The organism is Kitasatospora sp. NPDC004615 (assembly GCF_042873545.1).
In the GTDB taxonomy this organism is placed as follows: Bacteria; Actinomycetota; Actinomycetes; order Streptomycetales; family Streptomycetaceae; genus Kitasatospora.
On record NZ_JBIALQ010000007.1, the window covers coordinates 1 to 56,244 of the forward strand.

Here is a 56,244-nt window from a genome sequence, read left to right on the forward strand (position 1 = left end):
GGGGGGGGGGGGGGGGGGGCGGGGGGGGGCGGGGGGGGGGGGGCGGGGGGGGGGGTTGGGGGGGGGGGGGGGGGGGGGGGGGGGGGCGCCGCGGGGGGGGGGGGGGGGGGGGGGGGGGGGGGGGGGGGGGGGCCCCCCCCCCGGGGGGGGGGGGGGGGGCGCCCCCGGGGGGGGGCCCCCCCCCCCCCCACGTCCTGACTACAGGCCGAGCGACTTCGCGATGATGGTGCGCATGACCTCGCTGGTGCCGCCGTAGATCCGGAACACCCGGTTGTCGGTGTAGAGGCGGGCGATCGGGTACTCCAGGATGTAGCCGTAACCGCCGTGCAGCTGGAGGCACTTGTCGATCACCTCGGAGGCCGACTCGGTGCAGAACAGCTTGGCCGCGGCGGCGTCCGCGACCGTCAGCTCGCCGTTCTGGTACAGCTCCAGCGCCTGGTCGACCATGGCCTGCTGGGCGAGCACCTGGGCCTGGCAGTCGGCCAGCGAGAACTTGGTGTTCTGGAACTCGGCGACGGCCTTGCCGAACACCTTGCGCTCCTTGACGTACTTCACCGCGAACTGCACCGCGGCGGCGGCCGAGGCGTACGCGCCGACCGCGATCGCCAGGCGCTCCTGCACCAGGTTGTGGGTCAGGTAGGAGAACGCCTTGCCCTCCTCGCCGAGCAGGTTCTCCACCGGGACCTTGACGTCGGTGAAGGCCAGTTCGGCGGTGTCCGAGGTGCGCAGGCCGATCTTCTGCAGCTTGCGGCCGACCGAGTAGCCCTCGGAGGTGGTGTCCACGCACAGGATGGACAGGCCCGCGCGGCGGTCCGCCGGGTCGTACGGCGCGGTGCGGCAGACCACCAGGACCAGGTCGGCCAGCACGCCGCCGGTGATGAAGGTCTTGGCGCCGTTGAGCACATAGTGGGTGCCGTCGGCGGACAGCTTCGCGGTGGTGGCGATGCCCGCCAGGTCGGAGCCCGCGCCCGGCTCGGTCATCGCGATCGCGGTCATGATGTCGCCCGAGACGAAGCCCGGCAGCCAGCGCTGCTTCTGCTCCTCGGACGCGTACTCCATCAGGTACGGCAGCACCAGGCCGGTGTGCACGCCGGAGGAGCCGAAGGTGACGCCCGCGCGGGCGGTCTCCTCGTAGATCACCGCCTGGTACTTGAAGCCGGTCTCGCCGGCGCCGCCGTACTCCTCCGGGACCTCGATGCCGTAGACGCCGAGCTCGCCCAGCTTGCGGTAGAAGTCGCGCGGCGGGTGGCCGGCCTCCTCCCAGCTCTCGTAGACCGGGACGACCTCGTTCGCGATGAAGTCCCGGATGGTCTCCCGGAACGCCTCGTGGTCCTCGTTGTACACGGTGCGGCGCACGGTGCGCTCCCTTCGGCGGCCGGCCGGCTGGTGCCCGGCTGGTTGGTCGGCGCAGCCAAGTTAATCGCCGGTAGCTTGCGGTGTCCAGGGTCGGCGGACGCCCGTTGGACGGCGCATCGGCCGAGGTCAGCCGAACCGTCGACGGACCTCCGGGCGCACGCGTCGGAAGGGTCTGCTGGGATGGGCTCCGGGGCACGCGTGCCTCGGCCGATCGCGACGGGAGCCGCATGAACAACGAGAACACCGCGAAGCTGGCGGTGCTGATCGACGCCGACAACGCCCAGGCGTCGATCGTCGAGCACCTGCTGGCGGAGGTCGCCAAGTACGGGACGGCGCACGTCAAGCGGGCCTACGGGGACTGGACCGGCACCGCGCTGAAGGGCTGGAAGGCGCAGCTGCTGGAGCACTCGATCCAGCCGATGCAGCAGTTCGCGTACACCACCGGCAAGAACGCGACCGACGCCGCGATGGTGATCGACGCGATGGACCTGCTGTACACCGGCCGGTTCGACGGCTTCTGCCTGGTCTCCAGCGACAGCGACTTCACCAGGCTGGCCTCCCGGATCCGCGAGTCCGGGCTGACGGTGTACGGGTTCGGGGAGCGCAAGACGCCCCGGGCCTTCGTCGCCGCCTGCGACAAGTTCATCTACGCCGAGAACCTGACCCCGATCGCGCATGCCGTCGCGCTGGCCGAGCCGATCGAGCCCGGGCAGTTGGACGGGGCGATGGCCGCCCTGCTGCACAGCGTGCTGGAGTCGGCGTCCGGGGACGACGGCTGGGCGCACCTCGGTGAGGTCGGCAACCAGATCCGCAAGCGCAAGCCGGACTTCGACCCGCGCACCTACGGGTTCCCCAAGCTGATGCCGCTGCTGGAGGCGAACGGCCAGTTCGAGGTGGTCAAGCGCGACCACGGCGAAGGCAACCCGCCGGTGGCCTATGCGCGGACCCGCCGCCAGAGCTGAAATTCGGGGCCGTGGTGGTCTCTCTGCAAACTGGTGCGAAAGTCGTACCGGGGGCGGCCGCACGTTTCCCCGGCGCCCGTAAATGGCTTGTGATTTCGGCCGGTTGGCGGGATCCGGGGTGATCACCCGTGTGGTGGCCGGGAGTTGACCGAGTATCGACAGAAATCGAGGAAATCCGAAAACAGTGGTCGCCTGATTGTCGTACTGGCACACTGGGGCCTCATGTCTGATGGCCTTCCCCCCGTTTCCGGCGCCGACGGAAGTGGCGTCGAATTCCCCGCGTCCGAGAACTCCGAGAATCTCCGCACCACGGAGGTCGACCTCGGTGGCCTGGTCGGCGTGCTCGCCACGCACCTCTACTCGACACCACTGGTGGCGCTGCGCGAACTGGTGCAGAACGCCCACGACTCGCACACCCGGCGCAGGCTGGAGGACCCGGAGAGCACCTACCGGCCACTGATCCGGGTCACCGGCGACCCGGCGGCCCGGACGGTGGCGATCGAGGACAACGGGGCCGGGCTCACCGAACCGGAGATCCACGCCTACCTGGCCACCGTCGGCACCGGCTACACCCGGATGCTGCGCGACCTGACGGGCAACCAGGAACTCATCGGCGCTTTCGGACTGGGCTTCCTGTCGGCGTTCTCGGTCGCCGAGGAAGTGACCGTCACCACCGCCTCGCACCGCGAACCGCACGCCGCGCACACCTACCGCAGCCGCGGCGGCGAGCAGTACAGCGTCGAGCCCGCCGCACCCCGCCCCGCGGCCGGCACCGTGGTGACCCTGCGGCTCAAGCCCGAGCACGCCCACCTCGCCGACCAGGAGGCGCTGCGCGAAGTCCTCGCCCGGTACTGCGTGCTGCTGCCCATCGACGTGTTCGTCGGCGACGACGACGAGGCCGTCAACAACGTCGCGGTGCCGTGGCGGCAGGACCTGCCAGGCTCGCCCTACCTGCACCGGATGCGCTTCGCCACCGCCTTCGCCCGCAGCTTCGAACCGCTGACCGCGTTCCCCGTCCAGCCCGCCGACGACCGCACCGACGCCGTCGGCCTGCTCTGGGTCCAGGACGGCGGCACCTACGGCTCCAGCGACAACCGCGACCTCGCGGTCTACCTGCGCGGCATGCTGCTCGCCGACGACGCCCGCGACCTGCTGCCCAGCTGGGCCGGCTTCATCGGCGGCGTGGTCGAGTCCAGCCGGCTCACCCCCACCGCCAGCCGCGAGGACCTCCAGCGCGACGAGCACTACCGGGCCCTCCAGCAGGCCCTCACCGACGCCATCGTCGACGGCCTGTACGAGACCGCCCGGCTGCACCCCGCCGCCTGGCGGCGGATCCTCGCCCGGCACGGCCAGGAACTGCTCGGCGCCGCCCTCTGCGACGACCGGCTGTTCACCCTGCTCGCCGACGACGTCCCCGTCCCCACCTCGCAGGGCGAACTCACCGCCGGCGCCCTGCGCGCCGCCGGCTCCGGCGCCGTGCACGTAGCCCTCGGCAGCGGCGGCGGCTTCGAGGAGATGCTGTACCGCGCGATGCAGGTACCGATCGCCCGCGGCGACCGGTACGCCGTCCTGCCGTTCCTGCGCCGCTACGCGCAGCTGCGGGACTGCCGGATCGTCGAACTCGGCAGCGAGAGCGGCAACCGCGAACTGTTCCGCGCCCCCGACCTGCCGCTGCCCGCCGAACAGCACGCCTGGCTGAGCGCCGCACTCACCGACGACGGCGAACAGCTCGTCCCGGCCCGCTTCGACCCGCCCGGGCTGCCACTGGTGCTGGTGCCCGACCGCGAGGCCGAACTCAAGGCCCGGATCGAGGACGACCAGGCGGACGCCCGCATCCCGTCCGCCGCGCTGCGCCTCGCCCGGGCGTTCACCGCGCGCACCGACGGCACCGTCAAGGCCCGGCTCTACCTCAACCTGGCCTCGCCCGCCGTGCACGACCTGCTGGCCGCCTACCGCGCCGGACACACCGGGGCGGCCACCGCCGCCGCGCTGCTGCGCTCGCTGAAGGTGATCATGGCGGCGGCCTCCGGCTCGACGGGCGGCTCGGGCGGCTCGGGCGGCGACCTGACCGCCGCCCTCGGCGGCATCTCCACGGCGGTCGCCGCGCTCACCGCCGACGTCCCCGCCGACGGCCTGTCGGCGGTGCCCGACACCATCTCCGCAGACACTCCGCAGGGGGACGAGGAACGATGACCACCGACATCTGGTCCTGGGTGCACGACACCCACCGCCAGCTCGCCGAATCCGGCCAGCACCGGCTCGCCGACGCACTCGCCGAGATCGCCGGCCACGCCGTCGAGGGCCGCAACGAGCAGCTCGACGCGATGTACCCCGAGGCGCTCGCCTCGGCCCGGGCCCTCGGCCTGCCCTGGGTGGAGGTCTTCCTGCGGCACTGGCGGCTGCAGAACCTGCTCAACAAGCGCTACCAGGGCGAGGCCGCGATGTCCGAGGCGGTGTCGCTGCTGGAGTTCGCGCACCGCGAGGAGACCGCCTCCTGCCCGCAATCGGTGTGCGCCGTCCAGGACTTCACCATCTGCCACGCCAACATCGACGGCCCCGGCTACGTGCCCGAGCGGCTCGCCGTGCTCGAGGAGACCCTGGAACGGGTCGAACCCGCCCGGGCCTGCTTCGACTGCCTCTCCCGCGAATACGCCGACACCCTGGAGGACGACGGCCGCCCCGCCGACGCCCTCGGCTACCTAGACCGCGCGCAGACCCGGATCCAGGCCGCCGGCGAGAACGTCTCGCTGTCCTTCGCGCACAGCCGGGTATCCGCCCTGCACCGCCTCGGCCGGCACCAGGACGCCCTGGACGCCTACGACACCGCCGAACACGCCTACGTCGCCGCCGGGAACCGCCTCGACGACGACGACCGCCGCAAGCTCGCCGTCGGCCGCGCCCTCCAGCACGCCGCCCTCGGCCGCACCGCGACCGCCCTCGAACTGCTGCCCGACGCCGAAGAGGCCGACCGCTACCCCGACATCCGGCACCGCTGGACCGCCGCCGTCGAACTGCTCACCGCCGCGGGCGAGTTCCCCAACGACGCCGCCCTCGGCGCCCGGCTGGCCGGCTGGGCCGGCGAACTCGACGCCGCCGGCTCCCACCGCCCCTGCCTCGACCTGGTGCTGACGGCCGGCCGGCTCGCTCTCGCCCGCGGCGCCCGCGAAGTGGCCCTCACGCTGGCCCGCACCGGCACCCGCAAGCTCGGCCGGCTGCGCCGCACCGACGGCGTCGCCGAACAGGTGGCCGCTCTGCGGGCCGCCGCCGAAGCCCTGCCCCACCCCGAACTGCCCGTTCCTGCCGACGAGTTGCCGCAGTGGCTGGCCGAGCACCGCCCCGAGCCGGAGACCGGCGCCGACCTGCTGGCCGCCGCCCTCGCCGGCGACGACGCACCCGACACCGTCCTGGTGCTCAACCTGGCCGGCGCGCTCGGCGCCCTCGGCCACGCCCGCGCCGTCACCGAACTGCTCTGGGCCCAGCTCGAACTCGACCCCGACAGCGACTACCTCACCGGCATGCTCGGCCAGCTGCTGATCGACGCCGAGGACGGCGACGGCATCGACCGGCTCGCCGACCGGCTGTCCGCCGACCCCGCCGACGCGCACTGGCTGCGCGCCCGCTGGGCCGCCGCCCAGGGCCGCTGGGCGGAGGTCGGCGAGCAGTGCGCCGCCGTCCTCGGGCACGAACCGGACGCCCTCAACACCCGTCGGCTGGCCGCCTCCGCCGCCACCCGCCGCGGCGACCACGCCGAGGCCCAGCGGCTCTACGAGGAGCTGCTGGAGCACGCCCTCGACCCCGCCGAGGCCGGCGAGGACGAGGAACACCGCACCGTTCAGCCCCCCGACCTCTGGCACCTCGCCACCGCCGCCACCGCCAACCGCGACTGGCCGGCCGTCCGCGCCGCCGGTGCCCGCCTCGGCATCGAGTTCGACACCGACAGCGGCCCGATCGACGAGGAGTGGCAGCTGATCGAACTCCGCGCCCCCCGCCTGGGCGGCACCACCGTCGACCTGCCCGCCCTGCGCACCGGCCCCGCCACCGCCCGGGTGCTGCCGGTCCTCGGCGACGACCACGACCTCAACCACGGCGATGTCGTGGTGTTCTCCCCCGCCGTTCTCAACGACCGCCCCGAACCCGGCGAGGAGGACGACTGGCACCCGGTCTTCGAATACCTCACCCTGCTCGACCCGGCCGGCTACACCACCTACTGGATCGACGGCGCCCGCCCCGACGACGACACCTGGTACGCCCTGCGCGGCGCCCTCCAGGAAGCCGGCTACGCGGTCTGGGCCTACAGCGGCGACCAGTACCGCATCACCGACCCGCACCACGACGGCGAAACCCTCCCCGGCGTCTACGCCGCCCTCGGCGTCCCGCCCACCGCCTCCGCCAAGGAAGCCGACATCCTCCTCACCGACCTCACCGCCTCCTGGCCCCACCCCCTCGCCTGGCCCGCCCTCGCCGAAGCCGCCGGCGCCGGCCTCGAGCGCCACCGCACGATCGTCGACGACTACGACCTGTAGGCCCTCCCGCCGACGGCCCGCGGTCCGGTCATCTCCGGGCCGCGGGCCGTCGGAGCCGGGTACCGTGAGACGTGCAGGCATCGGGGCGGACACCGCGCGTGGATCGAGAGGGAGCCGGGCATGAGCGCACAGCCGATCGCGTACGGCGACGTGGACCACGAGGCGGCACTGAAGTACGCGGTGCAGCTCATCGACCACCGGTGGGCCGAGGTCATCGAGGGGCGGATCGTTCTGGTGTCACCGATGTGGGATCACGAACGCCTCGTCGCCCGGATCCGTCGGCAGCTCGACGCCCGGATCGACGAACTCGGGTGCGTCAGCGGGTCCGGCAACCTCGACCTGCCCGGTTCCCCGAACTGGTACCTGGCCGACATCGCCGTGGTCCCGGACGACCTTGCCGACGGGGCCGGCGCGCTCACCCCCGACCAGACCCTGCTGGTCGTCGAGGTCACCTCCGAGTCCAACGGCGACACCGACCGCGTCACCAAGCGCAAGCGCTACGCCCAGTACGGGGCGCCGCTTTACCTGCTCGCCGACCGGCAGAGCCGCGAGTGCACCCTGTTCTCCGAGCCGCACGACCTGGGCTACGCGGTGGTGGACGGCCCGCATCCGTTCGGCACGCCGATCCGCCTGCCGAAGCCGTTCGACCTGGTCCTGGACACCACGCGTTTCTGAGTGCGCTGTCGTGAGTCCGACGGCAGTGGCCACCCCTTGTTCGCACCGGCGAGGGGGATCGGGCAAGGTGGGAGCCAGTAGGCAGCCCGACCGGGCGGCTGCCGGGGTGGCGGAGGAAGTGTCGTGTCCGAACGCAAGCCGGAGGGCGCACCGGCGCAGGAGGCGCCGCCCACCGAAGGGCTGCTCGGGCCGGATGTGCCGCCCATCGAACGGACCGTCAGCGTTCCGCACGCGCCGGAGCCCGCGCAGACCGAGGGGTTGCTCGGGCACACCGAGACGGCGGAGGCCGCCGTCCGGGCGCGGAACCCGCTCGCGCAGGACACCCTCACGCCCGAGGAGTGGAACGCGGCCGGGTACACCCCGGCGTACGGGCTGGACCTGACCGAGCTGCACAAGGGCGCGCCCGGTGACGCCCCCTGGCCGGACCGGATGCGTACCCTGCTGCGCACCCCCATGGCCGAGCGGCCCGCGTTCGAGCGGACCCCGCGCGAGCTGCACCCGGCCGCCGGGGCGCAGGCCCAGCGCAACGTGCCCCGGGTGCTGGACCTGTCGCTGCGGATCGGCGAGCTGCTGCTGGCCAGCGGCGAGGCCGCCGAGGACGTGGAGGCCGCGATGCTCGGCATCGCGCACGCCTACCGGCTCGACCACTGCGAACCGCAGGTCACCTTCACGCTGATCTCGATCTCCCACCAGCCTTCGCTGATCGACCCGCCGGTCACCGCGGACCGGGTGGTGCGCCGCCGCACCTCGGACTACACCCGGCTGGCCGCCGTGTACGAGCTGGTCGCGGACATCACGGCGGAGAAGGTCACCGTCAACGACGCCTACCGGCGCCTCGCCGGGATCCGCCGCAACCGGCACCCGTACCCGGCGTGGCTGCTGTCGCTGGCCACCGGGCTGCTGGCCGGCGCGGCGTCCTTCCTGGTCGGCGGGAAGCTCGACGGCAAGGCCTGGCTGGTGTTCGCGGCGGCCTTCGTCGCCGCCGTGGTCGGCGACCGGCTGGCCTCGTTCATCGCCCGCCGCGGGCTGCCGGAGTTCTACCAGTTCGTGATCGCCGCGATGCCCGCCGCGCTCTGCGGCATCCTGCTGTCCTTCAACGAGCTGCACCTGCGCGGCTCGGTGGTGATCACCGGTGGACTGTTCGCGCTGCTGCCCGGACGGGCCATGGTCGCCGCCGTGCAGGACGGCCTGACCGGTTTCTACATCACCGCCGCCGCCCGGCTGCTGGAAGTCGTGTACCTGGTCGCGGGCATCGTCATCGGCGTGATGCTGGTGCTGTACGTCGGCGTCAACTACAACGCCAAACTGCGGCCCGACGAGTCGATCGGCGGCACCAGCGCCTCCCCGCCGGTCCAGCTGATCGCCGCGATGGTGCTGGCGCTGGCCTTCGCGATGCTGCTGCAGACCGACCGGCGCTCGCTGCCGATGGTGGTGCTGAACGCGGGCATCGGCTGGTCCACGTACGGCGTGCTGGTCTACAACGCCGGGATCTCGGCGATCGTCGCGACCGGCCTGGCCGCCGGTCTGGTCGGCCTGTTCGGCCAGCTGCTGGCCCGCTTCGAGGCGTCCTCCGCGCTGCCGTACGTGACGGCCGCGATGGGCCCGCTGATGCCCGGTTCGGCGCTGTACCTGGGCATGCTGGCGTTCGCCCAGGGCCACCCGTCGAACGGGCTGGTGTCGGCGAGCCGGGCCGTGGCGCTCGCGATGGCGCTGGCCATCGGCGTCAACCTCGGTGGCGAGGTGGCCCGGCTGTTCCTGAAGAACCCGGGCGCCAGCGACCGCGAAGCCCCGCACCTGCTGATCCCGCGCCGGGCCGCGAAGCGCACCCGCGGCTTCTGACCCGGCCCGGCCGACCGTACCGAACCGAAGGCACCACCCGATGCTCAGTGCACTGCTCGACGGCTACCACCAGCACATCGTGGAGGCCCACAAGCAGCCGCTGTTCCTGCTGCTGGTCGGGTTCATCACCTCCTTCGTGTGCATCCGCTTCAGCACCCGGATGATCCGCGCCCAGGTCCGCTGGTGGCCCGGCAACATCACCCCCGGCGGGCTGCACATCCACCACATGGTGTTCGGCCTGGGCTTCCTGCTGCTCGGCGGCATCGGCGTGTTCGCCACCGGCGGCGGCCACCCGTGGATCGACTGGTTCGGCCTGTCCTTCGGCATCGGCTGCGGCCTGGTGCTGGACGAGTTCGCGCTGATCCTGCACCTGGACGACGTGTACTGGAGCGAACAGGGCCGCAAGTCCGTGGACGCGGTGATCCTCGGCATCCTGCTCACCGCGCTGCTGCTCACCGGGTACGTGCCGCTCGGCCTGGTGCCCGGGCAGAGCACCCGGTGGGGGGTGGTCGCGGTGATCGCGGGCAACGCGCTGATGAGCGTGGTCGCGCTGCTCAAGGGCAAGGTGTGGACGGGGCTGCTGGGCATCATGGTGCCCGGCCTGTCCTGGATCGGCGCGGTCCGGCTGGCCCGCCCGTCCAGCCCGTGGGCGCGCTGGCGGTACGTCGGCCGCCCCCGGCGGATGGCCCGGGCGAACCGGCGCGAACGGCGGCTGCACGCTCGTACGGACCGGGCGCGCACCTGGCTGTTCGACCTGATCGCCGGGGCGCCCGACAAGGTGCCGGCCGGGCATCCCAAGGCGCACGCGGTGGCCGAGCGGATGGCCGCCAAGGCGCTGGCCCACCGCGACCAGCCGCGGCCGACGGGCGGGCGGCGGGCCGTTGCCGCGGCCACCGACCCGGCCCGCCGGGCCCGCGCCCAGCGCCGCCGCCGCACCGTCCGGGCCGGGCGGCCGCGCACCACCGCGACCGGTAAGCCGCCGCAGCGGGCACGCTGACGGACTGCCGGATGCCGGGCCCCGGGGACGCCGGCCGGTAGGGTTCGTGGGCGACCCACCCCCTTCGCGTAGGCATCGGTTCCGACAATCGGACATCTCACCCGGGTGGCCGCATTGCGGTGGCGTCGACGCTCCGTCAGGTCTGAGAATCTGGCGGTGCGTGACCGAATTGTCACGTGATGGGACAGTCGGTCGATTCCTTTGGCCGATCACCAGAACGCGCCGAGGAAGGACCCTCATGCCCCGCAGGCTCCTCCCCGCCCTCCTCCTCGCCACCGCCGCACTGCTCACCCTGCTGCCCGCCGCGAGCGCCCCCGCCGCCCCCGTCCCCGCCGTCCGGCCCGCCGACGACCCCGACGACGAGGCGTACCCGTCCGCCGAGGACGTCGCCCGGGCCAAGGCCGAGGCCGACGGCAAGGCCGCCGACGCCACCGACCTCGAAGCCCGGCTCGCCGCCGCCCGCACCGAACTCGACCGGATCGGGCAGGCCGCCGAACAGGCCGTCGAGGCGTACAACGGCGCCCTCGCCCGGCTCGCCAAGGCCCAGCAGGCGGCAACGGCCGCCGCCGCCCGCGCCGCCATCGCGGAGGCCACCCGGGCCCGGGCCGCCGACCGGGCCGCCGGGCTCGCCGCCGAGATGTACCGGCAGGGCGCCTCCCCCCAACTTGCCGCGCTGGACGCCTTGCTGGGCTCCCGCGGCCCGAGCGAACTGTCCGTCCAGGCCGCCGCGGTCGGCGTCGCCGGCGCCCAGACCCGGCAGATCCTCGACGACGCCACCAGCACCGCGAAGGCCGCCGCCCGCGCCGCCGCCGACACCCGCCGCGCCGAGACCGCGGCCCGCACCGCCGCCGACACCGTCCGCACCGCCAAGGACGCCGCCCAGCAGCGGCTCGCCGACCAGCAGCGCCAGGTCACCGAGATCGGCCAACGCCAGAACACCCTGCTCGCCGAACTCGCCGCCGCCCGCGACACCAGCGTCGACCTCGAACGCCAACGCCAGGACGCGCTCGACGAGATCGCCCAGCGCGAGGCCGAGGAGGCCGCCCGCCAGGCCGAGACCGACCACGCCGGCACCGGCCGGCTCCACCCCGCCCCCGAACGCGAACAGCCCTGGTCCGCCGAGGGCGCCGCGTCCGCCCTCGCCTTCGCCCGCTCCGTCATCGGCCTGCCCTACATCTGGGGCGGCGAAGGCCCCCAGGGCTACGACTGCTCCGGCCTGACCATGATGGCCTGGCGCCAGGGCGGCAAGAACCTCACCCACTTCGCCGCCGACCAGTACGCCGAATCCACCCCCGTCACCTACGACCGGCTCCGCCCCGGCGACCTGATCTTCTGGACCAAGACCGGCCGCGCTGCCGACATCTACCACGTCGCCATCTACCTCGGCGACGACCAGATGATCGAAGCCCCCCGCCCCGGCACCGCCATCAAGCAGGCCAGCCTCTGGATCATGGGACGCCCCGACTTCTACGCCCGTCCCTGACGCCCTATTTCCCGTTGATTCTGCGCCTACCTTGCGCGTTCGCAAGATCGATGGGAGGGCGAGTAGGCAGTTCGACGGCAGCGCCTACCGATTCCTCGATTCTTCACCATCACGGGTGATCTGACGCTGCTTCACCCCGCCCAGGCTCGGCGGGAGGGCGATGGTCGCGCCATGACTGACAGCTCTGATGTTCTAATCACCGAGGCCGTGTCCGTGCCGTCGGCTTCTGATGTGAGGGTGCGTTACCGCAGTAAGAGCGGCGCCTTCGTGGACACCTCGTTGGACCGGGTGTCGGTCGACGATGTGCTGCTCGCCCTGCTCAAGGACCTCATGACCCACAGCGACGAAGACTGCCACGGGGCCCTCATCATCACGCGACCCGGAAGAGACCCCGGCAACATCTACGACCAACTGCACCGACTTCAAACCGTCGACTGGATCACGAGCCGACAGGAGGATGACGACTCCTGGAACGCCAGGGCCACCCCAGGACGCGGCCCCGGGCGCCGCCGGACCTATTATCAACTCACCCCGGCCGGACGGAACGCGGCCTCCCACGAGGCCGCCCGTTGGGCGCCGCGCCGGCGTACACGCGAACGCGCCCAACCGCGTACGGATGAGTGGCTCCGGAGCTGATCTTGTGGCAGACAGGGCCTACGCGGACCAGATTCTAGGGCTGCCACTCTTCCCGGTAACAAGGGTGCTCGGTGCACGACTGTGCGAGTGCGCGAAGCACATGGTCAAGGCAGGCGAAGTACACGTTGGAAAGATCCGTTCCCGCCATAGGCATGGGTTAGCGTGTCGACGATGTCGAACATTGGCAGGTGACCGCCATGTAGAGCGCCAAATCCGAAGTGGGAAGGACTGCCAAACATATGTGATGGGCTCCAGGTCTCTTGGCACTCAACCTTGGGTGGACTACGCTGCGAGCCAACCGTTCAGCATCGCTCCCAAGCTGACCTGAGGCTGCGGTGCGCGAGAGATGGTCCCAGTGGCACCGCAGGTTTTCGGCAGAAAGACCTAGGGTCCATCTGACGTGGCGATAGGATCACAGCGTGACCACAGCGAGGTACGCACCCAGATTCCTTAGATGGATGCTCGATGGCACCGCAGCAAGCCCGCTGAATACGTACATGCCAAGCTCGGACTTCTGCGAGTTGGAGCAGATCCCTCGCCCCCTGATGGATGAGATCCTAGGCGTGCTTGGCGGGGCGGGAGATATCGAAGTCGCACGCAGGACTGGTGGTGGCTTGCCTTTGGTCAGGTTTACTGCCCAAGGTCTCGGAAAAGCGCGTTACCACGATATCTTGCGATCGGATCGCGTGGCTCGCGCACTGCACGCACGAGAAGAAATTCTTGATTGGGCATTCAAGGGTGGTGATGCCGGAAATAGTCCCAGTGTTCAGGGATTTCGATTGTCAGATGCATCCTTCTATTACGGGGATGCGCTCTCGGTGCAAGAAATTGAGTTCGCGCTCGAATGTCTCGAAAGCAAGGGTCTTGTCAAGCCTGGCTGGAATGAGCGACTATCTCTCACTCCGGGCGGGTTCGATTGCGTGATAGGTGGAGGAAACATGGCTCAAAATGCTGATCGATCGCGCGACCGTGGCGATTCATACAACTTTCACGGGCCGGTTCATGGTGCTCAAATCGGCGGCATGAACAATACGCAGACTAATAATTTCGGTGTCGAGCCGGAAGCCTTGGTTACGTGGGCGCAGCAGCTGCGGCAGCTCTCTCCTCAGGTCGGACTCGACGAGATCCTGGAAGCTGAGCTGGTCTCAGAGGTCGAGATTTTGGAATCGGCAAATTCGGTCTCCCCGCCGCAGCCAAGTAGGTTGCGGCGCGCAGGAAATCGCATTATGGAAATCCTGCAATCCTCACCGGATTCCCCGATTGGGCAGCTACTTATCACCGGCGGGACAGCGGCCATCTCCGCCGCTTTCGCCGGCTGAGGTTGATCCTGAGTACAGAGTGAGGAGTGAGGTGCCGTGGCATCGAATAGCATGGAAGCTCCAGATATCCGCGAAAGCATCTATGTGGACATCCCGCGAGTCCGGACGCTTCTTGCCCAGCTATCTGCAAGGCTCCCTCCGAAGCATGTTTCTAGACGCCTTAGTCGGTGGGTTGATTCATTTACGGATGTTGTGGGATTCGGGCCCGAACAGGACTCTCCCGGGCGAGAGTCTCGATCCCTTGCTGACCTTCATGTGGCGATGCTTGAAGAGAACGCGCAGACCCTCGGCCTCATCGCCGACATCTCGGATTTGGCTAACCGCCCCAAAAACTGGCTTCGTGGTCGGCTTCATCGCGCTCTAGTCCCGGGATCTCTGATAAGGGTAACGGCCCCAACGCAAATAATCGAATTTTCGTCGTTTGTCAAATCGATCGAGAGCGTGGGGATTGCCGCGGGCGACGATGGAGAGTTTTCGGGAATGATTGCAAAGGTCGTCCGCGCAATGTATGGAGAGCAGCCGGTAATCCGCTCGCTCCCATGTGGACTTGATCAGCCAGAGTACCGCTTTACTGGAATTGTGACCGATCCGGCTGGGTATATCTCAAAAGAGCGAGAAGCGCTTTTCTCGCGCCTTGGCGCAGATGCCCAGGCCTGGACAATGGTTGCTTCAGTGAGTAGAATTCCCGACAAGCATGCAGTTGTTGGAATCGACGGGATCCAGCGTGCTGTCGAGTCGCTGAAGGCGCAACTCGCCCTCAGTCCTGATAAAATCGATCGCGGATCTTTCGAGTCGATGGTTCAGGAGACCGGTCGAGCGCTTGAAAGTATGGGAATTTCAGAGGCTCCTAGCTGGCCTGCTATCTCAGTGATTCCTCTGGCGGTTTACCGTTCAGTCCTTCCCGTGGTGCTCGATGATTCTCTGACGGCTGAAGACTGATCTTTAATGTGCAAGGCAAATGGCCCGATCTGATCTGAAAGCGCTTCGCACGTACTGCCGAGCGCCGCAGCAACGTGTCCGGCTGTTTGCCAGCATGGTTGAGCCTCTCCGCTTGTTCTGGGAGGTCGGCCAGAAGGCCAAGTGGTGAAGCAGTCGTGGCCGCCTGCTCGTCTCGGAGCCCTACCCTGGGGCGGGCAGGCGGCCAGGGCTTGGAGGGAACCAGGCTGAGCAGGGGACAATGAGTACCTATGAGCGAGATCCGGGTTGAGGCCGTCTTCCAAGCCTCCGGCGAGGCAACCGTGGGACGCATGTGCGAGATTGATCCCGCTCTTGCGGGTTTTCCCCTCACAACTGAAGTGGATGTTCTTCAAGTCGTACTTGAGTTCCCGAAATTCGATGGCCGCTTTCCGGCGGCAGGGTACTTCGGCTGGTCGGGTGACGATGCCAGTGCGCCCGTCGCACTGCTCCCGGCGCACTTCTTGGTACACACACAGTTTGCTGTTGCCTCAGGTCTTGGCGAACCAGAACTGCAAGTTGAACTGAAGGCCGCCGTCGAGGCCATCCGGTTCGCAGCCGCGCGCCTGTCTGATGCGCTTCGTGTCGAGCAGCCGAACGTGGGCCTGGTGGGGGAGATCCCGAAGATGCTCTCTCTGAAGGCTACGGACACCACCGATGGACGCGAGCTGAGGGTGGGCCAGCCGCTTGTCCCGGGGTATCCCATCGTCGTTGGCTTGCCCCCACTGACCGTAGATGCAGCCATGAGTTCCCTGAGGGACGGTGTCTCGCCGGCGCGCGCAGCGCTTTCGCAAGCCAGGCATCTGACCCAGTCGACCAACAGCCCGCAGCCGGGCCTCGCGACACTGCTCGCCCTTGTGGCAGCCGAGAGCTTCGCCAAGGAACATCTGGCGACTCGTCAGGCCGCTGATCGGCCGAGCCTGCGGAACCTCCAGCAGAAACACGGAAGTTCAGTCGTCAAGCACTACGACCAGATCGCCGAGGCGCTGATCGGCAGCTCGCTCAAGGACGATGATCCGATGCTCTACGAGGATCTCGGCTCAGCCTTCAATGCCCGGAACAGGATGGCCCACAAGCTCGAAGCCCCGACGCATCAGGAAGTCAAGAAGCTAGTCGTTACGGCTATGAAGGCCATGGACTGGCTCAGGACTCGTCCCTGAGGGGCGGTTCGCCGGTGGCGTGAGTTTCAATCCGGCAGTTGCAGCCAGTCCGTCGACGTGTCCAGTATGCCTACTGCTGGTGAACCGGTACCGGCTGCTCAACGTCATCTAACCCCAGACGGGCGAGACGCCGCCACCCGCACGAGGTTCTTCCGCTTGCCAGTCCCGCCCATCCTGGCGCGAGGGAAACGCAAAGAAGATGAGACAAAAGCTCCGCGAGATCGCTGAGACAACCCACAACAGTCCAGCTCATCTTGAAGCCGAATGAAGATCGCGAGTGGAACCTACAAGGTGGTGCACGGTGGCCGCTTTGTCCGCCTGGAGCCAATCGGTGACGGGCGGCAGAGTCATGACGGCATTGTTCCGGGCGCCACGGACAGGTTCTGACGCGCTGTCGGCGACCGGGCGGAAAACCGGATGACGCGGTTCGGGGCCCGTCATACCGTGGCCGGATGGGCAACGACACGCAGCAGCACCGCGCCGACCAGGGCGTCGAGATCCGGCCGATCACCCGTGACGAACTCGCCGTGTGGGACCGGGCGGTAGCCCGCGGCTTCCTGCGGCCGCACGTCGCCCCGGCGAAGGAGTGGCGGGAGGTGCTGTTCGAGCCGGGGCGGATGCAGGGCGCGTTCGACCACACCGACCCGACGCCGGACGGTCCGCGCTGCGTGGCCACCTTCCGCAGCTTCGACACCGAACTGACCGTCCCCGGCGGGGCCCGGCTGACGGTGGACGCGATCACCGCCGTCACCGTCAACTCCACCCACCGCCGGCGCGGGCTGCTCAGCGGCATGATGCGCTACGACCTGGCCGCCGCCCGCGAGCGCGGCCTGTCCGCGGCGATCCTGATCGCCGCCGAGTACAACATCTACGGCCGCTTCGGCTTCGGCCCGGCCACCTACGCCACCGGCTGGCGGGTGGACGTGCTGCGGGCCGGCGGCCTGCGGGCCGGGCTGCCCGTGCATGAGGGGCACCGGATCGACTTCGTCACGCTGGAGGAGGTCCGCAAGCTCGGCCCCGGGTTCTACGAGCGCTGGCGGCTCACCCAGCCCGGTGCGATCGAGCGCCCGGAGCACTGGTGGCGGCTGCGCACCGGTGACATCGAGCTGCCCGGTTTCGACTGGAAGGAGGGCTTCACCGCCCTCCACCGCACGGCCGACGGCACCGTCACCGGCCTGATCAATTACACCGTGGACGAGAAGTTCGACGGCGCCTACCCCAATTGCCCGCTGAACGTCCGGGACTTCCTGGCGCTCGACCAGCAGACCGCCAACGCGCTCTGGGAGTTCGCGTTCTCGGTCGACTGGGTGCGCCACGTGATCGTTGACGGCCTGCGGCCCGACGATCCGCTGCCGCTGCTGCTGAACGACCCGCGCGCCGCCGTCCCGCACGAGGAGGACTCCGACTTCACCTGGCTGCGCCTGCTCGACCTGCCCGCCGCGTTCGCCGCCCGCCAGTACACCGCCCCCGGCCGCCTGGTGCTGGACGTCACCGACCCCGAGGGCTGGACGGCCGGCCGCTGGGCGCTGGAGACGGCCGCCGACGGCACCGGCCGGATCGTCCCCACCGAGGACGCGGCGGACCTCGCCCTCGGCGTCGGCGCGCTCGGCACCCTCTACCTGGGCGCCGACACCGCCACCCGCCTGGCCGCGGCCGCCGTGGTCTCCGAACTCACCCCCGGAGCCGCCACGTTGGCCGACACCCTGCTCCGTCCCGCCCGCACCCCCTGGAACCCCGACAGTTTCTGACGCCGCCTCAGGCGGTGGGTGGCTTGACGGCGGTCTTTCCTATGGTGGGCAGGATGAAGTCCTGAATGAGCCCCTTGGCGTCCCGGACAATCGGTCGGAATATCCGATAGCGCGACAGGTTGATCAACCGGGCCGCCATGGGGGTGGACCGCCGGACGAACTCGCGGGTGCGCTCGGTGTCCTCGGTGCGGTCGAAGACCCAGTAGAGGACGACGACCATCAGGTGCAACCACAGGACGTCGGGCAGGAGTTCGACCAGCTCGGCGTCCAGCTTGGGGGCCAGCTCGGAGCCCTGCAGGACGTCGCGGAACAGCTCCACCGCGGTGGCCCGGGCCGGGTGCGACTCGTTCGAGAACGGGCTGAGCGAGCTGGTCGGGTCGGCGGCCGTGCGGAAGAATTGCGCGGAGAACTCGTGGTACGGGGCGGCCGTGTCCAGCCAGGAGTTCAAGGCGATCTCCAGGCGCTCGGAGAAGTCCTTGGTGCCGGCCATCCGCCGACGGGCATCGGCGGCGTGGTCGTACGTCATCCGGTCGTAGAACCCCTGGATCAGGAATTCCTTCGCGGAGAAGTAGTAGTAGGCGTTGCCGACCGAGACACCCGCCTCGGCGGCGATCGCCCGCATCGTGGTCTTCTCGTAGCCGCGCTCCTGGAACATCCGCATCGCGGTCTCCAGGATCAGGGCCCGGGTGGCCTCGCTCTTGTCCGTCTTCGGCTGGGCCCGGCCGCCCGGAAGTTCACCGCCGGACACAGTGGTGCCCGGCTCGTTCCGGTCGCTCGCGTTTTCCGGTTCCACAGGGCCCCGCTGGGGTCGTTCCCGGTCGTTCTCTGGCACCTTCGCCCCGCCTGCCGTTCGCTTCGCCCCAGTCGCCTGTGGACCAGTCACCTGTGGAACCGAGCCTAGCCCGGACCCGGACAACTCCGGACCGGGAGGGCGAAACGCCGCCCGGCGGGCAGCCCCGGTGCCCCCCGGCACCGGGCGCGTCATCTCCCCGCTCCGGCCATCCCCTCCTCGGCCGGGGCGCGCAGTTTCGAACGCGTTCAAAACTGTTCGGGACGACTCTAGGGCACCGGCTGAACGCGTTCAACCCTCGGCGTGTGGAAGGCTGGTGACATGCCCGCCACCCTGCGCGAAGGCGGCGCACCCGACGCCGCCGCCGTCGCCGCCCTGCTCACCGCCAGCCGCCGCAGCGCCTACGCCGGACTCGTCCCGGACGCGGCGCTCGCCGCCGACAGCTCGCAGCAAGTCCTGTGGGAACTGCGGCTGAGCGCGGACTACGGCCCGCCTGCCGACACCCCCACCCTGCTGCTCGCCGAAGACCCCGACGGCACCCTGGCCGGCTTCGCCTACCTGGTGCCCGACGGCGCCGTCGTCCGCCTGGAACAACTGCACGTCCGCCCCGACCGCACCGGCACCGGCCTCGGCACCCGCCTGCTGCACGCCGCACTCGCCTGCCACCCGGACCGGCCCGTCCGCCTCGAGGTGCTGGCCGCGAACCGCCGCGCGATCCGCTTCTACGAGCGCCACGGCGCGAGCCGCGTCGGGCGCGGTGTCGCGCATTTCCCGGACGGGACGGTGCTGCCCGAGTACGAATACGGCTGGCGGTAGTCGGGGCCTGCGGTCGCGCCCCCGTCAGGACTTTCGGATCGCGGCGGGCAGGGCTGCCAGCAGGGCAAGTGTCGCCGCGGCGAGTGGCAGGAGGTACCCGGTGCCGGGGGAGGTGTGCTGGGCGACGGCGCCGCCGAGTGTCGCGCCGGTGGAGATGCCGATCAGGATCGCGGAGACGGCCAGGGCCATGGCCTCGTTCAGGCGGTGTGCGGGGAGAAGCTCCTGAACCATCGTCATGCCGGTGATCATGGTCGGTGCGGTGCCCGAACCGGCGGCCAGTAGCGCCGCGCCCAGGAGTGTCACGCCCGCCCCGGCCCGGCCGGCCGTGAGGGGTAGCAGCATCAGGGCGGCCATCGCGCCCGCGCCGAAGGCGAGTCGCACTGCGGCCGGGCGTCGCGGGCGGATCGCGCCGAACGCCAGCCCGGAGGCGCAGGATCCGGCCGCGACCAGCGCCAGCAGCACGCCGCCGGCCGACTGCCGGCCGAGCGCGTCGGTGTAGGCGAGGGTGGTGACCTCCAGCGAGCCGAACAGCACGCCGGCCGCCAGGAAGCCGGCCAGTAGCGGGAGGAAGCCCCGGGTGCGGAGCAACCCCCTTGGGGCGGTGGCCTGTTGGGCGACTTCGGGCAGCGGCGGTTCGGTGCCGCGCTGGGCGGCGAACAGCAGGGTGCCGACGGTGCCCAGGGCCCAGGCGGCGAGCAGTCCGGCTTCGGGGGCGAGCGCCGTGCACAGGGCCATGCCGAGGACGGGCCCGGCCATGAAGCACAGCTCGTCCAGCGACTGTTCGAGCGCGTTGGCCCGGTGCAGCACGGCGGCGTCGGCGCGGTGCAGGTGCGCCCAGCGGGCCCGGGCCATGCCGCCCAGGTTGGGGCTGGTGCCGGACAGCGCCCAGCACGGGAAGAGCGTCCAGTCGGGTGCGCCGGAGCGGACGCAGAGCAGCAGCGCGCCCGTCGGCAGTGCGGTGGCGAGGACGGCGGGGACGGCGACCCGGGCCTGTCCGAGCCGGTCGACCAGCCGCCCGAGCGGCGGCAGCAGTGCTGCCCCGGCCAGCACCCCGACCGCCGAGACCGCGCCGGCCAGCGCGTACGAGCCGCGACGGTCGGCGATCAGCACCACGACGGAGACGCCGTACATCGCCAGGGCGAGCCGGCCGAGCAGGCCGGCCAGGGTGAACGTGAGACTGCCCGGCACGGCGAACACCGGGCGGTAGCGGGCGAGTGGCAGGGACAACGCACAACTCCGGGGAAGAAGAGGGGGATTGCTCCACCCTCGGGCCGGGCCCGGGGCGCCGTCCAACACTTAATTCGTCCGATCCACCGGATCCTGTTGTTAATCTCCCGCCGTGCCCCGTGACGTCCACCCCCGCCTGCTGCGCAGCTTCGCCGCCGTCGCCGAGACCCTCCACTTCGGCCGCGCCGCCGAACGCCTGCACCTGGCCCAGCAGGCCGTCAGCCGGGACGTGCAGGCGCTGGAGCGGGAGCTCGGCTGTGCGCTGTTCCAACGCTCCACCCGCAGCGTCGAGTTGACCGAAACGGGGGCGGCGCTGCTGCCGAAGGCCCGCCAACTGCTGGAACTCCAGGGCGAGATCACCGCGCTCGGCGACACCCGGACGCTGCTGGTGGACGTCAACAGCCCCGGCGGCAACCGCGAACTCACCGCCGAGCGGGTTCTCGCCGCCGCCCGCCGACGCCGTCCGGAGGCCGAGCTGCTGGCCCGCTACTGCGGTGGACTCACCGCTGCCGCACGGGAGTTGGCGGCGCACCGGCTGGACGCCTCGTTCGGGCGGTACGCCGGACTGCCGGCCGCCGTGCGGTCCCGGCTGGCGCACCTGCCGGTGCGGCTGGAGCCGATGGCGGTGTTCCTGCCGCTCGGCCATCCGCTGGCCGCGCTGCCCGCCGTGCCGCTGGCCGCGCTGGCCGGGCATCCGGTGGACGTGTTCGCGGGGCAGCCGGACACCGCCGAGTGGACCGACCTGGGCCTGCGGCTGCTCGCCGAGCACGGCCTGGCCGCCGCACCCAGCCGTACTCCGCCGGTCGGTGCCGCCGAGTTCGCCCGCTACCTGACCCGGCACGGCAGCCCGATCCTCACCACCACGGACGGGCCGGACATCCCTGGCGGGGTGGCGCGGCCGCTGGTCGATCCGGTGCCGCTCAGCCTGGTCGGCCTGGTGCACCGGCCCGAACCGCGCCACCCCGGGCTGGCCGCACTGCGCGAATCGGCGGCCGAACTCGCCGCCGCGGAAGGCTGGTTGGCGAGGCCGCCGGGGAGCTGGCTGCCGGCCGAGGACGCCGCGCTGCTGCGGTAGCGCAGGCCGCGGAAACGGCTGCGGAAAGCGCTGCGGAAACGGCGGCGCCCCCGCCGTGGGGGACGGCAGGGGCGGTACCGGGGGCCGCGGGGCGGCCGGGACAGACGGTCTCAGGAGGCTCGCACGGCGGAGATGTCCAGCGTCAGCTTGACCTTCTCGCCGATCAGCACGCCGCCGGTCTCCAGCGCGGCGTTGTAGGTCAGGCCCCAGTCGGTGCGGTCCACGGAGGTGCCGCCCTCGAAGCCGACCCGGTTGGCGCCGTAGATGTCGGTGGCCGCGCCGGTGAACTCCAGGTCGAGGATGACCGGACGGCTGGTGCCCTTGATGGTCAGGTTGCCGTGCATCCGGTAGGTGTCGCCGTGGATGCGCTCGGCGGAGGTCGACTTGAAGGTGATCTCCGGGAAGGTGGCGGCGTCGAAGAAGTCGCCGGTGCGCAGGTGCTCGTCGCGCTGGGCCTGGTTGGTGTGGATCGAGGCGACCTTGATCACCAGGTCGGCGCGGGAGTTGGCCGGGTGGGCGCCGTCCAGGTGCAGCTTGCCCTCGTACTCGGTGAACTCGCCGCGGACGTTGGTGACCATCGCGTGGCGGACCGCGAAGCCGATCTTCGAGTGGGTGGAGTCGATCGTGTAGTCGCCGGTGAGGTGCGCCAGGTCCGGGCCCTGGACGGCGGCCGGGGCGATGGTGGCGGTGTTCTTGCTGCGGTTGAAGATGCCCATGGCTTCTCTCCTTCGGGAGGGTCGAAGCCGTTTGTTGAGGCTTCAACTTGTTGATGGCTCCACCATAGCCCGATCTGGTTCAACGTTCAACCATGAAGTCCAAATTTGAACCATCCGAGGGGAACCCTTGGTTTTCCCCAGCCTGTGGAGGGCGGTGGAAAACCGGATGCGCCGGGCGGATCCGGCGGTTCACACTGGCCGCCGACCCCCCGTTACTCCCCGAGGAGACTCGTGCAGTCAGCCGTCACCGTGTCGCCGTCCCAGGTCCCCGAGCTGCTGCTCGGACTCGCCACCGTGCGGCCGGTGTTCCTGTGGGGAGCACCCGGTATCGGCAAGTCCTCGCTGGTCAACCAGTTCGCCGAGTCGCTCGGCCTGGAGTGCGTCTCGCTGCTCGGCACCCAGCTCGCCCCCGAGGACCTGATCGGCGTCCCGCAGATCACCCCCGAGGGCCGCTCCCGGTTCTGCCCGCCCGAGATCATCGCCCGCGACCAGCCCTACTGCCTGTTCCTGGACGAGCTCAACGCCGCCACACCGGACGTGCAGAAAGCCTTCTACTCGCTGATCCTGGACCGCCGGATCGGGAACTACGAGCTCCCGGCCGGCTCCATCGTGATCGGCGCCGGCAACCGCGCCACCGACGGCGCCCTCGCCCGCCCGATGCCGTCCGCGCTGCTCAACCGCCTGGTCCACGTCCACCTGCGGGCCAGCTCCGACGACTGGCTCGGCTGGGCCGGCGCCCACGGCATCCACCCGTGGATCACCGACCACCTCACCGACCGGCCCGACCACCTGTGGTCCAACCCGCCCAAGACCGAGGAACCGTTCTCCACCCCGCGCGCCTGGCACATGCTCTCCGACGCGCTGCACTCCTTCGGCACCGGCCTGGACGAGGAGACCCTCAAGGTCCTCGCACACGGACTGCTCACCCCCGCGCACGCCGTCGCCTTCTGCGGCTACGTGAAGATCGTCCGCAACGCGTACGGGCTGGAGGCCATCCTCAAGGGCGACGCCTCCTGGCCGAAGCGGGTCGAGGACCGCGACCTGCTCTACTACCTCGCCGACAGCTTCCGTGGCCGACTGGTCAAGGAACTGCCCGCCCGCAAGGAACACGCCTCGCCGACCGTCCGCCAGCACGCCTACCGCTCCAAGTCACTGCTGGTGCAACTCGCCGAGATCTCCGTCGAAGTCGCCCAGACCGTCATCGCCGACGGCCCCGACGGCAACCCCGTGCTGCCGTCCTGGTTCCTCATCGAAGCCGCCCGCGACCTGCCCCGCCTGGTCGAGGCCCGCCGGTGAGCACCCGCCGCCCCGCCGACAAACCCGAACAGGACCCGGCCAAGGCCGCGTTCGCCGCCGGACTCGCCACGGTCAAGGCCAACCCGGCACTCCGCGCTGTCCCCGCCACCCTCTGCACTCTCGAGCCGGAACACTGCGACCTGCACCCCACCACCGGCTGGGCCGTCGTCACTTCCAACGGCACCGTGCACGCCCACCGCACCCGCCGCGCCGAACCCGAGGAATGGGCCTGGGCCCTCGCCCACGCCCTGCTCCACCTCGGCTTCGGCCACCTCCCCGCCGCCCGCGGCCCCCGCACCCAGCCCGACGCGCCCGAACTCGCCGCCCGCTGCACCGTCGTCAACCGCTACCTCGCCACCTTCCACATCGGCCGCGCCCCCGACGACCTGCCCGCCGCCTGGCCGGGCGGCGACGAAGAGACACTCGCCGCCCGCTGGCGCCGCGACGGCATCCCCGCCGAATACCGGGCCTGCGGCACCGGCGGCGACCGGCCCGACCAACTCCTGCGCGCCTGGTACTCCACCGACGACCCCGAGGACTGGACGCTCGCCTTCGCCCACGCCCTCACCCGCACCGTCTCCGCCGCGATGGACCTCGCCGCCGGCCGCCGCGAACACCTCGGCGGGCCCCGCCTCCCGCAGGGACCGTGGGAACGGGCGCTCAGCTGGTTCGTGGCCAACTACCCGCTGCTCGGCGGCCTCGCCGCCGGTCTCACCCTGGTCGCCGACGCCGAACTCGCCCGCGCGCACGGCATCTCGATCGCCGCCGTCAACGCCGACGCCGGCGAGATCTACCTCAACCCGCTGCGCCGCCAGACCGACGAGGAATGGCGCTTCATCCTCGCCCACGAAATGCTGCACGCCGCCCTCCGCCACGGCGACCGGGCCGGCGGCCGCGACCCCTACCTCTTCAACGTCGCCGCCGACTACGTCATCAACGGCTGGCTGCTCGAAATGGGCGTCGGCGACATGCCCGAAGGACTGCTCCACGACCCCGAGTTGAAGGGCCTCTCGGCAGAAGAGGTCTACGACCGGATCGTCCGCGACCAGCGCCGCATGCGCCGCCTCGCCACCCTGCGCGGCAAGGGCCTCGGCGACATCCTCGGCGAACCCCTGCCCCGGCCTGGCCACGGCGGCTACGTCGACCTGGACGAGTTCTACCGGCGCGGCCTGCTCCAGGGCTTCGACCTGCACACCCGCGAACGCGGCCTGCTCCCCGCCGGACTGGTCGAGGAAATCCGCGCCCTCGCCCACCCGCCACTGCCCTGGGACGCACAACTCGCCCGCTGGTTCGACGAGTTCGTCCCCCGACCGGAACCCCTCCGCTCCTACGCGAGACCCTCCCGACGGCAGTCCGCCAGCCCCGACATCCCCCGGGCCGGCCGCTACCACCCGCCCGAGGAGACCCCGCGCTGCACCTTCGGCGTCGTCCTCGACACCTCCGGCTCCATGAGCCGCACCCTCCTCGGCAAGGCCCTCGGCGCGATTGCCTCCTATGCCGCCGCCCGCGACGTCCCCGCCGCCCGCCTCATCTGCTGCGACGCCGCCCCGCACGACTCCGGCTACCTCCCCGTCGCCGAACTCGCCTCACGCGTACGGCTCCACGGCCGCGGCGGGACGGTACTCCAGCCCGGCATCGACCTGCTCACCCGAGCCCAGGACTTCCCGCCGACGGCGCCGGTACTGATCATCACGGACACGGAGTGCGACGTGCTGCGCGTGCCTCGGCGAGAGCACGCGTACCTGATCCCGCGCGGTGCGACGTTGCCGTTCACGCCACGGGGGCCGGTGTTCCACATGAGCTGAGCAACCAGGGAGAGCACCACCAGGGGCGCGGGGAGACTTGCGCGAGCTGGTGGGCGCGAAGTCAGGGGCGCGGGGAGACTCGCGCGAGCTGGTGGGCGACCAACCAGGGGCGCGGGGAACTGCGCGAAGGGGAACGCACCCGCCGGCAAGATCGCGACGCAGGACAGTGACCTGCACTTGATCGCGACCTTGCGGACGGGCGTGCGCTTGTCGCGCAGTTCCCCGCGCCCCCTGGTTGGTCGCCCGCCTGCGTTCGCGCAGCTCTCCCCGCGCCCCTGGTTGGTCACTCACCAGCTCTATGGTGGAAGCCCCAGCCACTCACGTTCTCGGAGGCCCCGACCCCATGTACGTCCTGCACGCGCTCTGGCGGGCCGGCGGCCGCCTCGCGGTGTGGGCGGAGGATGCGGCGGCGTTCACGGGGCGGGCCGTACAAGGGTCGCGGCACCCGTACGCGTGCTCGGCAGGTGAGGTCGCGGGGCTGCTCGCGGCTACTGGCGCGGGGCCCGCGTGGCTCGCGGAGCGGGGGGCCGAGCGGTGGGTGAGTCTGCGGTTGCCGACGCTGGGCTCGCGGCCGACGCCGTCGCCGGATCTGCCGGTGGGGTCGACCGCGAAGGGGCTGGTGCTGCAGGCGTGGCGGGTGCCGGCGTTGGTGTTCGAGCGGGCCGAGGCGGCGCAGCTGCTGGGTGAACTGTTCGATCCGTACTGGCCGGGGACGACCGTCGAGCTGCCCGGTGGGCGGGCGGCGGAGCTTGCGTACGGGGCGTCGTTGCGGTGGTTGACGGCGGTGCACGACCTGGCGTGGCGGCTGGTCGGGCGGGGGCGGGTGCTGCCCGCGCTGGTGGAGGAGGCGGACGGGTGGGCGGCGCGCTGGCGTCCCGCGCTCGATGGTCCGGCCCGCCGCGAGAGCAGCGGCCTGGCGGCGGGTTGCCCGCCGATCGCCCGCGCGGAGGACGGCGCCGAGCGCACCGGTGCGGCCCTGTTCACCGCCGTCCTGGACGCCCTCACCGACCACGAGACCCGCACCGCGCTCGAGGCACCGCCGGCAGCCGCGGCGCCGCAGGACTGGCTGGAAGCCCTCCGCGGCGCCGACCCCCGCCTCCCTGCCGCGCCCGACTCCGACGTCGCGGAGCGCCTCGCGGCGTGGAGCGTGGGGACGGAGCCCGCCGGTGAAGTCCGGCTCGCGTTCCGGCTGGCGGAGCCGCTGGGCAGTGCGCCGGACAACCCGGATGCGGAAGTCCCGGACGAGAACTGGCGGCTGGACGTGCTGGCCGGCCCGGCGGACCGGCCTTCGCTGCTGCTTCCCGCGGCCGAACTCTGGTCGGACGGGCCGGGGTTGGCGGCGTTGGGCCGCACTCTCGGCGACCCGGTGGAGGCGTACCTCGCCGAACTGGACCGCGCCGCCCGACTCTGCCCGGACCTGCGCGCGGCCCTGCACCGTACCCGGCCCACCGGCGTCGATCTGGACCGGGCCGGCGCGCTCGCGTTCCTGCGCGACACCGCTCCGTTGCTGACCGCCGCCGGGTACGGCGTGCTGCTGCCCGCGTGGTGGCGCCGGCGGCCGCGTCTCGGCCTGGCGGCAAGCGCGCACAGCGGTCCGGCGCCCGGTGCGGTGAAGCGCGCGGCGCAGGCCGACCGGGACGCCGTGGTGGACTTCCGCTGGCAGCTCGCGGTGGGCGAACAGCCGCTCACCCAGGAGGAGTTGGACGAGCTGGCCGGCGCCCAGCAGGGCCTGGTCCGGCTGCGCGGCCAGTGGGTGGAGGTGGACGCGGCCCAACTCGCCGCCGCCCTGCGGTTCCTGGCCGCCCGCCGGGACGATCCGCAACTGGACGCCGCGACGCTGCTGCGGCTCGCCCTGGACGACGGCGCGGTGGTCGACGGCCTGCCGGTCACCGTGGTGCACGCCGACGGCCCGCTCGGCGACCTGCTCGCGGGCCGCCTCGGCCGGCTCCCCGGCGCTCACCGCACCCCGCCCCCGCCCGGCTTCGCCGGTGCTCTGCGCCCGTACCAGGAACGGGGGTTGGCCTGGCTGGACGCCCTCGGCCGGCTCGGGCTGGGCGCGGTGCTGGCCGACGACATGGGCCTCGGCAAGACCGTCCAGACGCTCGCCCTGCTGGCCCTGGAGCACGCCCGCGGCGCCCGCGGCCCCGTCCTGCTGGTCTGCCCGACCTCGCTGGTCGGCAACTGGCAGCGCGAGGCGGCCCGGTTCGCTCCCGCCCTGCGCGTCCAGCTGCACCACGGTCCCGACCGTACCGCCCCCGATCCGGCCGCCGACCTGGTGATCACCACCTACGGGGTGCTCCAGCGCGACGCCGCGGCACTGCGCGCGATCCGCTGGCGGCGGGTGGTCGCGGACGAGGCCCAGCACATCAAGAACCGCTCCGCCCGGCAGTCCCGGGCGATCCGCTCGCTGCGCTCCGGCCCGCGGATCGCGCTCACCGGCACGCCGGTGGAGAACCGCCTTGCCGAACTGCACACCGTCCTGGACTTCGCCAACCCCGGCCTGTTCGGCACGGCCGAGTCGTTCAAGGAGCGCTACGCCGTCCCGGTCGAGCAGTCCGGCAACCGGGAGGTCGCCGCCCAGCTCCAGCGGCTCACCGGCCCGTTCCTGCTGCGCCGCCTGAAGAGCGACCCCGAGATCGGCGAACAGCTGCCCGCCAAGCAGGAGTTCACCGTCCGCTGCAACCTGACGCCGGAGCAGGCCGGGCTCTACCAGGCGGTGGTCGCCGAACTGCTGCGCCGCCTGAGCGGGGTGCGCGGGGTGGAGCGCAAGGGTGCAGTGTTGGCGGCCCTCGGCCGGCTCAAGCAGGTCTGCAACCATCCGGCCCAACTCCTGCACGACAACTCGCCGTTGGGCGGACGCTCGGGCAAGGTCGAGCGGCTGGTCGCGCTGCTCCGGGAGGCCCTGGCGGAGGGCGACCGGACGCTGGTGTTCACCCAGTACGCCGAGTTCGGCGCGCTGCTCCAGCCGCACCTGCGCCACCGGCTCGGCACCCAGGTGCTCCACCTGCACGGCGGGCTGTCCGCGCCGCGCCGCCAGGAGCTCGTCGACCGTTTTCAATCCCCGGACGGGCCAGGGGTGTTCGTGCTGTCGCTGAAGGCGGGCGGGACGGGGCTCAACCTGACCGCCGCCAACCAGGTGATCCACCTCGACCGCTGGTGGAACCCCGCCGTCGAGGACCAGGCCACCGACCGCGCCCACCGGATCGGCCAGCACCGCGAGGTCCAGGTCCGCCGCCTGGTCTGCGTCGGCACCGTGGAGGAACGGATCGCCGAACTCCTCCAGGCCAAGCGCGAGTTGGCGGACGCCGTGGTCGGCGCCGGCGAACAGTGGCTGACCGAACTGCCCACCGAGCAGCTGCGCGAACTGCTCACCCTGTCCGCAGACGCCGTGGGGGAGTGACCGCCATGACCAAACGCCCCGACTCCGATCGCCCCCTCGACCAGTGCCTGGACGCCTTCTGGCAGGGCGAGTTCACCCTCCGCCCGCCCGACGCGCCGCCCGAACGCCCCGACCCGGCCCTCGACCACCTCGGCCCGAGCGGCCTGACCGTCCGCGGCCGCGACCTCGCCGAACTGCTGGCCCCCGACTATCGCCGCCTGGTGGACGGAAGTTGACGGCCTATCCCAGGAGGAACTCGCCCACCAGTCGGGCGAATTCGGCCGGCTTCTCGACCCAGGGCCGGTGCCCCACGCCCTCCAGCACCTCCAGCCGGGCCCCCGGATGGAGCGCGGCCGCCAGCCGGGCCGGAGCGGTGCCGATCATCCCGTCCAACTGCCCCGCCACCACCAGCACCGGCACGGCGACGGGTGCGGCCTCGCCCGCGCCCGCGTAGAACGCCGCCCGCATCCACAGCGCGATCGGCACCAGCTCCGGATCGAAGGACGCGGCGCGCGCCCGGTCGTCCCAACTGCCCCAGAAAAACGGGGTGATGCGCTCGGTCAGCTCCGCCGGATCGCCCTGCCCGGCGGCCAGCAGCGCCGCCGCCCGCGCCGCGTCCGGGTACCAGGGCTGGTCGGCGCGGGCGGCCCGGAGCGCCGCCAGCTCCGCCTCGTCCGGCTCGCGCGAGCCCCGTCCGACCGGCGTCACCAGCACCAACGACCGCACCCGGTGCGGGAATTCGGCGGCGTAGCGCTGGGCGGTGAGGGCGCCCGCGGAGTGGCCGAGCAGGTCGAAGGAGTCGAGCCCGAGGTGCTCGCGCAGCGCCTCCAGGTCCTTCACCTGCTCGGTGAACGAGCAACTCGCCCGGTCGGCGGGCTCGGTGGAGCGGCCACTGCCGCGCGGGTCGAGCCGGATCAGCCGCCGGTGCGCGTCCAGGCCGCCGAGGTCGCCCAGGTATCGGGCGTCCGCGCCCGGGCCGCCCGGGATCGCCAACAGTGGGGCGCCGTCGCCGAGTTGCTCGTAATGCAGGGCCGTTCCGTCGTGGGCCTGAAAGGTCGTCATGCGGCGGATCGTGCCACGCGTCGGACCGGGCCCGCCCGGAATTCCGCGCCTCGGTCAGATCAGCCCGTGACCGCGTAGCGCCGCCCGCAGCCCTGCCGCACCCAGATAGTGGTGGCCGTGCATCCCGAGCGCCTCGGCGGCGGCCACATTCCCGGCGCTGTCATCCACGAACAAGCAGGCTGTGACCGGCATTTGGGCCCACTCGGCCGCTGCCAGGTAGACCCGCTCGTCAGGCTTGGCGACCCCCAGGCGCGCGGTATTGACCACCGCGTCGAAGACGGCGTCCAACCCGAGCGCAGCCAGGTCGGCTTCCAGCCGGGTGGTCCCGTTGGAGACCAGCACCACCGGCACGCTCCGGCGCACCTCGCCGAGCAACCCCAGCACCTCCGCATCCACCCAGGACGCCTGCCGCCCCCAACCCGCAACCACCTCGCGCGCCCGCGCCGCCGACCCGCACACCACACCCAGATCCTCCGCGACGGCGCCCCGCCACTGCTCATCGGTGACCAGCCCGGTGACAGCAGGCACCAGCCGCTCCGCCCGGAACGCCGCCCCTGCGACGGTGCCCGGCGGCAGCCCGTGCGCCGCGTCCACCTCGGCCAGATCGGCCCAGATCCGCAGCACCCCGTCCAGATCGCACAGCACGGCGCCGATCGTTCGTTCCGCCATCACGCCACCCCTCAACCCTCGCTCCGCGCACGGACGTTACCCGACCGGCCGGACCACCATGGCGCGTGCGCCCGCTAGCAATGTGCTTGCAATAGCAAGCAGGCGGGTGCAGACTGCCGGTATGGCATCACTGAACGTGGGCTCGCTCGGCGAGTACATCCGGGAGCAGCGGCGGAACGCGCAGTACTCACTGCGGCAGTTGGCCGAGGTCGCCGGGGTGTCCAACCCGTACCTGAGCCAGATCGAGCGCGGGCTGCGCAAGCCCAGCGCGGAGATCCTTCAGCAGATCGCCAAGGCATTGCGGATCTCGGCGGAGACGCTGTACGTACAGGCCGGGATTCTGGAGGAGCGGGACGAGCAGGGGCCGGGGCTGCGGGCCGCGATCCTCGCCGACCCGCAGATCAACGAGCGGCAGAAGCAGGCCCTGCTGGCGGTGTACGAGGCCTTCCTCAAGGAGAACCAGGCCGCCCGCCCGGCCGCCGCCCACCCGACCGACCCCGCGTGACCCGACCGCACGGGCGCACCCGACCTGAAGGACTCGACATGCCGATCAGCGACGAACTCAAGAAGACCCTCACCGACCCCACCCCGCTGTACGCCCTGGCCGGCGCCGGCGACCTGGCCTACGAGAAGCTGCGCGAGGTCCCCGGGCAGCTGGAGGCGCTCGCCGCCGACCGCAAGGGCACCCAGGACAAGGCCACCGCCGCCCTGCAGGACGCCGGCACCAAGCTGGTCGAGGCGCAGGCGAAGGTCACCGAGGCGGTCAACGCACTGCCCACCGACGTGAAGGAACTCCAGGCCAAGGCGCAGGAGTTCGCGATGCAGCAGGTCGGCCGGGCGCTGGAGTTCGCGGTCAAGGCCAAGGAGGTCTACGACGAGCTCGCGGTCCGCGGCCGCACCGTGGTGGACGCCGCCAGCACCCGCGGGCAGGACGACGCCCCGGTCGTCGAGGCCGACGTCGAGGAGGTCGTGCTGGCCGAGGTCGTGGTGGACGAGCCCGCCGTCGAGTCGAAGCCCGAGGCGAAGAAGCCCGCCCGCGCCCGGAAGACCACCGCCGCCAACGGCTCCGAGTGACCGGCGCCGCGTGACAGGTGCGGGGAACGGCACACCGCCTAGGGCCGTTGATCCGGGCAGTGTCCGTGCCAGGATGGAATTGAGAGAGTGAGGAGCACCAGGTGCAGATCCTGCATTACAACCTCCTGAACCCGTTCTGGTGGCTGGCCACGGCGATCATCGGCTACAAGATCTTCGCGTTCGTGGACGCGGCGATCCGCCGCGACGACGCGTACCGCGCCGCCGACAAGAAGACCAAGGGGTTCTGGCTGGTCGTGCTCGGCCTGGCCCTGGGCGCGGACCTGCTGTTCGGCGCCAACCCGGTGTCCGGCCTGCTGACGCTGGCCGGCCTGGTCGCGGCGATCGTCTACGTGGTGGACGTCCGCCCCGCGATCAAGCTGCTCACCGACGGCCGCGGCCGGGGCCGCAACGCCGGGCCCTACGGCCCCTGGTGAGACACCCGCACGAACGGAAGGGGCGGCCCCGCACGGGGCCGCCCCTTTTGCGTGTCCGGCGGGCCGTTTGCGTGTTCGGCGGGCCGTCAGCCCATGATCACCGGGACGGGGTTGCGCTCCAGCAGCAGCACCGCGACATCGTCGGTCAGCGCCCCGCCGTTCAGCTCCTCGACCTCGGCGATCGCCGAGTCCACCAGCCGGCCCCGGGTCAGCCCGGCGGCCTGGTGGTCGGCGATCAGCTCGATCAGGCCCTCCTGGCCCAGCCGCGGCGAACCCGCCCCGACCTTCCCCTCGACCAGCCCGTCGGTGTACAGCAGCAGCCGCCAGCCCGGGCCCAGCTCCAGCCGCAGGGCCGGCCAGCTGGACAGGGTGGCGTCGCACGGCAGCAGGCCCAGCGCCGGGCCGGCCTGCTCGGACGGCAGCAGCACGGGGACGGCGTCCGGCCCGAGCAGCAGCGGCGCGGGGTGCCCGGCCAGGAACAGCTCGGCGGACTCCGGCGCGCCGTCCGCGCGGGGCGCGTCCAGCACCACCATGCAGAGCGTCGCGAAGATCTCGTCGCTGCGCCGCTCGTGCTCCAGCACGTGCTGCAGCGTGGTCAGCAGGTGCTGGCCGCTGAGCCCGGCGAACACCAGGGTCCGCCACGCTATCCGCAGCGCCACGCCGAGGGCGGCCTCGTCGGGACCGTGGCCGCAGACGTCGCCGATGACCACGTGCACCCGGCCGTCCTTGGTGCGGACGGCGTCGTAGAAGTCGCCGCCGAGCAGGGCGCGGCGGCGGCCCGGCCGGTAGCGGCGGGTGAAGGCCAGTCCGGCGCCGTCGAGCAGCGGGGTGGGCAGCAGGTGGCGCTGCAGGCGGGCGTTCTCCTGGCCGCGGATCTCGGCCTCCACCAGGCGGCGCTGCGACTCGTCGGCGCGCTTGCGTTCCACCGCGTAGCGCAGCGCGCGGGCCAGTAGCGGTCCGGCGGTGTCCTGCCGGAGCAGGAAGTCCTGGGCGCCGGCGGCCACCGCGGCCGCGCCGAGTTCGGCGCCGGCGGTGTCGGTGAGCACCACCACGGCGGTGTGCGGGGCGCGCTGCAGCAGTTCGCGCAGTGCGTCCAGGCCGTCGCCGTCGGACGGCCGTTCGGTGGGCGCGCCGAGGTCGAGCAGCACGCACTGGAAGTCGGGGTACCGGGCGCCGCGCCGGCCGTTGCCGGGCAGTGGCGGCAGCAGGGCCAGTGCCTCGTGGATGCCGTCCACCCGGTGCAGTTCGGCGTGCGCGCCGAGCTCCTCGGCCAGCGACTCGAACAGCCGGTGCTCCGGCCCGTCGCCCTCGATCACCAGCACCCGGAAGTCCGCGGCCGCGGCCCGGGCCGGCTCGCCGCCGCCCTGCGCGGTGCCACGCGGATGCGGTATCGGCGCGGACCCGGTGGCCCGGGTGCGGCGCTGCTGCGTGCCGCGCCGGCTCTGACTGCGCTCGGCGGCCCCCGCGTCGTTGGTCGCGTCGGGTGCCCGCCCGTCTCCCGTAGCGGGCATCGGTCGGTCCTTCCTTTCCCCGACAGGCCAACGGCCGGTGTCCGTCCACGGTGCCCGTGTGGCACCGGGCATCGGGGAGCTTCCCGCGACCATAACGTGATCTCCGAGGATTTCTTTGCCTGAGCGGCGCCGATGTGGTTATTGCCACGCTTCCGGTGGCCTTGTTCCGTAGGGTTTCCGCCACCACAGAACCGGAGTTGACGGGAGTTGAGCAGCGGTGACGCGGATCACGCTGGTGCAGGGTGACATCACGGATCAGCGGGTGGACGCGGTGGTGAACGCCGCCAACAGTTCACTGCTGGGCGGCGGCGGGGTGGACGGGGCGATCCACCGCAGGGGCGGGCCGGAGATCCTCGCCGAGTGCCGGAAGCTGCGCGCCTCGCACTACGGAAAGGGCCTGGCGACCGGACGGGCGGTGGCGACCACGGCGGGCCGGCTCCCGGCGCGCTGGGTGGTGCACACGGTGGGGCCGGTGTTCCGGGCGGAGGACCGCGAGCAGCGCACCGAGCTGCTGGCCTCGTGCTATCGGGAATCCCTTCGGGTGGCGACGGAACTGGGGGCGCGGACGGTGGCCTTCCCGGCGATCTCCGCCGGGATTTTCGGCTGGCCGCTCGACGATGCCGCTCGGATCGCCCTGACGACCGTGGCCGAGCAGGAGCCCGACCTGGACGAGGTGCGTTTCGTGCTGTTCGGGGCCGAGACGTACGAGGTGTTCGCGCGAGTGCGGGACGAGCTGGTGGGGTAGTTCGGAGCAGGGGGCGCTGATGGGCGCTCAGGGGGGCGCACGACGGCGCATTCGGGCGCTCCCATGGTGACCCGCCCGGCCGTCAACACGCCAGGGGTAATCGATAACTCGTTCGAGTGAACTGCTGAACTGATGATCGGGCCGGGCCGGTCGAGCGGGTGGAGCCGGGCTCAGCGCGGCGCCAGCGCCGCCCAGTCCACCGTCAGCTCGCCCTGCCGCCGTCGGGCCGGCGCGTCCCGCAGCGGCCAGTCCGCGGCCAGCGCCGCGCAGGTCGCCGCCCAGCGCTGCCGCGCCCCGAACGCCCCCAGCGGCGCGGCCGCCGCCCACGCCCGGTCGAAGTCCCGCAGGAAGGCGTGCACCGGCCGCCCCGGTACGTTGTGGTGGATCAGCGCCTTCGGCAGCCGCTCCGCCAGGTCCGACGGCCGCTCCAGGCTCCCCAGCCGGGCCGCGAAGGTCACCGTCCGCGGCCCCTCCGGGCCCAGCGCCACCCACACGTGCCGCCGCCCGATCTCGTCGCAGGTGCCCTCCACCAGCAGCCCGTCCGGCGCCAGCCGCCCGCACAGCCGCGACCACACCTCGGCGACCTGGTCCTCGTCGTACTGCCGCAGCACGTTCGCCGCCCGGATCAGCTGGGCCCGCGCCCCGCCGGGCAGTGGCACCTCGAAGCCGCCGCGCCGGAACTCCAGCAGCGGCGGGTCGGCCATCGGCAGCGCCGCCGCCACCCGCGCCGGGTCGATCTCGATGCCCACCACCCGGACGTCCGCCCGCACCGCCCGCAGCCGGGCCGCCAGCTCCACCGCCGTCCACGGCGCCGCCCCGTACCCGAGGTCCACGGCGACCGGCGGGTGCACGGCCGCGCGCAGCGCCCGGCCCATCGAGTACGCGATCCAGCGGTCCATCCGCCGCAGCCGGTTGGTGTTCGTCGTCCCCCGAGTGATCGTCCCCACCGGCCGGCTCGACCGGCCCCGGGACAACGGCATGTCGCTTGCGGCCATGGTCACCAAGCGTACGCAGCGCCCGCGCGCGCCGGGAAAGCACGTCCGAAGGGATCGTCCGCCACCGGGAATACGGGGGCACGACGACGCGGTTGGCACCCTTGACGTCCTACCGCCCGCAGCTTCCGGCCGCGGGCGGCGGCGCGTGAACAGACCGAAACCGGTACAGACGCAGTGACGGGCAGTGCCCCAGGGAGGCTTCCGCAGGTGACCCACCACCTCGTCCGCATGCCCCGCGGGGAGTCGCGGTCGGCCGCAGTCCCTCCGCGCCAGCGCCGTCCCCGCCGGATCGCGATGCTGAGCGTCCACACCTCGCCGCTGCACCAGCCGGGCACCGGCGACGCCGGCGGGATGAACGTGTACATCGTCGAGCTGGCCAAGCGCCTCGCCGACCTCGACATCGAGGTCGAGGTGTTCACCCGGGCGATCAGCTCGGACGACGCGCCGACCGTGCAGCTCGCCCCCGGCGTGCTGGTGCGGCACGTCACGGCCGGCCCGTTCGAGGGCCTGCTCAAGGAAGACCTGCCGGCCCAGCTGTGCGCGTTCACCCACGGCGTGCTGCGCACCGAGGCCGGCCACCGCCCCGGCTACTACGACCTGGTGCACTCGCACTACTGGCTGTCCGGCCAGGTCGGCTGGCTGGCCGCCGAGCGCTGGGGCGTGCCGCTGGTGCACACCATGCACACCATGGCGAAGGTGAAGAACGCGGCGCTCGCCCAGGGCGACACCCCGGAGCCGGCCGCGCGGGTGATCGGCGAGACCCAGGTGGTCGGCGCGGCCGACCGGCTGATCGCCAACACCGCGGAGGAGGCCGCCGAGCTCGCCCACCACTACGCGGCGCGCCCCGAGCAGCTGGCCGTGGTGCACCCGGGCGTGAACCTGGAGGTGTTCCGGCCCGGCGACCGCGAGGCGGCCCGCCACCGGCTCGGCCTGCCGCAGGACGCCGCGGTACTGCTGTTCGCCGGCCGGATACAGCCGCTGAAGGCGCCGGACGTGCTGCTCAAGGCGGTCGCCCGGCTGCTGGAGCGCCGCCCGGACCTGCGCGAGCGGCTGGTGGTGCCGGTGGTCGGAGGCCCGTCCGGCACCGGCCTGGCCCGCCCCGAGAGCCTGCACAAGCTGGCCGCCCAACTCGGCATCAACGACGTGGTGCGGTTCTGCCCGCCGGTCGGCCAGCGGCAGCTCGCCGACTGGTACCGCGCGGCGACCGCCCTGGTGATGCCCTCATACAGCGAGTCGTTCGGCCTGGTCGCGCTGGAGGCGCAGGCCTGCGGCACCCCCGTGGTGGCGGCCGCGGTCGGCGGCCTGCCGGTCGCCGTCCGCGACGGCCTGACGGGCACCCTGGTGCCCGGCCACGACCCGGACGCCTGGGCGCAGGCCCTGCTGCCCTACGTCACCGACCCGGTGCTCGCCCGCATCCGCGGCGCGGAGGCCGCCCGGCACGCGGCGGCGTTCGGCTGGCTGACTGCGGCCGGCTCCACCGCCGAGGTGTACGCGGGCGCGATGGCCGCAGCCCGCCAGGTGCACCGCCCCTGACGGAAGCTCACCCCGGAGCGCACCGTGACCGGCGCGACACCCCACGGCGGTCGACGGCCGGTTAGCGTGGGGGCATGGCCGCCAAGGACGACGCACTCCCCCTCCTCCGTGCCGCGCTCGACGAGGCCGGTGTGGCCTGGGAGCCGGCCGCCACCGACCCGTACACGCTGGTCGCCTCGCTGCCCGGCACCCGCAAGCTGTCCACCGCCTGCGCGCTGCGGATCGGCGACCACACGCTGTCGGTGAACGCCTTCGTGATCCGCCGCCCGGACGAGAACCACGAGGGCGTGTACCGCTGGCTGCTGGAGCGCAACACCCGGCTGTACGGGGTGGCGTACGCGATCGACCGGCTCGGCGACGTCTACCTGGTGGGCCGGCTGCCGCTGGAGGCGCTGACCGCCGATTCCGTGGACCGGCTGCTGGGCACCGTGCTGGAGAACGCCGACGAGCCGTTCAACACCCTGCTGGAGCTCGGCTTCGCCACCGCGATCCGCCGCGAGTGGGAATGGCGCACCAAGCGCGGCGAGTCCACCCGCAACCTCACCGCCTTCGCGCACCTGGCGAGCGAGAACCCGCCCGCCGACAGCTGAGCCCGGTATCCTCCCGCCCGGGGAGGAAACGATGGATGCTGAACATGCCGCCGCACAACGGAAGTTGGAGTGGCTGGGGGCCGAACTCGACAACGAACTGGTGGAGCGCCGACGCCGCCGGGACTGGGACCGACGGCGGGCGCTGACCCTGCAACTGGCCACCGTCAGCCTGTCCGCGCTGGTCACCGTGCTGCTCGGCCTCAAGGTCGGCGAACCGCTGGCCAGCGAACTGGCCGACGTGGCACTGGCGTGCGGCGCACTGGTGACGGTGCTGGCCGCCTGGGCGGCCTTCTTCGGCTACCGGACGCTGTGGATCCAGCGCTCCGACACCGTCCACCGGCTGACCTCGCTGCGCCGCCGCCTCGCCCTGATGAAGGCCGAGTACGGCGACGCCGTCCCCGTGCCGGAGCAGGTGGGGCTGCTGGTGGACGAGTACCAGCGGATCCTCGAGGACGACCACGACTCCTGGGTGCGGCTGCGGCGGAACAGCGGCGGCGACCTGGCGAACTGACCGGCCGCCGAGCCGGTCAGGCCTCCGCGCCGACCGGCTCGACGGCGGGCGCCGCCGCAGGCTCGGCCGCGGGCTGCGGCCGTTGCCGGCCGATCGGCACGAACGCCACGGCCGCCAGCGTCCCTGCCGCCGCACACGCGCCCCACAGCGCCGCGCTGCCCGCGTACTGCAGCAGCAGCCCGCCCGCCATCGGGCCGACGAAGGACGCCAGCGACCAGGACAGCGAGTACACGCCCTGGTAGCGGCCGCGGGCCCGGGCCGGCGAGTGCTCGGCGACCAGCGCCATCATGGTCGGCGCGTTCACGATCTCGCCGATCGTCCAGATCGCCACCGTCAGCGCGTACAGCCCGGCGGACGAGCCGGCCACCGCCGTCAGGCCGAAGCCCCAGCCGATCAGCAGCGTGCTCACCATCAGCAGCGCGGTGCGGTTGCGGCCCTCCATCAGCCTGGTCAGCGGCAGTTGGAGCACCACGATCAGCACCCCGTTGAGGCTGGCCACCAGGCCGTACTGGGCGGTCGTGATGCCGTGCTCGCCCATGTCCATCGCCAGCGTGGTGGAGCCCTGCTGGAAGACCATCGCCAGCAGCAGGTTCACCCCGACCACCGCCATGAACGGCCCGTCCCGGAACACCGCGCCCAGGCCGATCGCCGGGCCCGACGGCTCGTCGGCCGCCTCCGCCATCGCCTGCGACAGCGTCTCGGGGACCTTCACGAACACCACCACCGCGCACAGCAGGGTGGTCAGCGCGTCCAGCAGGAACAGCGGCAGGTAGCCGTACACCGCGATCAGACCGGCCACCGCGGCGGAGGCGCCGAAACCGATGTTGATCGCCCAGTAGTTCAGCGCGTACGCCCGCACCCGGTCGGCGGGCGGCACCAGGTCGGCGATCATCGCGGACACCGCCGGGCGGGAGGCGTTGTTCGCCAGACCCACCAGGAACGCCACCGCGGCGATCGCCACCGGCCCGTCCATGAAGCCCAGCACCGCCGTGAACACCGCCGTCGACACCTGCGCCACCAGCAGCGTGGGCCGCCGCCCGAGCCGGTCGGTCAGCACCCCCGCACCGATCGCCGCGACCGCCGAACCCAGCCCGAACAGGCCCGCCACCAGGCCCGCGTAGGCCTCCGAATACCCCCGGTCGACCGTCAGATAGAGCGCCAGGAACGTGACGACGAAGCCGCCGAGCCGGTTCACCAGCGTGGACGTCCACAACCACCAGAACTGCCGCGGCAGCCCGCCCGCCGCCCTGCGCGCTTCGGAGACCAGACGGGCTGAGAGGGGCATGGGGGCTCCCGGAGCGGCGAAAACGGTAAGCGGCAAAACTGCTGATGGCACATTACGTCCGACGTGGACAGCCCGGCCACCGAATTTCCCCCTCTATTAAGCTGGCCCCATGGCTGACACGACCTACCGCTTGATCCTGCTCCGCCACGGCGAGAGCCAGTGGAACCAGAAGAACCTGTTCACGGGATGGGTCGACGTCGACCTCAACGAGAAGGGCGAGAAGGAGGCGGCCCGTGGCGGCGAACTGATGCTCGCCGAGGACCTGCTGCCGGACGTGCTGCACACCTCGCTGCTGCGCCGCGCCATCCGCACCTCGCAGATCGCCCTCGACAAGGCCGACCGCCACTGGATTCCGGTCCGCCGCAGCTGGCGCCTGAACGAGCGCCACTACGGCGCCCTGCAGGGCAAGGACAAGGCCCAGACCCTCGCCGAGTTCGGCGAGGAGCAGTTCCAGCTCTGGCGCCGCTCCTACGACACCCCGCCGCCGGCCCTGTCCGACGACTCCGAGTACTCCCAGGCCGGCGACGCGCGCTACGCGGAGATCCCGTCCGAGCTGCGCCCGCGCACCGAGTGCCTGCAGGACGTCGTCCGCCGCATGCTCCCCTACTGGTACGACGCCATCGTGCCGGACCTCGCCGCCGGCAATACCGTCCTGGTCACCGCCCACGGCAACAGCCTGCGCGCCCTGGTCAAGCACCTCGACGGCATCTCCGACGAGGCCATCGCCGGCCTCAACATCCCCACCGGCATCCCGCTCGTCTACGAGCTCGACGCCGACTTCAAGCCGGTCACCCCCGGTGGCCGCTACCTCGACCCCGAGGCCGCCGCCGCCGCGATCGAGGCCGTCAAGAACCAGGGCAAGAAGTAAGACCTCCTTTCCCGCTCAGCCCCCTGCCCGGTGCGACGAAGCTCCGGGCCCAGGGGGCTGTTCCGTGTCCGGGTGCCGGGGCGTCAACCGATTGGTGGCGGCGGGTGGTTCAGATCACTCGGGGTGGTTCAGACCATTGACGGCGGTCGGTCGGGCTTCTAGCGTGGGGGCCAATGTCGGCGCGGGCATGCCAATGCTGGCCGCACCCCCACGCGGCCCCGCGCGTGCCCGCGTTCATGTACTCCATCCACCCCCACGGAGGAGCACCATGCGCAAGCGCAACATCCTGGCGGTCGGCTTCGCGGCCGCCGCGGCAGTCCTGGCGACGGCGATCCCCGCCAGCTCGCACGGATACATCACCACCCCGCCGAGCCGGGCCGGCCTGTGCGGGGCGGGCGTGGTGAAGAAGTGCGGCCAGATCCAGTGGGAGCCGCAGAGCGTCGAGGGCCCGAAGGGCTTCCCGGCGGCCGGGCCGGCCGACGGCACGCTGTGCGCGGGCGCGGACCCGCGCTGGGCGCCGCTCGACGACCCGCGGGCCGGCGCCTGGCCGACCACCAAGGTCACGGCCGGCCAGCAGCTGACGCTGACCTGGAGCATCGAGGCGCGGCACGCCACCACGTCGTTCCGGTACTTCATCACCAAGCCGGGCTACGACGCCACCACGAAGATCACCCGGGCGAACCTCAACCCGACCCCGTTCCTGACCGTGCCGATGGGCGGCAAGCAGCCCCCGGCCACGCTCAGCCACACCGCGACGCTGCCCTCCGGCCTGACCGGCCACCAGGTGATCCTGGCGGTCTGGGACATCGCGGACACCGGCAACGCGTTCTACCAGTGCATGGACGTCACCTTCTGAACCATCTGAGGCGCCGTACGACGAGGGCCGGGCACCATCGGTGCCCGGCCCTCGCTCATGCCGTCAGTGGCCGCCCCCGCAGCAGCCGCCGGTCGCGCCGCCGCACTGGCACGGCGCGCCGGACTGGCAGCCGCAGCCGCAGCCCGGGCCGCAGCCGCAGCCCGCGGCGAGGACCGGCAGCAGCTTCGCCGCGGCCGGGGCGAGTGGGCTCGGCGGGGGAGTGGTCGGGTTGCCGGTCGTCTTCATCGCGCTGAAGCCTCCTCGTCCGGGCGGAGCCGGGCAGCCCGGTGGACGCCCGTCCCTTCGAGTGAAACGCCGTCCTGACGCGCCGTCAACGGGCGTGCGGAGGTGGGAGGTTCACGCGGCGTGCGCCCCCGGAGGGGCGCACTGCGAAAACGTTTACTCGGCCGAGTCCGCGGTGGCCATGAACTCGTCCACGTGCTCGCCGGTGACCAGGAACACCACGCGCTTGGCGACCGAGACCGCGTGGTCGGCGAAGCGCTCGTAGTAGCGGCCGACCAGGGTGACGTCCACCGCGGTCTCGATGCCGTGGTGCCAGCGGTCGTCCAGCAGGTGCGAGAACAGTTCGCGGTGCAGCGCGTCGATCGCGTCGTCGTCCGCCTCCAGCTCCAGCGCCTTGTCCACGTCCTTGGTGGCGATCACCAGGCCGGCCTTGGCCACCAGGCGCTGCGCGAGCTGCCCCATCTCCAGCACAATCGGGTGCAGGTCGTTCGGGACGGCGGTCTCCGGGTAGCGCAGCCGGGCCACCTTGGCGACGTGCCGGGCCAGGTCGCCGCAGCGCTCCAGGTCGGAGCTCATCCGCAGCGAGGTGACCACGATCCGCAGGTCGGTGGCGACCGGCTGCTGGCGGGCCAGCAGGTCGATGGCCCGGTTCTCCAGGTCGTGGTGCAGGTTGTTGACCTTCTCGTCGGCGGCGATCACGCTCTCCGCCAGCTCCAGATCCGCGTCCAGCAGTGCGGTGGTGGCCCGTCCCATCGCCGAGCCGACCAGGCGGGCCATCTCGACCAGACCGTCGCTGATCGAGTCGAGTTCCTCGTGGTACGCGTCGCGCATTGCTGTTCTCCTCCAGTACCGGTGTCGGTGGCGGTGCCGACCGGACGCCCCGTACCGGGCGGCCCGGTGCGGGGCCGACCGAACGGACGGCCGCTGCTGGTGGCGCGAATGGTAGCCGCGTCACCGCCCACACGGGCTTGCACGGCCCACACTGATCCGTTCGGGCGACCCCCCGCGGCATCAGCGGTGAATCGGCAGCATCGTGAAGGTGAATTCTCGGCAACGCCCGGCCGATGCCTTGATCGCACCCTTACGGAGCGCGCCCGGCCACCATTTACGCTGGCAAGCATGGACGTGAACGTGGCCGCCGCCGCTGCCAGCGCCATAGCCGGGCTCGGCGTCGGTCTCACCGCATCCATCGCCTTCCGCTGGAGCGAGCGCGAGCAGGGCCGGAGCAAGGGCAGCAGCAGTAGCGGCGGCAAGAAGCCGGGGCCGGAACCCCTCCAGGAACCGGCCCTGCCGCCCGGCGTGGACACCGTGCTCTCGGTGCTGCGCTCCTGCGCGATCGTGCTCGGCGACGGCGACGAGGTGGTCAAGGCCTCCTCCGCCGCCTACTCGATGGGCCTGGTCCGCGGCGGCCGGGTGGCGGTGGACCCGATGCTCGCGCTGGCCCGCTCCACCCGCCGGGACGGCGAGATCCGGCAGATCGAACTGGAACTCACCCGCCCCGGGGCCGTCGCCCGGGCCGCCGAACCGCTGGCGGTCTCGGTCCGGGTCGCCCCGCTGGGCTCCCGGCTGGTGCTGGTGCTGGTCGAGGACCGCACCGAGCGCCGCCGGATCGAGGCGATCCGCCGCGACTTCGTGGCCAACGTCTCGCACGAGCTGAAGACCCCGGTCGGCGCGCTCTCGCTGCTCTCCGAGGCGGTCGCGGACGCCTCCGACGACCCGGAGGCGGTGCAGCGCTTCGCCGGCCGGATGCAGGTCGAGGCCACCCGGCTGGCCAGCCTGGTCCAGGAGATCATCGACCTCTCCCGGGTCCAGGACGACCAGCTGAAGGTCGACCCGGAGCCGGTCGCGGTGGACGAACTGATCGCCGAGGCGATCGACCGCTGCCGGCAGACCGCCGCCGCCAAGCAGATCGTCATCGCCGCGGGCGGCACCACCGGCCTGTACCTGGTCGGCAACCGCGGCCAACTGGCCGCCGCACTCGGCAACCTGGTGGAGAACGCGGTGAACTACAGCCCGCCGCGCACCAGGGTGGCGATCGCCACCCGCCGGATCTCCAGCGCCGCGGCGCTGGGCGAGGCGGACGGCGAACTGATCGAGATCTCGGTGACCGACCAGGGCATCGGCATCTCGGAGAAGGACCGCGAGCGGATCTTCGAACGCTTCTACCGGGTGGACCCCGCCCGCTCCCGCCTCACCGGTGGCACCGGCCTCGGCCTGTCCATCGTCAAGCACGTCGCCGCCTCGCACCGCGGAACCGTGTCGGTGTGGAGCGTCGAGGGCCAGGGTTCCACCTTCACACTGCGACTCCCCGCCGGGCAGGCCCCGGTCGAGGACCGCGCATCCTCAGCAGCACCCACACTTCCTGCCCCGGAGGCCCGATCGTGACCCGTGTACTGGTGGTCGAGGACGAGGAGTCGTTCAGCGACGCCCTGTCGTACATGCTCCGCAAGGAAGGCTTCGAGGTGGCGGTCGCCGCCACCGGGCCCGACGCGCTGGAGCAGTTCGAGCGCAACGGAGCCGACCTCGTCCTGCTCGACCTGATGCTGCCCGGCCTGCCCGGAACCGAGGTCTGCCGCCAGCTGCGCGTCCGCTCCAACGTCCCGGTGATCATGGTCACCGCCAAGGACAGCGAGATCGACAAGGTCGTCGGGCTGGAGATAGGAGCCGATGACTACGTCACCAAGCCCTACTCCACCCGCGAGCTGGTCGCCCGGATCCGCGCGGTGCTCCGCCGCCGCGGCGAGGACGCGAACGGAGACGGCGCCGCCGCCCCCGGCGCGCTGGAGGCCGGCCCGGTCCGGATGGACGTCGACCGGCACGTGGTGACGGTGGACGGCGCCAAGGTCGACCTGCCGCTCAAGGAGTTCGACCTGCTGGAGATGCTGCTGCGCAACGCCGGCCGGGTGCTCACCCGGATGCAGCTGATCGACCGGGTGTGGGGCGCGGACTACGTCGGCGACACCAAGACCCTGGACGTCCACGTCAAGCGCCTGCGGGCGAAGATCGAGCCCGACCCGGGCGCGCCGCGCTACCTGGTCACCGTGCGTGGCCTGGGCTACAAGTTCGAGCCGTAAACCGCAGGTACGACAGACCGACGAAGGGGCCCCGCCGCGGCGGGGCCCCTTCGTGTGTGCCTGGTGTCAGTGCGTGGCGGGAGCCGACGGGCTGCCGGCCGGGGCGCTCGGCGAACCGCTCGCGCCGGCGCCGGCGGCCGGGGACGAGGCCGCACCCGGGGAGGCGGTGACGCCCGCCGACGGCGTGGCCTTGGCCGCCGGGCCGAAGCCCTGGTAGTAGCCGACGGCCGGCTGCACGTTGGCGTTGGCGGAGACGTCGCCGGCGCTCTTGAAGGTGAAGGTGGTGTCGTTGTAGCCGCCGACCGTGACCTTGGCGTTCGGCACCTGGGCCAGCGCGGCGCCGCCCTTGCCGCCGATCAGCACCGACTCACCGGCGTGGATGACGATCTGCGAGACCTGCGCGCCGTTCTCGTCGGTCAGCGTCGCGGCGGAGCCACCGACCTTGACCCCGGTCAGCACCAGGTCGTCCTTCGGCGCGGTGTTGGCGATGTTCGCGGTGACGGCGACCGGGCCCGCATACTCGCCGGCCGAACCCGCGGGGGCGACCACGACGATGTTGTTGAGCTTGACCGAGTTGTCGATCGAGGTCGCCGCGTTGTCCGGCTTGATCTGCAGCGTGTCGGCGTCGTTGCCCGCCGCGCAGGCGGACAGCGGGACGATCGCGGCGAGGACGAGGGCGGCGGCAGCGCCGCGTCGAAGGCTCCGGCTCACGGCGGCGACTTCTCCTTGGTGGGGACGATCCCACGGAAAAGGGATCACGGTCGGTGGTCGAGGGCCACACTACCGACCACACATATCCGGGAATCACGGGGTGGCCCCGTGTCGCAGTCCGATCACGATCCCGGCCGCTCGGCGAGTCGGAGGCAAAAACTCAAGATCCAACCATGGTTTCGGGAGCGTGACCAGAGGTTTCGCCGCCCAGGTCAGACCGCCTCCGACCTGCGAGAAGCCCCCGTCGAACACCGGTCGCAGCATGCGACGGGGGTGGTTGTCAAGCCCTGGAACCCGCCCTGACCTGCGAAAACGCCCTTCGGGTCAGCCGAAAAGCGTGTTATTCTGGAAAGCCACGGAAGGGGTCCTGTCACATGACGTTCAAGGTTGGCGACACGGTGGTCTACCCCCATCACGGGGCTGCGCTGATCGAGGCCATCGAAACTCGCCAGATCAAGGGTGTGGACAAGACCTACCTGGTGCTGAAGGTGCAGCAGGGAGATCTGACCCTCCGCGTTCCGGCGGAGAACGCCGAGTTCGTCGGTGTCCGCGATGTGGTGGGCCAGGAAGGCCTGGACCGCGTCTTCGAGGTGCTTCGCGCGCCCTACACCGAAGAACCCACCAACTGGTCGCGCCGTTACAAGGCAAACCTGGAGAAGCTCGCCTCCGGCGACGTGATCAAGGTCGCCGAGGTGGTCCGCGACCTGTGGCGCCGCGAGCGTGAGCGCGGCCTGTCGGCCGGCGAGAAGCGCATGCTCGCCAAGGCCCGCCAGATCCTGGTGAGCGAGCTCGCGCTCGCCGAGAACACCAACGAGGACAAGGCCGAGACGCTGCTCGACGAGGTCCTCGCCTCCTGAGGCAGGACAGCGCCTGGCTTGGCTTGACGTAGCGCCCGATGGTGCCCGAAAGGGCGCCTCGGGCGCTTCGCCATGCTCGGACGCAGGGCGGTACAGCGCGCCGTGAACGTGCCTGGAAGGGGGAGGCACGGTTGGGCGATGGCGGAAGGGGCGGCGCGGTTCCACTAACGTGCAGTCAGGAAGGGGGCCTGCCCGCTCGCGAATCCGCGTTCGGCACGGCCATACCCATCGCGACCAAGGAGCCAAACCTGAACGCCTCAGCACAGCTCGCGGCAGCGGTCGTCCCGGCTGCCGGCCGCGGCGAGCGACTCGGCCCCGGCGCCCCCAAGGCGCTGCGCGAACTCGGTGGCGTCCCGCTGCTGGTGCACGCGGTCCGGGCGCTGGCCCGCAGCCGGGCGGTCGGCCTGGTGGTGGTGTGCGCGCCGCCGGACGGCGTGGCGGAGGTCGTCGCGCTGCTGGACAGCCACGGCCTGGACGGCAAGGACGTCCGGGTGGTGCCCGGCGGCGCCAGCCGGCAGGAGTCGGTGCGGCTCGGCCTGGCCGCGATCCCGGCCGGCACCCCGGTGGTGCTGGTGCACGACGCGGCCCGCCCGCTGGTGCCTGTCGAGGTGGTGGACGCGGTGGCCGCCGCCGTCCGGGCCGGCGCCGAGGCGGTGGTGCCGGCGGTGCCGCTTGCCGACACCGTCAAGCGGGTCGAACCGCAGCCGTCCGGCCCCGAGCCGGTGCTGGACACCCCCGACCGCTCCACGCTGCGCGCCGTGCAGACCCCGCAGGGCTTCGACCTGGCGGGCCTGGCCGCGGCGCACGAGAAGGCCGTCGCCGAGGGCATCGAGGTGACCGACGACGCCGGGCTGATCGAGCGCTTCGGCGGCCGGGTCGTCGTGGTGCCCGGCCACGAAGAGGCGTTCAAGGTCACCCGCCCGCTGGACCTCGTACTCGCCGAGGCCGTACTCGCCCGCCGGAGGGCCACCGATGCCTACTGAGAAGACCGCCCCGATCCTGCCGCGGATCGGCATCGGCACCGACGTGCACGCCTTCGAGGACGGCCGGCCGCTGCGGGTGGCCGGGCTGGACTGGCCGGGCGAGACCGGCCTGGCCGGGCACTCGGACGCCGACGTGGCCGCGCACGCCGCCTGCGACGCGCTGTTCTCCGCCGCCGGGATCGGCGACCTGGGCGCGCACTTCGGCACCGACCGCCCCGAGTGGGCGGGCGCGGCCGGGGTGGCGCTGCTCGGCGAGGCCGCCCGGCTGGTGCGGGAGGCCGGGTTCGAGATCGGCAACGTGGCGATCCAGGTGATCGGCGTCCGCCCGAAGATCGGCAAGCGCCGCACCGAGGCGCAGGCCGCGCTGTCCGCGGCGGTCGGCGCGCCGGTGTCGGTCTCCGGCACCACCACCGACGGCCTGGGCCTGACCGGCCGGGCCGAGGGACTCGCCGCGATCGCCACGGCGCTGGTCTGGGAACGGCCCGCCCCCTAGCCTGACATGACAGGCAGTCAAGTCTCTGGTGCGGGAGGAAACATGGGCGTCGAACTCGACGACAACGTGCGGAAGCTGCTGGACGAGAAGAGCTTCGCGGTGGTGTCCACCGTGCAGCCCGACGGCAGCCCGCAGGCCTCGGTGGTGTGGATCAAGCGGGACGGCGACGACATCCTGTTCTCCACCGTGCAGGGGCGGCGCAAGCACCTGAACCTGGTGCGGGATCCGCGGATCAGCGTGCTGATCAACCCGGCGGAGAGCCCGTACCAGTACTTCGAGGCGCGCGGCGAGGTCACCATGACCACCGAGGGCGGCCGGGAGCTGATCGACGAGCTGTCCCGCAAGTACCGCGGCCAGGACTACGCGTGGGACGGTCCGGACGCGGTGCGGGTGGTGGTGCGGCTCAGCCCGCGCAAGGTGGTCGCCAACTTCTGAGTGGGGCGCGCCAAGTGGCCGGAAGGTGGCGGGGCACCCCCCGCCGCCCACTACTCTGGACGCTGTGAGCCTTCGCCTGTACGACACCATGACCCGCCAGGTACGCGACTTCGTCCCGCTGGTGCCGGGCTGTGTCTCGATCTACCTGTGCGGTGCCACCGTTCAGGCGCCCCCGCACATCGGGCACATCCGGTCGGGACTCAACTTCGACGTGATGCAGCGGTGGTTCCGCTACCGCGGCTACGAGGTCACCTTCGTCCGCAATGTCACCGACATCGACGACAAGGTGATCGCCAAGGGGCGCGAGCAGTCCATCGAGTGGTGGAAGATCGCGCACGCCAACGAGCGTGCGTTCAACGAGGGTTATGACGCCCTCGGCTGCCTCCCGCCGAGCGCGGAGCCGCGGGCCACCGGCCACGTGCCGGAGATGATCGAGATGATGCAGGGGCTGATCGAGCGCGGCCACGCGTACGAGGCCGACGGCAACGTCTACTTCGCGGTCACCACCTACTCCGACTACCTGGCGCTCTCCAACCAGGAGTTGGAGAACCTGCGGCAGCCCTCCGGCGACAACGAGACCGGCAAGCGGGACCCGCGTGACTTCGCGATGTGGAAGGCCGCCAAGCCCGGCGAGCCGAGCTGGGACACCCCGTGGGGCCGCGGCCGCCCGGGCTGGCACCTGGAGTGCTCGGCGATGGTGCACAAGTACCTGGGCAGCTCGTTCGACATCCACGGCGGCGGGCTGGACCTGATCTTCCCGCACCACGAGAACGAGATCGCCCAGTCCAAGGCGTACGGCGACGACTTCGCCAACTTCTGGGTGCACAACGCCTGGGTCACCATGAGCGGCGAGAAGATGTCCAAGTCGCTGGGCAACTCGGTGCTGGTCTCCGAGATGGTGCAGCGCTGGCGGCCGATCGTGCTGCGCTACTACCTGGCCGGCCCGCACTACCGCTCGATGATCGAGTACAGCGAGGAGTCGCTGCGCGACGCCGAGACGGCGTTCGCCCGGATCGAGGGCTTCATCGAGCGCGCCGTCGAGCGCTGCGGCATGGTCGACGCGGCGCCCGAGGTGCCGCTGGCGTTCGCCGAGGCGATGGACGACGACCTGGGCGTGCCGCAGGCGCTGGCCGTGGTGCACACCGCCGTCCGGCAGGGCAACAGCGCGCTCGGCGCGGACGACAAGGAGTCCACCGCGGCCCGCCTCGCCGAGGTCCGGGCGATGCTCGGCGTGCTCGGCCTGGACCCGCTGGACGACTTCTGGGCCGGCGGCCGCAGCCAGGGCGAGGAGCTCACCGGCGTCGTCGACTCGCTGGTCAAGCTGGTGCTGGAGCAGCGCCAGGCGGCCCGCACCCGCAAGGACTTCGCCACCGCGGACGCCATCCGCGACCAGCTCGGCCAGGCCGGGCTGGCGATCGAGGACACCCCGTCCGGCCCGCGCTGGACGATCAACCAGTAGCCCCTCGGGGCGCATGGGGGCCGTACCTTTGTATGGGTGCGGCCCCCACGCACGAAGCAGACGCAGAGACAGGAAGTACAGCCATGGCCGGCAACAGCCAGCGCAGGAACCGCCGCAACCCCGGGTCGAAGAAGGGCGCGAGTGTCGGTACCGGCGGCCACAGCCGGAAGGCGCTCCAGGGCAAGGGCCCGACGCCGCGCGGCGAGGAGCGCAAGGGACACCCCAAGCAGCGCGCCGCCAACGCGGCACTGAAGCGTGAGCGCGACGCCAAGTCCCGGGCCGGCATGCGCCGGTCCGGCGGCCCGCGCAGCGGCCGCGGTGGCGCGGGCGCGGCCGAGCTGGTGGTGGGCCGCAACTCGGTGGTCGAGGCGCTGCAGGGCGGCGTGCCGGCGAACACACTGTACGTTCAGCAGTTCATCGACACCGACGACCGCGTCCGCGAGGCCTTCCAGGCCGCCAACGAGCGCGGCGTCCCGCTGATGGAGGCCCCGCGCGCCCAGCTGGACCAGATGACCGGCGGCCTGAACCACCAGGGCCTGGTGCTCCAGGTCCCGCCGTACGAGTACGCGCACCCCGACGACCTGCTGGAGGAGGCCGCCAACACCGGCCAGGACGCGCTGATCATGGCGCTGGACGGCGTCACCGACTCCCGCAACCTGGGCGCCGTGGTCCGTTCCGCCGCCGCGTTCGGCGCGCACGGCGTGGTGATCCCCGAGCGCCGCGCGGCCGGCATGACCGCCGGTGCCTGGAAGACCTCCTCCGGTGCGGCCGCCCGGCTGCCCGTGGCCCGCGCCACCAACCTGACCCGCGCGCTGGAGGCCTACCAGAAGGCCGGCCTGATGGTGGTCGGCCTGGCCGCCGACGGCGAGGCCGAGATCGGCGACCTCGACGCGCTGAACGGCCCCGTGGTGATCGTGGCCGGCTCCGAGGGCAAGGGCCTGTCCCGCCTGGTGTCGGAGACCTGCGACCTGCGGGTGCGGATCCCGATGCCCGGCCACACCGAGTCGCTGAACGCCGGTGTCGCCGCCGGCATCGTGCTGTACGAAGCGGCCCGCATGCGCGCCAAGCGCTGACCGCCTGGGAGTAAGGCGCCCACTGCGGCACTGACGCACCGTCATGACACGTGACGGTGCGTCGTTTTTGTGCGTCAACCGGTCGGGTCCGGTCGGGCCCGATCGGATTTCTCGTGATCACTTCAAAGCCCCGCCCGGAATCCACCCGGGAGAGTGTCCTCCGGGCCCGTCACCCGGTTAGAGGGGTGTGGACACCAGAACACCTCGGCGTTTCGGGCAGCGCTCCGCGGGGATAGACGACGGCCCGGGCCTCAACACGGTCCGGGTTCCGTCCGACCCGGCGAAGCTCAGCAGCACCCAGGCCAGTTTCCGGGTCAGGCTCTCCGGCCCGGTGACCGCATTGATCGACCGCCCCACCGGTGCCGCCTTCGGCGACCCCTACAACCTGCAGCACGGCACCCGTCCGCTGGTCACCCCGCAGGTCGTGGTGCCCGCAGCGACGGTGCCCACGCTCGCCGGGATCACCGCCGCCTCCGTCACCGGCACCACGCCCCGCCGCAAGCCCCGGGTGGTCACCTGGAGCGGCCAGGCCGCGCCCGGCGACACCGCCGCCACCCAACTGCTCGAAGCCGTCCGGCTGAACACCGTGCCCGCCCCGGCGAAGGCCTTCTCCGAGCAGGACACCCAGCAACTGCAGGCCGTTCCCCGGCAGTACGGGACGGGCTCCGGCGCGGGCCCGGGCTCGGGTTCGGCTTCGGGTTCGGCTTCGGGTTCGGGTTCGGACGAATCGTCGCGGGTCGGCGTCGCCGAACTGCTGGACGAGTCGGTGCGGGTCGGCGGGCACAGCTGGCACCCCGAGGGCGAGCTGCCCGAGACGCCGTCGCTCGGCGAGGGCTCCAGGCACGCCTGGTACCCCGGCCGCCGGGTCGACCTCGGCCTGGTCCTGCTGCCGCTGCGGGTGCTGCTCGGCTCGCTGTCCGTCTACGCCGGGTTCAGCAAACTCTGCGACCCGGTGTACTTCGACGGTGGCGAGCGCGGCTCGATGATGCGCTGGCTGTCCTCGCTGCACCCCTGGAAGGTCGCCCAGCCGCTGCTGGACTTCGCGATGGCCCACCCGGTCGGCGCGGGCCTCGCGGTCTCCTTCGCGGAGATCGTGATCGGCGTGCTGTCCATCCTGGGCCTGTGGCAGCGGCTCGCCGCCGGCGGCGCGATGGCGCTGTCCGCCGCGCTGCTGTTCACCGTCAGCTGGAAGGCGGTGCCGGCCTACGACACCCCCGACCTGATCTTCCTCGCGGCCTGGAGCCCGCTGCTGATGGCCGGCGCCCCGTTCGCCTCGCTGGACGGCCGGATCGCCCTCGAGGCGTTCCGCCGCCACGGGCCCGCCGAACCCGGCGCGGTCCGGCGACGGATGCTGCGCCGCCGCTCGGTCGTCACCGCCGTGGTCGTCGGTCTGACCCTGCTCACCGGCTCGCTGCTCGGCGCCGCCGTTCGCACCGGCCGCACACAGACACCGGTGCACCCGCCGACGGAGTACGGCACCCCGGTCTGGCCGAGCAGCGGCCCGTCGCCCTCCCCGTCCGCACCGACCACCCCGCCGTCCCAGGGCCCCACCAAGGTCGCGCCCTCCCCCTCACCCAGCCGCAGTGGCAGCGGCAAGCCCAAGCCCAGCACCGGCCCGTCCGGCGGCACCAGCCCCGCGCCGCACGCCGGGGGTGGCAGCAGCGCCGGTACGGGCGGCTCCGCAGGCGGCACGGGCACCGGCGGTGCCGGGACGGGCGGCGCACCCAGCAGCCCGCGCTCCCAGCCCTCGCACGGGGTGATCGGCGGGCTGCTGGGCAGCGGGCCGCCGCTGCTGGAGCTCGGCATGCGGCCGGCGGCCGTGAGCGAGACGGCCTGACGGCCGGTCGACGTACGGCAGGGCCCCTTCCGGGAGATCTCCTCCTGGAAGGGGCCCTTCGGTTCGGTCGGGCAGGTGGGCGAGAAACCGGGGGCGTGGGGAGCTGCGCGAAACGGAAGGCACCCGTCAGCAAGATCGCGAGCACGTGCAGGTCATTGCCCTGCGTCGCGATCTTGCTGACGGGTGCCTGGTTTCTCGCGCGGTTCCCGGTGGCGGCTGCTGTCTAGCCGACCACTCCGGCGGCGAAGGAGCCGTCGCAGACCGGGCGGGCGAAGGAGCGGGCGCGCTGGACGTCGCCCTGGTACTTCTTCACCGCGGCGCGGCCGAGGTCGCCGGCCAGGGCGCTGCAGTACGGGGTAAGGGAGGGCTTCTCGCGCATGGTGCGCTCCAGCAGGTCGAGCGCGGTGCCGGGGTTGTGGTTCTTCAGCTCCTCCATCAGGTCGACCCGGAGCGCGTCCTGCGCGGCCAGGCCCTGGGTGTTGGGAGAGGTGGAGGTCCGGCCGATGGTGCCGTCCCCGCTGGAGGCCGCGACCACCTGCTGGTCCAGGGCCGTTGGCGGGGCCCATGGGACGCGGGTGACGGCGAGGGTGCCGGTGGTCACCAGGATCACCGGCAGGGTGAGGGCAACGGTCTGGCCGATTCGGCGAACGAGCTGTTTCACGCACAGGAGAGTAGCGGTGCGTGGCGGAATGGGCGCGCCGCGTTACCCCAACGAGTGATCGCTGTCCTGTTTTGTTCCGCCATCAGGTTGACGCGAGGGGCTGAAACGGCGGAACCCCCTGCCGACGGCCGTCGGCAGGGGGTTCCGGTGCGTTGGTCGGCGCGCCGCGTCAGCGGCCGGCGGTCAGCGGCTGAGGCGCTCGCCGGTGGTGGCGAAGACGTGGGTCTCGTTGCCGACCGGGACGACGTGGATGGTCTCGCCGCGCTGCGGGATCTCCCGGCTGTGCACGCGGACCACGATGTCCTTGTCCTGGCCCGACACCTGGGTGGTGCCGTACACGAAGCCGTCCGCGCCGAGCTCCTCGACCACGTTGACGGTGACCGCGACGCCCTCGACACCGCCGGCCGGGACGATCTGGAAGTGCTCGGGGCGGATGCCCACCACGACGTTCTTCGCGGAGCCGGCCTTCGAGAGGTCCTCACGGTCGATGTTGATCACCGAGCCGCCGAACTTCACGCCGCCGTCCACCAGCGGAACCTCGACCAGGTTCATCGCCGGGGAGCCGATGAAGCCGGCCACGAACAGGTTGGCGGGCTTGTCGTACATGGCGCGCGGGGCGTCGACCTGCTGGAGCACGCCCTTGTCGAGCACCGCGACGCGGTCACCCATGGTCATGGCCTCGGTCTGGTCGTGGGTGACGTAGACCGTGGTGATGCCCAGGCGGCGCTGCAGGCCGGCGATCTGGGTGCGGGTGGAGACGCGGAGCTTGGCGTCCAGGTTCGACAGCGGCTCGTCCATCAGGAAGACCTGCGGCTGGCGGACGATCGCGCGGCCCATCGCGACACGCTGACGCTGACCACCGGAGAGCGCCTTCGGCTTGCGGTCCAGGTACTCGGTCAGGTCGAGGATCTTGGCGGCCTCTTCGACCTTGGTGCGGATGTCCGCCTTGTTGACGCCGGCGATCTTCAGGGCGAAGCCCATGTTCTCGGCGACGGTCATGTGCGGGTACAGCGCGTAGTTCTGGAACACCATCGCGATGTCCCGGTCCTTCGGCGGCAGGTGGGTCACGTCGCGGTCGCCGATGCGGATGGCGCCGCCGTTCACGTCCTCCAGGCCGGCCAGCATGCGCAGGGAGGTGGACTTGCCACAGCCGGAGGGGCCGACCAGGACGAGGAACTCGCCGTCGCCGATCTCCAGGTCGAGCGCGTCGACCGACGGCTTGTCGGCACCCGGGTAGACGCGGGTGGCCTTGTCGTACGTCACAGAAGCCATGCTGCTTCGCTCCTTCACCGGCAGGAACGTGCCGGACGATCCGAGTAAAGGTTGGGTGGTCTCCACCGCCCCGAATGGTCTGGACCACCGACCCCGGCGCGGCTCCTCGTGACGGTACCCGCCGACCCGTTCTTTTGTCAGCCCTCGCCCGCCCCCGACTTCCGCATCGATCCGATCACGGCCCACCCCCCGCCCGTCCCCTCAACCGCCCGCATCGCCCCGCCCCCGCCCGGTACACTGCCCACTGGTGCCGACGCGGATCCCGCGGACGGCTACCGCGCCTCCTTAGCTCAGCTGGCCAGAGCACCGCTCTTGTAAAGCGGGGGTCGTCGGTTCGAACCCGACAGGGGGCTCCAGGTACAGAGGTTGACGGAGGGCCGGTCGCCGGGAGGGATCCCGGGGCCGGTCCTTCGGCGTTGGTGGGGTCAGGCGCTTTCGGTGGCGGCGATGAGGGCGTGGATTTCGGCGATCTGTTGGACGTCGGCGTTGGCGAGGCTGGCCAGGGCGGTGTGCCAGGCGGCGACGGCCTCGCGGGGGCGGTCGAGGTCGCGCAGGACGAGGCCGTGGATGTGCTCGGTGAGGCCGGTGCCGTAGCCCTCGGCGACGGAGGTGGTCCAGGCGAGGAGTTCGTGGCAGGCCGTCAGGGCTTCGGCGAGGCGGCCTTGTCGGCGGAGGGCCTCGATCCGGCCCTTGTGGGCTTCGAGTCGGAAGTCCCAGGGGGCGGTGCCGGGCGGGAAGGCGAGGGCGGCGTCGAAGTGGTGGATGGCGTCGTCGGGGGCGTCGAGTCGGAGGTAGGCGTAGCCGATGTTGCAGAGGCCGGAGACTTCGGCCGCGGTCATGCCGGCGCTGCGGCCGGCCTCGATGCTGCGGCGGTGGTGGGCGATGGCGAGGTGCGGGTCGGTGGCTTCGATCAGGTTGCCGAGGTTGCAGTGGACGGTGGCCGCGCTGAAGGCGTCGCCGTACTCCTCGGCGAGTTCGGCGGCTCGTTCCAGGACGGCCCGGGCCTCCTCGGTGCGGCCCAGGGAGGACAGCAGCATGCCGCGGTTGCCGGCGGCGTAGCGTTCCCGCTGCTGGTCGCCGAGCTGTCGCCACAGTGCCTCGCTCTGCTCGATCAGGTCGAGCGCGGGAAGGTAGCGGCCGACATCGAAGTGCGCGGCGGCCAGGTCGCCGAGTGCGTACGCCTCGGCGGTGGAGTCGGCCGCCTGCCGGGCCACTCGCAGGGCGGTCTGGTTGAGCTGGGTGAGTTCCGGGTGGCGGCCGCGGGCGCGGAGATAGGGGAAGAGCCCCCGCACCACCGGGAGCAGGTACTCGGCAGCCCACGGTTCGGCGGCTAGCCGGTCCACCAGGACCAGCAGGTTGCCGTACTCGGCGTCTCCGAAGGCCAGCGCGGCGTCCCGGTCGAGTTCGCGGCCGGGGGCGACAGCGGGCAAGTGCCGGTCCGGGTGCTTGGCCGCGTCCAGGGCCAGTGCCACGGCGGACGCGGCGCCCAGGTACCACTCGAGCGCCGCGCGGGTGAGCCGGACGCGCTGCTCCGCGTCGGCGGTGAGTTCGCGGGCGTAGTCGCGGACCAGGTCGTGCGGGACGTAGCGGTCGAGTCGCGGTTCGTCGAGGAGGGCGACCTCGGTGAGGCGGTCGAGGGCGGCGGCGGCCTGGGTGGGGGTGAGGTCGAGGACGCCGGCCAGCAGGGGGGCGGTGTATTCGGGGAGGTCGAGGGCGCCGACGGCGAGGAGGGCGTCGGCGGCGCGTTGGTCGGGGCGGCGGGTGGAGTCGCGGAGTGAGTCGTAGGTGAGGGCGAGCGACTGGCGGATGCTCAGGTCGTCGAGTTCGAGTTCGTCGAGGCGGTCGGTGCCCTCTTCCAGTCGGCCGACCAGGCCGCGGACCGGCAGGGTGTGGCGGGCGGCCAGGCGGGCGCCGACGATGCGCAGGGCGAGCGGGAGGCGGCCGCAGAGGTGGACGAGCCGGGCGAGGTCGGCCTGTTCGATGGCGACGACGGTGCGGTCGGCGGTGGCGCGGCCCGCGGTGCGTTCGACCAGGGCGATGCTTTCGCGTTCGGAGAGGGTGTCGAGGCGCAGGTGGAGTGCGCCGTCGAGGGCGAGCATCGGGGTGCGGCCGGTGATCAGTACGGCGCAGCCCGGTCCGGCGGGCAGCAGGGGGCGGACCTGGGCGAGGTCGGCGGCGTCGTCGAGGAGCAGCAGGGTGCGGGTGCCGGAGAGGGTGGTGCGCAGCAGGGCGGCGGCGGTGTCGGGGTCGTCGGGCA

General features: G+C 72.0%; 51 protein-coding genes and 1 tRNA gene (1 of these 52 only partly in view). 37 read left to right on the plus strand and 15 right to left on the minus strand.

The annotated features are described in order from the left end of the window. Window positions 1-198: 198 nt before the first annotated feature. On the minus strand, window positions 199-1,356 hold the full coding sequence (locus ACFYS8_RS23690; RefSeq protein WP_387643885.1) for an acyl-CoA dehydrogenase family protein: 1,158 nt from the start codon (window positions 1,354-1,356) through the stop codon (window positions 199-201). 227 nt (window positions 1,357-1,583) lie between these two features. Here ACFYS8_RS23690 and ACFYS8_RS23695 point away from each other — a divergent pair, with 227 nt between their 5' ends. From ACFYS8_RS23695 to ACFYS8_RS23750, 12 genes are all read left to right on the plus strand, one after another. Beyond that, the gene (locus tag ACFYS8_RS23695) at window positions 1,584-2,318 is read left to right on the plus strand and encodes an NYN domain-containing protein (RefSeq protein WP_387643887.1); all 735 of its coding nucleotides are present in this window, start codon (window positions 1,584-1,586) and stop codon (window positions 2,316-2,318) included. A 222-nt stretch (window positions 2,319-2,540) separates the two neighbouring features. Beyond that, on the plus strand, window positions 2,541-4,511 hold the full coding sequence (locus ACFYS8_RS23700) for an ATP-binding protein (protein ID WP_387643890.1): 1,971 nt from the start codon (window positions 2,541-2,543) through the stop codon (window positions 4,509-4,511). Next, the gene (locus ACFYS8_RS23705) at window positions 4,508-6,841 is read left to right on the plus strand and encodes a tetratricopeptide repeat protein (RefSeq protein ID WP_387643891.1); all 2,334 of its coding nucleotides are present in this window, start codon (window positions 4,508-4,510) and stop codon (window positions 6,839-6,841) included. The genes ACFYS8_RS23700 and ACFYS8_RS23705 overlap by 4 nt, the downstream gene beginning before the upstream one ends. 120 nt (window positions 6,842-6,961) lie before the next feature. Then, window positions 6,962-7,516 carry a Uma2 family endonuclease gene (locus ACFYS8_RS23710; protein ID WP_387643893.1) on the plus strand — a complete coding sequence of 185 codons (555 nt, stop codon included), beginning with the start codon at window positions 6,962-6,964 and terminating at the stop codon, window positions 7,514-7,516. Window positions 7,517-7,639: 123 nt separating this feature from the next. Beyond that, window positions 7,640-9,355: a threonine/serine exporter ThrE family protein gene (locus ACFYS8_RS23715; RefSeq protein WP_387643896.1), complete on the plus strand. Its 1,716-nt coding sequence runs from the start codon at window positions 7,640-7,642 to the stop codon at window positions 9,353-9,355. A gap of 40 nt (window positions 9,356-9,395) precedes the next feature. Beyond that, window positions 9,396-10,352: a hypothetical protein gene (locus ACFYS8_RS23720; protein WP_387643898.1), complete on the plus strand. Its 957-nt coding sequence runs from the start codon at window positions 9,396-9,398 to the stop codon at window positions 10,350-10,352. Between the two features lie 238 nt (window positions 10,353-10,590). Beyond that, entirely contained in the window at window positions 10,591-11,835 is a 1,245-nt protein-coding gene (locus ACFYS8_RS23725; protein ID WP_387643901.1) for a C40 family peptidase, read from the plus strand. A 171-nt stretch (window positions 11,836-12,006) separates the two neighbouring features. Then, window positions 12,007-12,471 carry a PadR family transcriptional regulator gene (locus tag ACFYS8_RS23730; RefSeq protein WP_387643903.1) on the plus strand — a complete coding sequence of 155 codons (465 nt, stop codon included), beginning with the start codon at window positions 12,007-12,009 and terminating at the stop codon, window positions 12,469-12,471. Between the two features lie 458 nt (window positions 12,472-12,929). Then, window positions 12,930-13,790, plus strand: a complete 861-nt coding sequence (locus ACFYS8_RS23735) for a hypothetical protein (RefSeq protein WP_387643906.1) — start codon at window positions 12,930-12,932, stop codon at window positions 13,788-13,790. Window positions 13,791-14,051: 261 nt separating this feature from the next. Continuing rightward, window positions 14,052-14,729, plus strand: coding sequence for a hypothetical protein (locus tag ACFYS8_RS23740; RefSeq protein ID WP_387643908.1), 678 nt, complete (start codon window positions 14,052-14,054; stop codon window positions 14,727-14,729). Window positions 14,730-14,977: 248 nt separating this feature from the next. Next, complete coding sequence (locus ACFYS8_RS23745; protein ID WP_387643911.1) at window positions 14,978-15,904, plus strand: hypothetical protein; 927 nt, start codon at window positions 14,978-14,980, stop codon at window positions 15,902-15,904. A gap of 452 nt (window positions 15,905-16,356) precedes the next feature. Next, window positions 16,357-17,652 carry a GNAT family N-acetyltransferase gene (locus ACFYS8_RS23750; protein ID WP_387643913.1) on the plus strand — a complete coding sequence of 432 codons (1,296 nt, stop codon included), beginning with the start codon at window positions 16,357-16,359 and terminating at the stop codon, window positions 17,650-17,652. Between the two features lie 7 nt (window positions 17,653-17,659). Here ACFYS8_RS23750 and ACFYS8_RS23755 read toward each other — a convergent pair whose 3' ends face one another. Next, window positions 17,660-18,445 carry a TetR family transcriptional regulator gene (locus ACFYS8_RS23755; RefSeq protein ID WP_387643915.1) on the minus strand — a complete coding sequence of 262 codons (786 nt, stop codon included), beginning with the start codon at window positions 18,443-18,445 and terminating at the stop codon, window positions 17,660-17,662. A 318-nt stretch (window positions 18,446-18,763) separates the two neighbouring features. Here ACFYS8_RS23755 and ACFYS8_RS23760 point away from each other — a divergent pair, with 318 nt between their 5' ends. Then, a complete protein-coding gene (locus ACFYS8_RS23760; protein WP_387643917.1) occupies window positions 18,764-19,258 on the plus strand; it encodes a GNAT family N-acetyltransferase in 495 nt (164 codons plus the stop codon). A 24-nt stretch (window positions 19,259-19,282) separates the two neighbouring features. Here the strand turns inward: ACFYS8_RS23760 and ACFYS8_RS23765 are convergent, their stop codons facing one another. Then, on the minus strand, window positions 19,283-20,485 hold the full coding sequence (locus ACFYS8_RS23765) for an MFS transporter (RefSeq protein ID WP_387643919.1): 1,203 nt from the start codon (window positions 20,483-20,485) through the stop codon (window positions 19,283-19,285). Window positions 20,486-20,597: 112 nt separating this feature from the next. Between ACFYS8_RS23765 and ACFYS8_RS23770 the strand changes: the two genes are divergently transcribed. Continuing rightward, window positions 20,598-21,560 (plus strand): LysR family transcriptional regulator, encoded by a 963-nt coding sequence (locus ACFYS8_RS23770; protein WP_387643922.1) that lies wholly within the window; start codon window positions 20,598-20,600, stop codon window positions 21,558-21,560. A gap of 110 nt (window positions 21,561-21,670) precedes the next feature. Here ACFYS8_RS23770 and ACFYS8_RS23775 read toward each other — a convergent pair whose 3' ends face one another. Beyond that, window positions 21,671-22,276, minus strand: coding sequence for a YceI family protein (locus ACFYS8_RS23775; RefSeq protein WP_387643925.1), 606 nt, complete (start codon window positions 22,274-22,276; stop codon window positions 21,671-21,673). A gap of 231 nt (window positions 22,277-22,507) precedes the next feature. Between ACFYS8_RS23775 and ACFYS8_RS23780 the strand changes: the two genes are divergently transcribed. From ACFYS8_RS23780 to ACFYS8_RS23795, 4 genes are all read left to right on the plus strand, one after another. After that, window positions 22,508-23,572, plus strand: coding sequence for an ATP-binding protein (locus tag ACFYS8_RS23780; RefSeq protein ID WP_387643928.1), 1,065 nt, complete (start codon window positions 22,508-22,510; stop codon window positions 23,570-23,572). Then, window positions 23,569-25,377 (plus strand): hypothetical protein, encoded by a 1,809-nt coding sequence (locus tag ACFYS8_RS23785; RefSeq protein ID WP_387643931.1) that lies wholly within the window; start codon window positions 23,569-23,571, stop codon window positions 25,375-25,377. Before ACFYS8_RS23780 ends, ACFYS8_RS23785 begins: the two co-directional genes overlap by 4 nt. Before the next feature lie 343 nt (window positions 25,378-25,720). Further along, the gene (locus ACFYS8_RS23790) at window positions 25,721-28,777 is read left to right on the plus strand and encodes an SNF2-related protein (protein WP_387643934.1); all 3,057 of its coding nucleotides are present in this window, start codon (window positions 25,721-25,723) and stop codon (window positions 28,775-28,777) included. A gap of 5 nt (window positions 28,778-28,782) precedes the next feature. Beyond that, window positions 28,783-28,992 (plus strand): hypothetical protein, encoded by a 210-nt coding sequence (locus ACFYS8_RS23795; RefSeq protein WP_387643936.1) that lies wholly within the window; start codon window positions 28,783-28,785, stop codon window positions 28,990-28,992. 4 nt (window positions 28,993-28,996) lie between these two features. On the opposite strand, the gene ACFYS8_RS23800 is transcribed toward ACFYS8_RS23795, so the two are convergent. Continuing rightward, window positions 28,997-29,818 carry an alpha/beta fold hydrolase gene (locus tag ACFYS8_RS23800; RefSeq protein WP_387643938.1) on the minus strand — a complete coding sequence of 274 codons (822 nt, stop codon included), beginning with the start codon at window positions 29,816-29,818 and terminating at the stop codon, window positions 28,997-28,999. A 54-nt stretch (window positions 29,819-29,872) separates the two neighbouring features. Then, window positions 29,873-30,487, minus strand: a complete 615-nt coding sequence (locus ACFYS8_RS23805) for an HAD-IA family hydrolase (protein WP_387643940.1) — start codon at window positions 30,485-30,487, stop codon at window positions 29,873-29,875. A 121-nt stretch (window positions 30,488-30,608) separates the two neighbouring features. Between ACFYS8_RS23805 and ACFYS8_RS23810 the strand changes: the two genes are divergently transcribed. The 3 genes from ACFYS8_RS23810 to ACFYS8_RS23820 all read left to right on the plus strand — a co-directional run bounded on the left by ACFYS8_RS23810 (window position 30,609) and on the right by ACFYS8_RS23820 (window position 31,995). Beyond that, entirely contained in the window at window positions 30,609-30,992 is a 384-nt protein-coding gene (locus ACFYS8_RS23810; RefSeq protein WP_387643943.1) for a helix-turn-helix domain-containing protein, read from the plus strand. Between the two features lie 38 nt (window positions 30,993-31,030). After that, window positions 31,031-31,561 (plus strand): hypothetical protein, encoded by a 531-nt coding sequence (locus ACFYS8_RS23815; protein ID WP_387643946.1) that lies wholly within the window; start codon window positions 31,031-31,033, stop codon window positions 31,559-31,561. 107 nt (window positions 31,562-31,668) lie between these two features. After that, window positions 31,669-31,995: a DUF2516 family protein gene (locus ACFYS8_RS23820; protein WP_387644959.1), complete on the plus strand. Its 327-nt coding sequence runs from the start codon at window positions 31,669-31,671 to the stop codon at window positions 31,993-31,995. 86 nt (window positions 31,996-32,081) lie between these two features. Here the strand turns inward: ACFYS8_RS23820 and ACFYS8_RS23825 are convergent, their stop codons facing one another. Then, on the minus strand, window positions 32,082-33,506 hold the full coding sequence (locus ACFYS8_RS23825; RefSeq protein WP_387643949.1) for a PP2C family protein-serine/threonine phosphatase: 1,425 nt from the start codon (window positions 33,504-33,506) through the stop codon (window positions 32,082-32,084). A gap of 217 nt (window positions 33,507-33,723) precedes the next feature. Between ACFYS8_RS23825 and ACFYS8_RS23830 the strand changes: the two genes are divergently transcribed. Then, window positions 33,724-34,251 (plus strand): O-acetyl-ADP-ribose deacetylase, encoded by a 528-nt coding sequence (locus tag ACFYS8_RS23830; RefSeq protein ID WP_387643951.1) that lies wholly within the window; start codon window positions 33,724-33,726, stop codon window positions 34,249-34,251. A 170-nt stretch (window positions 34,252-34,421) separates the two neighbouring features. Here the strand turns inward: ACFYS8_RS23830 and ACFYS8_RS23835 are convergent, their stop codons facing one another. Next, window positions 34,422-35,246, minus strand: a complete 825-nt coding sequence (locus tag ACFYS8_RS23835; protein ID WP_387643954.1) for a class I SAM-dependent methyltransferase — start codon at window positions 35,244-35,246, stop codon at window positions 34,422-34,424. A 228-nt stretch (window positions 35,247-35,474) separates the two neighbouring features. Here ACFYS8_RS23835 and mshA point away from each other — a divergent pair, with 228 nt between their 5' ends. The 3 genes from mshA (at window position 35,475) to ACFYS8_RS23850 (ending at window position 37,880) form a co-directional block, all read left to right on the plus strand. Beyond that, on the plus strand, window positions 35,475-36,779 hold the full coding sequence (mshA, locus tag ACFYS8_RS23840) for a D-inositol-3-phosphate glycosyltransferase (RefSeq protein ID WP_387644961.1): 1,305 nt from the start codon (window positions 35,475-35,477) through the stop codon (window positions 36,777-36,779). Window positions 36,780-36,853: 74 nt separating this feature from the next. Next, complete coding sequence (locus tag ACFYS8_RS23845) at window positions 36,854-37,369, plus strand: YbjN domain-containing protein (RefSeq protein ID WP_387643956.1); 516 nt, start codon at window positions 36,854-36,856, stop codon at window positions 37,367-37,369. Between the two features lie 31 nt (window positions 37,370-37,400). Continuing rightward, entirely contained in the window at window positions 37,401-37,880 is a 480-nt protein-coding gene (locus ACFYS8_RS23850) for an SLATT domain-containing protein (RefSeq protein WP_387643959.1), read from the plus strand. A 16-nt stretch (window positions 37,881-37,896) separates the two neighbouring features. Here the strand turns inward: ACFYS8_RS23850 and ACFYS8_RS23855 are convergent, their stop codons facing one another. Then, window positions 37,897-39,165 (minus strand): MDR family MFS transporter, encoded by a 1,269-nt coding sequence (locus ACFYS8_RS23855; protein ID WP_387643961.1) that lies wholly within the window; start codon window positions 39,163-39,165, stop codon window positions 37,897-37,899. 109 nt (window positions 39,166-39,274) lie between these two features. Here ACFYS8_RS23855 and ACFYS8_RS23860 point away from each other — a divergent pair, with 109 nt between their 5' ends. Further along, window positions 39,275-40,033 carry a phosphoglyceromutase gene (locus ACFYS8_RS23860; RefSeq protein WP_387643964.1) on the plus strand — a complete coding sequence of 253 codons (759 nt, stop codon included), beginning with the start codon at window positions 39,275-39,277 and terminating at the stop codon, window positions 40,031-40,033. Window positions 40,034-40,301: 268 nt separating this feature from the next. Further along, window positions 40,302-40,889 carry a lytic polysaccharide monooxygenase gene (locus tag ACFYS8_RS23865; protein WP_387643967.1) on the plus strand — a complete coding sequence of 196 codons (588 nt, stop codon included), beginning with the start codon at window positions 40,302-40,304 and terminating at the stop codon, window positions 40,887-40,889. Window positions 40,890-40,952: 63 nt separating this feature from the next. Here ACFYS8_RS23865 and ACFYS8_RS23870 read toward each other — a convergent pair whose 3' ends face one another. After that, window positions 40,953-41,135, minus strand: a complete 183-nt coding sequence (locus ACFYS8_RS23870) for a hypothetical protein (protein ID WP_387643969.1) — start codon at window positions 41,133-41,135, stop codon at window positions 40,953-40,955. Window positions 41,136-41,288: 153 nt separating this feature from the next. Beyond that, on the minus strand, window positions 41,289-41,963 hold the full coding sequence (phoU, locus tag ACFYS8_RS23875) for a phosphate signaling complex protein PhoU (protein WP_387643972.1): 675 nt from the start codon (window positions 41,961-41,963) through the stop codon (window positions 41,289-41,291). Window positions 41,964-42,251: 288 nt separating this feature from the next. Here phoU and ACFYS8_RS23880 point away from each other — a divergent pair, with 288 nt between their 5' ends. Next, complete coding sequence (locus tag ACFYS8_RS23880; protein WP_387643975.1) at window positions 42,252-43,517, plus strand: sensor histidine kinase; 1,266 nt, start codon at window positions 42,252-42,254, stop codon at window positions 43,515-43,517. Continuing rightward, the gene (locus tag ACFYS8_RS23885) at window positions 43,514-44,206 is read left to right on the plus strand and encodes a response regulator (protein WP_380363657.1); all 693 of its coding nucleotides are present in this window, start codon (window positions 43,514-43,516) and stop codon (window positions 44,204-44,206) included. The genes ACFYS8_RS23880 and ACFYS8_RS23885 overlap by 4 nt, the downstream gene beginning before the upstream one ends. Window positions 44,207-44,272: 66 nt before the next feature. On the opposite strand, the gene ACFYS8_RS23890 is transcribed toward ACFYS8_RS23885, so the two are convergent. Continuing rightward, window positions 44,273-44,917, minus strand: coding sequence for a DUF461 domain-containing protein (locus ACFYS8_RS23890; protein WP_387643979.1), 645 nt, complete (start codon window positions 44,915-44,917; stop codon window positions 44,273-44,275). Between the two features lie 374 nt (window positions 44,918-45,291). On the opposite strand from ACFYS8_RS23890, the gene ACFYS8_RS23895 reads away from it, so the two are divergent. The 7 genes from ACFYS8_RS23895 (at window position 45,292) to ACFYS8_RS23925 (ending at window position 52,054) form a co-directional block, all read left to right on the plus strand. After that, window positions 45,292-45,774, plus strand: a complete 483-nt coding sequence (locus tag ACFYS8_RS23895; RefSeq protein WP_014136563.1) for a CarD family transcriptional regulator — start codon at window positions 45,292-45,294, stop codon at window positions 45,772-45,774. Between the two features lie 221 nt (window positions 45,775-45,995). After that, a complete protein-coding gene (ispD, locus tag ACFYS8_RS23900) occupies window positions 45,996-46,757 on the plus strand; it encodes a 2-C-methyl-D-erythritol 4-phosphate cytidylyltransferase (RefSeq protein WP_387644963.1) in 762 nt (253 codons plus the stop codon). Beyond that, entirely contained in the window at window positions 46,747-47,250 is a 504-nt protein-coding gene (gene ispF, locus ACFYS8_RS23905; RefSeq protein ID WP_387643982.1) for a 2-C-methyl-D-erythritol 2,4-cyclodiphosphate synthase, read from the plus strand. Before ispD ends, ispF begins: the two co-directional genes overlap by 11 nt. Before the next feature lie 42 nt (window positions 47,251-47,292). Beyond that, the gene (locus ACFYS8_RS23910) at window positions 47,293-47,685 is read left to right on the plus strand and encodes a PPOX class F420-dependent oxidoreductase (protein ID WP_387643984.1); all 393 of its coding nucleotides are present in this window, start codon (window positions 47,293-47,295) and stop codon (window positions 47,683-47,685) included. 64 nt (window positions 47,686-47,749) lie between these two features. Continuing rightward, window positions 47,750-49,144, plus strand: coding sequence for a cysteine--tRNA ligase (gene cysS, locus ACFYS8_RS23915; RefSeq protein WP_387643987.1), 1,395 nt, complete (start codon window positions 47,750-47,752; stop codon window positions 49,142-49,144). A gap of 83 nt (window positions 49,145-49,227) precedes the next feature. Then, window positions 49,228-50,217, plus strand: a complete 990-nt coding sequence (gene rlmB / locus ACFYS8_RS23920) for a 23S rRNA (guanosine(2251)-2'-O)-methyltransferase RlmB (protein ID WP_387643990.1) — start codon at window positions 49,228-49,230, stop codon at window positions 50,215-50,217. 331 nt (window positions 50,218-50,548) lie between these two features. Beyond that, complete coding sequence (locus tag ACFYS8_RS23925; RefSeq protein ID WP_387643993.1) at window positions 50,549-52,054, plus strand: DoxX family protein; 1,506 nt, start codon at window positions 50,549-50,551, stop codon at window positions 52,052-52,054. A gap of 223 nt (window positions 52,055-52,277) precedes the next feature. On the opposite strand, the gene ACFYS8_RS23930 is transcribed toward ACFYS8_RS23925, so the two are convergent. Together ACFYS8_RS23930 and ACFYS8_RS23935 are read right to left on the minus strand one after the other, a co-directional pair. Then, a complete protein-coding gene (locus tag ACFYS8_RS23930; protein ID WP_387643995.1) occupies window positions 52,278-52,715 on the minus strand; it encodes a hypothetical protein in 438 nt (145 codons plus the stop codon). Window positions 52,716-52,898: 183 nt separating this feature from the next. Next, on the minus strand, window positions 52,899-53,987 hold the full coding sequence (locus ACFYS8_RS23935) for an ABC transporter ATP-binding protein (protein ID WP_387643998.1): 1,089 nt from the start codon (window positions 53,985-53,987) through the stop codon (window positions 52,899-52,901). Window positions 53,988-54,266: 279 nt separating this feature from the next. Here ACFYS8_RS23935 and ACFYS8_RS23940 point away from each other — a divergent pair. Next, window positions 54,267-54,343 (plus strand) — tRNA-Thr (locus ACFYS8_RS23940). Window positions 54,344-54,412: 69 nt separating this feature from the next. Here ACFYS8_RS23940 and ACFYS8_RS23945 read toward each other — a convergent pair. Further along, on the minus strand, window positions 54,413-56,244 hold the 3' portion of the coding sequence (locus ACFYS8_RS23945) for a BTAD domain-containing putative transcriptional regulator (protein WP_387644001.1). It continues 1,072 nt past the right edge of the window; the window shows 1,832 of its 2,904 coding nt (coding positions 1,073-2,904); its start codon lies beyond the right edge, outside the window; it ends in the stop codon at window positions 54,413-54,415.

What these genes read in the sequence shown, in the direction of transcription:
- ACFYS8_RS23740 (WP_387643908.1), top strand. Translation starts at nt 14,052, where the DNA reads ATGCTTGAAGAGAACGCGCAGACCCTCGGCCTCATCGCCGACATCTCG.
- ACFYS8_RS23710 (WP_387643893.1), top strand. Translation starts at nt 6,962, where the DNA reads ATGAGCGCACAGCCGATCGCGTACGGCGACGTGGACCACGAGGCGGCA.
- ACFYS8_RS23860 (WP_387643964.1), top strand. Translation starts at nt 39,275, where the DNA reads ATGGCTGACACGACCTACCGCTTGATCCTGCTCCGCCACGGCGAGAGC.
- ACFYS8_RS23800 (WP_387643938.1), bottom strand. Translation starts at nt 29,818, where the DNA reads ATGACGACCTTTCAGGCCCACGACGGAACGGCCCTGCATTACGAGCAA.
- mshA (WP_387644961.1), top strand. Translation starts at nt 35,475, where the DNA reads ATGCCCCGCGGGGAGTCGCGGTCGGCCGCAGTCCCTCCGCGCCAGCGC.
- ACFYS8_RS23815 (WP_387643946.1), top strand. Translation starts at nt 31,031, where the DNA reads ATGCCGATCAGCGACGAACTCAAGAAGACCCTCACCGACCCCACCCCG.
- ACFYS8_RS23730 (WP_387643903.1), top strand. Translation starts at nt 12,007, where the DNA reads ATGACTGACAGCTCTGATGTTCTAATCACCGAGGCCGTGTCCGTGCCG.
- ispF (WP_387643982.1), top strand. Translation starts at nt 46,747, where the DNA reads ATGCCTACTGAGAAGACCGCCCCGATCCTGCCGCGGATCGGCATCGGC.
- ACFYS8_RS23850 (WP_387643959.1), top strand. Translation starts at nt 37,401, where the DNA reads ATGGATGCTGAACATGCCGCCGCACAACGGAAGTTGGAGTGGCTGGGG.
- ACFYS8_RS23835 (WP_387643954.1), bottom strand. Translation starts at nt 35,246, where the DNA reads ATGGCCGCAAGCGACATGCCGTTGTCCCGGGGCCGGTCGAGCCGGCCG.
- ACFYS8_RS23750 (WP_387643913.1), top strand. Translation starts at nt 16,357, where the DNA reads ATGGGCAACGACACGCAGCAGCACCGCGCCGACCAGGGCGTCGAGATC.
- ACFYS8_RS23725 (WP_387643901.1), top strand. Translation starts at nt 10,591, where the DNA reads ATGCCCCGCAGGCTCCTCCCCGCCCTCCTCCTCGCCACCGCCGCACTG.
- ACFYS8_RS23810 (WP_387643943.1), top strand. Translation starts at nt 30,609, where the DNA reads ATGGCATCACTGAACGTGGGCTCGCTCGGCGAGTACATCCGGGAGCAG.
- ACFYS8_RS23720 (WP_387643898.1), top strand. Translation starts at nt 9,396, where the DNA reads ATGCTCAGTGCACTGCTCGACGGCTACCACCAGCACATCGTGGAGGCC.
- ACFYS8_RS23910 (WP_387643984.1), top strand. Translation starts at nt 47,293, where the DNA reads ATGGGCGTCGAACTCGACGACAACGTGCGGAAGCTGCTGGACGAGAAG.
- ACFYS8_RS23745 (WP_387643911.1), top strand. Translation starts at nt 14,978, where the DNA reads ATGAGCGAGATCCGGGTTGAGGCCGTCTTCCAAGCCTCCGGCGAGGCA.
- ACFYS8_RS23735 (WP_387643906.1), top strand. Translation starts at nt 12,930, where the DNA reads ATGCTCGATGGCACCGCAGCAAGCCCGCTGAATACGTACATGCCAAGC.
- ACFYS8_RS23790 (WP_387643934.1), top strand. Translation starts at nt 25,721, where the DNA reads ATGTACGTCCTGCACGCGCTCTGGCGGGCCGGCGGCCGCCTCGCGGTG.
- rlmB (WP_387643990.1), top strand. Translation starts at nt 49,228, where the DNA reads ATGGCCGGCAACAGCCAGCGCAGGAACCGCCGCAACCCCGGGTCGAAG.
- ACFYS8_RS23895 (WP_014136563.1), top strand. Translation starts at nt 45,292, where the DNA reads ATGACGTTCAAGGTTGGCGACACGGTGGTCTACCCCCATCACGGGGCT.
- ACFYS8_RS23855 (WP_387643961.1), bottom strand. Translation starts at nt 39,165, where the DNA reads ATGCCCCTCTCAGCCCGTCTGGTCTCCGAAGCGCGCAGGGCGGCGGGC.
- ACFYS8_RS23805 (WP_387643940.1), bottom strand. Translation starts at nt 30,487, where the DNA reads ATGGCGGAACGAACGATCGGCGCCGTGCTGTGCGATCTGGACGGGGTG.
- ACFYS8_RS23870 (WP_387643969.1), bottom strand. Translation starts at nt 41,135, where the DNA reads ATGAAGACGACCGGCAACCCGACCACTCCCCCGCCGAGCCCACTCGCC.
- ACFYS8_RS23935 (WP_387643998.1), bottom strand. Translation starts at nt 53,987, where the DNA reads ATGGCTTCTGTGACGTACGACAAGGCCACCCGCGTCTACCCGGGTGCC.
- ACFYS8_RS23700 (WP_387643890.1), top strand. Translation starts at nt 2,541, where the DNA reads ATGTCTGATGGCCTTCCCCCCGTTTCCGGCGCCGACGGAAGTGGCGTC.
- ACFYS8_RS23705 (WP_387643891.1), top strand. Translation starts at nt 4,508, where the DNA reads ATGACCACCGACATCTGGTCCTGGGTGCACGACACCCACCGCCAGCTC.
- phoU (WP_387643972.1), bottom strand. Translation starts at nt 41,963, where the DNA reads ATGCGCGACGCGTACCACGAGGAACTCGACTCGATCAGCGACGGTCTG.
- ACFYS8_RS23880 (WP_387643975.1), top strand. Translation starts at nt 42,252, where the DNA reads ATGGACGTGAACGTGGCCGCCGCCGCTGCCAGCGCCATAGCCGGGCTC.
- ACFYS8_RS23845 (WP_387643956.1), top strand. Translation starts at nt 36,854, where the DNA reads ATGGCCGCCAAGGACGACGCACTCCCCCTCCTCCGTGCCGCGCTCGAC.
- ACFYS8_RS23795 (WP_387643936.1), top strand. Translation starts at nt 28,783, where the DNA reads ATGACCAAACGCCCCGACTCCGATCGCCCCCTCGACCAGTGCCTGGAC.
- ACFYS8_RS23825 (WP_387643949.1), bottom strand. Translation starts at nt 33,506, where the DNA reads ATGCCCGCTACGGGAGACGGGCGGGCACCCGACGCGACCAACGACGCG.
- ACFYS8_RS23865 (WP_387643967.1), top strand. Translation starts at nt 40,302, where the DNA reads ATGCGCAAGCGCAACATCCTGGCGGTCGGCTTCGCGGCCGCCGCGGCA.
- ACFYS8_RS23775 (WP_387643925.1), bottom strand. Translation starts at nt 22,276, where the DNA reads ATGGGCATCTTCAACCGCAGCAAGAACACCGCCACCATCGCCCCGGCC.
- ACFYS8_RS23695 (WP_387643887.1), top strand. Translation starts at nt 1,584, where the DNA reads ATGAACAACGAGAACACCGCGAAGCTGGCGGTGCTGATCGACGCCGAC.
- ACFYS8_RS23760 (WP_387643917.1), top strand. Translation starts at nt 18,764, where the DNA reads ATGCCCGCCACCCTGCGCGAAGGCGGCGCACCCGACGCCGCCGCCGTC.